The sequence below is a fragment of the Dolichospermum planctonicum genome (genome assembly GCF_005402965.1).
GTDB lineage: Bacteria > Cyanobacteriota > Cyanobacteriia > Cyanobacteriales > Nostocaceae > Dolichospermum > Dolichospermum planctonicum.
Window position 1 is genome coordinate 1 of the sequence record NZ_BJCF01000011.1, and the last position, 57,671, is coordinate 57,671.

General features: G+C 36.0%; 44 protein-coding genes and 1 tRNA gene (1 of these 45 running past the window's edge). 18 read left to right on the forward strand and 27 right to left on the reverse strand.

Translation table 11 applies throughout. The features are described 5' to 3' along the window. Positions 1-461 precede the first annotated feature (461 nt). From FFO06_RS06890 to FFO06_RS06915, 5 genes are all read right to left on the reverse strand, one after another. Positions 462-3,245, reverse strand: a complete 2,784-nt coding sequence (locus FFO06_RS06890) for a WD40 domain-containing protein (RefSeq protein WP_137907373.1) — start codon at positions 3,243-3,245, stop codon at positions 462-464. Positions 3,246-3,304: 59 nt separating this feature from the next. Next, a complete protein-coding gene (locus tag FFO06_RS06895; RefSeq protein WP_137907374.1) occupies positions 3,305-3,607 on the reverse strand; it encodes a hypothetical protein in 303 nt (100 codons plus the stop codon). Positions 3,608-3,620: 13 nt separating this feature from the next. Further along, positions 3,621-4,397, reverse strand: coding sequence for a PP2C family serine/threonine-protein phosphatase (locus FFO06_RS06900; protein WP_137907375.1), 777 nt, complete (start codon positions 4,395-4,397; stop codon positions 3,621-3,623). A 116-nt stretch (positions 4,398-4,513) separates the two neighbouring features. Further along, positions 4,514-5,170, reverse strand: a complete 657-nt coding sequence (locus FFO06_RS06905; protein WP_137907376.1) for a vWA domain-containing protein — start codon at positions 5,168-5,170, stop codon at positions 4,514-4,516. A 572-nt stretch (positions 5,171-5,742) separates the two neighbouring features. After that, a tRNA-Thr gene (locus tag FFO06_RS06915) sits at positions 5,743-5,814 on the reverse strand. Positions 5,815-6,052: 238 nt separating this feature from the next. Between FFO06_RS06915 and argF the strand changes: the two genes are divergently transcribed. From argF to FFO06_RS06945, 5 genes are all read left to right on the forward strand, one after another. Next, on the forward strand, positions 6,053-6,973 hold the full coding sequence (argF, locus tag FFO06_RS06920; protein WP_137907377.1) for an ornithine carbamoyltransferase: 921 nt from the start codon (positions 6,053-6,055) through the stop codon (positions 6,971-6,973). Between the two features lie 264 nt (positions 6,974-7,237). After that, positions 7,238-7,843: a transcriptional repressor LexA gene (lexA, locus tag FFO06_RS06930; RefSeq protein WP_137907378.1), complete on the forward strand. Its 606-nt coding sequence runs from the start codon at positions 7,238-7,240 to the stop codon at positions 7,841-7,843. A gap of 124 nt (positions 7,844-7,967) precedes the next feature. Further along, positions 7,968-9,449 carry a DNA phosphorothioation system restriction enzyme gene (locus FFO06_RS06935; protein WP_137907379.1) on the forward strand — a complete coding sequence of 494 codons (1,482 nt, stop codon included), beginning with the start codon at positions 7,968-7,970 and terminating at the stop codon, positions 9,447-9,449. An 89-nt stretch (positions 9,450-9,538) separates the two neighbouring features. Further along, entirely contained in the window at positions 9,539-9,772 is a 234-nt protein-coding gene (locus FFO06_RS06940; RefSeq protein ID WP_137907380.1) for a hypothetical protein, read from the forward strand. Then, positions 9,762-10,211, forward strand: a complete 450-nt coding sequence (locus FFO06_RS06945; protein WP_137907381.1) for a type II toxin-antitoxin system VapC family toxin — start codon at positions 9,762-9,764, stop codon at positions 10,209-10,211. The genes FFO06_RS06940 and FFO06_RS06945 overlap by 11 nt, the downstream gene beginning before the upstream one ends. Before the next feature lie 270 nt (positions 10,212-10,481). On the opposite strand, the gene FFO06_RS06950 is transcribed toward FFO06_RS06945, so the two are convergent. The 4 genes from FFO06_RS06950 to sufB all read right to left on the reverse strand — a co-directional run bounded on the left by FFO06_RS06950 (position 10,482) and on the right by sufB (position 15,529). Then, positions 10,482-11,747, reverse strand: a complete 1,266-nt coding sequence (locus tag FFO06_RS06950; RefSeq protein ID WP_137907382.1) for a cysteine desulfurase — start codon at positions 11,745-11,747, stop codon at positions 10,482-10,484. A 149-nt stretch (positions 11,748-11,896) separates the two neighbouring features. Continuing rightward, positions 11,897-13,252 (reverse strand): Fe-S cluster assembly protein SufD, encoded by a 1,356-nt coding sequence (gene sufD, locus FFO06_RS06955; RefSeq protein ID WP_137907383.1) that lies wholly within the window; start codon positions 13,250-13,252, stop codon positions 11,897-11,899. Further along, positions 13,252-14,037 carry a Fe-S cluster assembly ATPase SufC gene (gene sufC, locus FFO06_RS06960; protein WP_137907384.1) on the reverse strand — a complete coding sequence of 262 codons (786 nt, stop codon included), beginning with the start codon at positions 14,035-14,037 and terminating at the stop codon, positions 13,252-13,254. Before sufC ends, sufD begins: the two co-directional genes overlap by 1 nt. A gap of 52 nt (positions 14,038-14,089) precedes the next feature. Continuing rightward, positions 14,090-15,529 (reverse strand): Fe-S cluster assembly protein SufB, encoded by a 1,440-nt coding sequence (sufB, locus tag FFO06_RS06965; protein ID WP_137907385.1) that lies wholly within the window; start codon positions 15,527-15,529, stop codon positions 14,090-14,092. 232 nt (positions 15,530-15,761) lie between these two features. On the opposite strand from sufB, the gene sufR reads away from it, so the two are divergent. From sufR to FFO06_RS06995, 6 genes are all read left to right on the forward strand, one after another. Beyond that, entirely contained in the window at positions 15,762-16,439 is a 678-nt protein-coding gene (gene sufR / locus FFO06_RS06970) for an iron-sulfur cluster biosynthesis transcriptional regulator SufR (protein ID WP_137907386.1), read from the forward strand. A 167-nt stretch (positions 16,440-16,606) separates the two neighbouring features. Continuing rightward, complete coding sequence (locus FFO06_RS06975) at positions 16,607-17,302, forward strand: hypothetical protein (protein WP_137907387.1); 696 nt, start codon at positions 16,607-16,609, stop codon at positions 17,300-17,302. Positions 17,303-17,351: 49 nt separating this feature from the next. Then, on the forward strand, positions 17,352-17,822 hold the full coding sequence (locus tag FFO06_RS06980) for a hypothetical protein (RefSeq protein WP_137907388.1): 471 nt from the start codon (positions 17,352-17,354) through the stop codon (positions 17,820-17,822). Between the two features lie 54 nt (positions 17,823-17,876). Beyond that, complete coding sequence (locus tag FFO06_RS06985) at positions 17,877-20,642, forward strand: CHAT domain-containing protein (RefSeq protein ID WP_137907389.1); 2,766 nt, start codon at positions 17,877-17,879, stop codon at positions 20,640-20,642. A 54-nt stretch (positions 20,643-20,696) separates the two neighbouring features. Beyond that, positions 20,697-20,957, forward strand: coding sequence for an NDH complex assembly factor CRR9 (locus FFO06_RS06990; protein ID WP_137907390.1), 261 nt, complete (start codon positions 20,697-20,699; stop codon positions 20,955-20,957). A gap of 386 nt (positions 20,958-21,343) precedes the next feature. Next, a complete protein-coding gene (locus FFO06_RS06995) occupies positions 21,344-21,898 on the forward strand; it encodes a carbonic anhydrase (RefSeq protein WP_137907391.1) in 555 nt (184 codons plus the stop codon). A 101-nt stretch (positions 21,899-21,999) separates the two neighbouring features. On the opposite strand, the gene FFO06_RS07000 is transcribed toward FFO06_RS06995, so the two are convergent. Continuing rightward, on the reverse strand, positions 22,000-22,326 hold the full coding sequence (locus FFO06_RS07000) for a YbjQ family protein (RefSeq protein WP_137907392.1): 327 nt from the start codon (positions 22,324-22,326) through the stop codon (positions 22,000-22,002). Between the two features lie 208 nt (positions 22,327-22,534). On the opposite strand from FFO06_RS07000, the gene FFO06_RS07005 reads away from it, so the two are divergent. Further along, on the forward strand, positions 22,535-23,209 hold the full coding sequence (locus FFO06_RS07005; RefSeq protein ID WP_137907393.1) for a tetratricopeptide repeat protein: 675 nt from the start codon (positions 22,535-22,537) through the stop codon (positions 23,207-23,209). Positions 23,210-23,659: 450 nt separating this feature from the next. On the opposite strand, the gene FFO06_RS07010 is transcribed toward FFO06_RS07005, so the two are convergent. Then, positions 23,660-23,809 carry a nicotinate phosphoribosyltransferase gene (locus FFO06_RS07010; RefSeq protein WP_137907394.1) on the reverse strand — a complete coding sequence of 50 codons (150 nt, stop codon included), beginning with the start codon at positions 23,807-23,809 and terminating at the stop codon, positions 23,660-23,662. Between the two features lie 375 nt (positions 23,810-24,184). On the opposite strand from FFO06_RS07010, the gene FFO06_RS07015 reads away from it, so the two are divergent. The 3 genes from FFO06_RS07015 to FFO06_RS07025 all read left to right on the forward strand — a co-directional run bounded on the left by FFO06_RS07015 (position 24,185) and on the right by FFO06_RS07025 (position 27,305). After that, positions 24,185-24,784, forward strand: a complete 600-nt coding sequence (locus tag FFO06_RS07015; protein ID WP_137907395.1) for a nicotinate-nucleotide adenylyltransferase — start codon at positions 24,185-24,187, stop codon at positions 24,782-24,784. Continuing rightward, positions 24,745-25,491 (forward strand): NUDIX hydrolase, encoded by a 747-nt coding sequence (locus FFO06_RS07020; protein WP_137907396.1) that lies wholly within the window; start codon positions 24,745-24,747, stop codon positions 25,489-25,491. The genes FFO06_RS07015 and FFO06_RS07020 overlap by 40 nt, the downstream gene beginning before the upstream one ends. Before the next feature lie 131 nt (positions 25,492-25,622). Further along, positions 25,623-27,305, forward strand: a complete 1,683-nt coding sequence (locus FFO06_RS07025) for an NAD+ synthase (RefSeq protein ID WP_137907397.1) — start codon at positions 25,623-25,625, stop codon at positions 27,303-27,305. Between the two features lie 404 nt (positions 27,306-27,709). On the opposite strand, the gene FFO06_RS07030 is transcribed toward FFO06_RS07025, so the two are convergent. The 5 genes from FFO06_RS07030 to FFO06_RS07050 form a co-directional block, all read right to left on the reverse strand. Beyond that, the gene (locus FFO06_RS07030) at positions 27,710-31,933 is read right to left on the reverse strand and encodes an nSTAND1 domain-containing NTPase (protein WP_137907398.1); all 4,224 of its coding nucleotides are present in this window, start codon (positions 31,931-31,933) and stop codon (positions 27,710-27,712) included. A gap of 233 nt (positions 31,934-32,166) precedes the next feature. Next, positions 32,167-33,456 carry a P-loop NTPase fold protein gene (locus FFO06_RS07035; protein ID WP_137907399.1) on the reverse strand — a complete coding sequence of 430 codons (1,290 nt, stop codon included), beginning with the start codon at positions 33,454-33,456 and terminating at the stop codon, positions 32,167-32,169. A 255-nt stretch (positions 33,457-33,711) separates the two neighbouring features. Continuing rightward, positions 33,712-34,962: an ABC transporter ATP-binding protein gene (locus tag FFO06_RS07040; RefSeq protein ID WP_137907400.1), complete on the reverse strand. Its 1,251-nt coding sequence runs from the start codon at positions 34,960-34,962 to the stop codon at positions 33,712-33,714. 124 nt (positions 34,963-35,086) lie between these two features. Next, positions 35,087-36,223, reverse strand: a complete 1,137-nt coding sequence (locus FFO06_RS07045) for a glycosyltransferase family 4 protein (RefSeq protein WP_137907401.1) — start codon at positions 36,221-36,223, stop codon at positions 35,087-35,089. Between the two features lie 29 nt (positions 36,224-36,252). Beyond that, the gene (locus tag FFO06_RS07050) at positions 36,253-37,422 is read right to left on the reverse strand and encodes a glycosyltransferase family 4 protein (RefSeq protein ID WP_137907402.1); all 1,170 of its coding nucleotides are present in this window, start codon (positions 37,420-37,422) and stop codon (positions 36,253-36,255) included. A 347-nt stretch (positions 37,423-37,769) separates the two neighbouring features. On the opposite strand from FFO06_RS07050, the gene FFO06_RS07055 reads away from it, so the two are divergent. The 3 genes from FFO06_RS07055 (at position 37,770) to FFO06_RS07065 (ending at position 42,459) form a co-directional block, all read left to right on the forward strand. After that, the gene (locus FFO06_RS07055; protein ID WP_137907403.1) at positions 37,770-40,016 is read left to right on the forward strand and encodes an NHL repeat-containing protein; all 2,247 of its coding nucleotides are present in this window, start codon (positions 37,770-37,772) and stop codon (positions 40,014-40,016) included. 454 nt (positions 40,017-40,470) lie between these two features. After that, entirely contained in the window at positions 40,471-41,253 is a 783-nt protein-coding gene (locus FFO06_RS07060; protein ID WP_137907404.1) for a PIG-L deacetylase family protein, read from the forward strand. Positions 41,254-41,349: 96 nt separating this feature from the next. Then, positions 41,350-42,459 (forward strand): glycosyltransferase family 4 protein, encoded by a 1,110-nt coding sequence (locus FFO06_RS07065; RefSeq protein WP_137907405.1) that lies wholly within the window; start codon positions 41,350-41,352, stop codon positions 42,457-42,459. A 217-nt stretch (positions 42,460-42,676) separates the two neighbouring features. On the opposite strand, the gene FFO06_RS07070 is transcribed toward FFO06_RS07065, so the two are convergent. The 11 genes from FFO06_RS07070 to FFO06_RS07120 form a co-directional block, all read right to left on the reverse strand. Then, positions 42,677-43,825 carry a glycosyltransferase family 4 protein gene (locus FFO06_RS07070; RefSeq protein WP_137907406.1) on the reverse strand — a complete coding sequence of 383 codons (1,149 nt, stop codon included), beginning with the start codon at positions 43,823-43,825 and terminating at the stop codon, positions 42,677-42,679. A gap of 122 nt (positions 43,826-43,947) precedes the next feature. Continuing rightward, entirely contained in the window at positions 43,948-45,396 is a 1,449-nt protein-coding gene (locus FFO06_RS07075; RefSeq protein WP_137907407.1) for an O-antigen ligase domain-containing protein, read from the reverse strand. Between the two features lie 50 nt (positions 45,397-45,446). Further along, positions 45,447-46,406, reverse strand: a complete 960-nt coding sequence (locus FFO06_RS07080) for a glycosyltransferase family 2 protein (RefSeq protein ID WP_137907408.1) — start codon at positions 46,404-46,406, stop codon at positions 45,447-45,449. After that, positions 46,324-47,526 carry a glycosyltransferase family 4 protein gene (locus FFO06_RS07085; RefSeq protein ID WP_137907409.1) on the reverse strand — a complete coding sequence of 401 codons (1,203 nt, stop codon included), beginning with the start codon at positions 47,524-47,526 and terminating at the stop codon, positions 46,324-46,326. Before FFO06_RS07085 ends, FFO06_RS07080 begins: the two co-directional genes overlap by 83 nt. 12 nt (positions 47,527-47,538) lie before the next feature. Next, positions 47,539-48,525, reverse strand: coding sequence for a glycosyltransferase family 2 protein (locus FFO06_RS07090; protein WP_137907410.1), 987 nt, complete (start codon positions 48,523-48,525; stop codon positions 47,539-47,541). Positions 48,526-48,574: 49 nt separating this feature from the next. Next, positions 48,575-49,702, reverse strand: coding sequence for a glycosyltransferase family 4 protein (locus tag FFO06_RS07095; protein WP_137907411.1), 1,128 nt, complete (start codon positions 49,700-49,702; stop codon positions 48,575-48,577). A gap of 68 nt (positions 49,703-49,770) precedes the next feature. Next, positions 49,771-50,634: a hypothetical protein gene (locus FFO06_RS07100; RefSeq protein WP_137907412.1), complete on the reverse strand. Its 864-nt coding sequence runs from the start codon at positions 50,632-50,634 to the stop codon at positions 49,771-49,773. 118 nt (positions 50,635-50,752) lie between these two features. Beyond that, positions 50,753-52,222: a glycosyltransferase gene (locus FFO06_RS07105; protein ID WP_137907413.1), complete on the reverse strand. Its 1,470-nt coding sequence runs from the start codon at positions 52,220-52,222 to the stop codon at positions 50,753-50,755. A 72-nt stretch (positions 52,223-52,294) separates the two neighbouring features. Further along, positions 52,295-54,139 (reverse strand): heterocyst formation ABC transporter subunit HepA, encoded by a 1,845-nt coding sequence (gene hepA, locus FFO06_RS07110; protein WP_137907414.1) that lies wholly within the window; start codon positions 54,137-54,139, stop codon positions 52,295-52,297. 112 nt (positions 54,140-54,251) lie between these two features. Continuing rightward, positions 54,252-54,980 carry a heterocyst development glycosyltransferase HepC gene (hepC, locus tag FFO06_RS22550; protein WP_137907415.1) on the reverse strand — a complete coding sequence of 243 codons (729 nt, stop codon included), beginning with the start codon at positions 54,978-54,980 and terminating at the stop codon, positions 54,252-54,254. Positions 54,981-55,604: 624 nt separating this feature from the next. Beyond that, positions 55,605-57,671 carry the 3' portion of a GumC family protein gene (locus FFO06_RS07120; protein ID WP_137907416.1) on the reverse strand. The gene runs 162 nt beyond the window's last position, so 2,067 of the gene's 2,229 nt are visible here — the last part of the coding sequence; its start codon lies beyond the right edge, outside the window — the gene reads right to left on this strand; its stop codon occupies positions 55,605-55,607.

The following is a 57,671-nucleotide window of genomic DNA, read 5'->3' on the forward strand; positions in this document are numbered from 1 at the left end:
GGATTAACAGGATGTTTTTGAGAAAATATAGGTTTTTGTGAATGATAGAAAATATATTTTTCTCATAAAATTGTCTGAATCAGGATGTCCAGGATTAGAGGATTAACAGGATGTTTTTGAGAAAATATAGGTTTTTGTGAATGATAGAAAATATATTTTTCTCATAAAATTGTCTGAATCAGGATGTCCAGGATTAGAGGATTAACAGGATGTTTTTGAGAAAATACAAGTTTTTGTGAATGATAGAAAATATATTTTCCTCCAAATCATAAATTATCATCATTAACTATTCACAGAAAATCTACAAATAACAATCCTGTACATCCTTAAATCCTGGTTATTATCTCGACTTCGCTCGATAACCACCTGATTCTGACAACCACCACAAACAATTTCCAAATAATTAATCGGTTTAAACGGTCTATTGACATAGACCATTGCTAATAAAACCTTATTAATGACTACTTTAACCGCCAAATCTTGATAGTCTTGTCCCAACTCCCACTAGCCAGGGATTTACCATCGGGGCTGTATGCTACTGAATTAACCGAACGAGAATGACCTTCAAGAGTTTGCAGTAGCTTCCCCGTTTTTACATTCCACAGTTTGATAGTCTTGTCAAAACTCCCACTAGCCAGAGTTTGACCATCGGGGCCGTATGCTACTGACCAAACCCAGTTAGAATGACCTTCAAGGGTTTGCAGTAGGTTTCCCGTGTTTACATCCCACAGTTTGATAGTCTTGTCACCACTTGCACTAGCAAGGGTTTGACTATCGGGGCTGTATGCTACTGAAGTAACCCCCTCAGAATGACCTTCAAGGGTTTGCAGCAGCTTTCCCGTGTTTACATCCCACAGTTTGATAGTGTTGTCCCTACTCCCACTAGCTACGGTTTGACCATCGGGGCTGTATGCTACTGACCAAACCTGGTTAGAATGATCTTTGAGGGTTTGCAGTAGCTTTCCCGTTTTTACATTCCACAGTTTGATAGTCTTGTCATCAGCACTAGCCAGGGTTTGACCATCGGGGCTGTATGCTACTGAAGAAACAAGGCTAGAATGATCTTTGAGGGTTTTTTCTAAAGAGATACCACTAGGTAAATTTGCAATTGATGTGGGACTTGGTGGATATGAATCATAATAGATTTTAGATAATATCACTAATCCTGGTGTGATTATTGAAAATAATATAGCCATTAAAATTACATATTGACTCTGAAGTGTAGAAACTACTGGTTGTGAAACCTGAGATGGATTTTGCTGGACTGGTGCTTTATTAATAGATGCTACAACCTGCCAAATCTTGATAGTCTTGTCCCAACTCCCACTGGCTAGAGTTTGACCATCGGGGCTGTATGCTACTGAAGTAAAAGAAGAAAAAGACATAATAAAAGAACGATTAGTGAAGGTTTGCAGTAGCTTCCCCGTGTTTACATTCCACAGTTTGATAGTTCCGTCACTACTCCCACTAGCCAGAGTTTGACCGTCAGGGCTGTATGCTACTTTATAATAACCTTCAAGGGTTTGCAGCAGCTTTCCCGTGTTTACATCCCACAGTTTGATAGTGTTGTCCCTACTCCCACTAGCTACGGTTTGACCATCGGGGCTGTATGCTACTGACCAAACCTGGTTAGAATGATCTTTGAGGGTTTGCAGTAGCTCTCCCGTGTTTACATTCCACAGTTTGATAGTCTTGTCACCACTTGCACTAGCAAGGGTTTGACTATCGGGGCTGTATGCTAATGAAGTAACCCCCTCAGAATAACCTTTGAGGGTTTGCAGTAGGTTTCCTGTGTTTACATTCCACAGTTTGATAGTCTTGTCAACACTTGCACTGGCCAGGATTTGACCGTCAGGGCTGTATGCTACTTTATAATAACCTTCAAGGGTTTGCAGTAGCTTTCCTGTTTTTACATTCCACAGTTTGATAGTTCCGTCACTACTCTCACTAGCCAAAGTTTGACCATCGGGGCTGTATGCTACTGACCAAACCCAGTCAGAATGACCTTCAAGGGTTTGCAGTAGCTTTCCCGTGTTTACATTCCACAGTTTAATAGTCTTGTCATAACTCCCACTAGCCAGGGTTTGACCATCGGGGCTGTATGCTACTGAAGAAACCCCGTGAGAATGACCTTTGAGGGTTTGGAGGAGGTTTCCTATGAATTTATTACTATTAACTTGTGGTTGTGATGTTGATTCCACCACAGCAGATGAATTTGCTTTGACAACATGAGGAAAAATATCAACACCAAGATTTGTAGAGCGATCGCACCAATAGCAATTACCAAAGGTTCTACTATAATAATGACTGTCTACTCTGCCACAAATAGTTAAATTATCATTCCCTGTTCTTAAAGCTTCCAACCACTCCCTAGCTGTGGGGCGTAAATTGGGGTAATTATGACCATCATTAAAGCATTTTAGAAAACATTGCTGAATCTCTGGATGGACAATCTCTAGGGGAATTGTTCTTGCTGCTGCTACAATTAAATTATTTGACCCATTCACCCATAAACCCCGACGGATAAGTTCATTAGGTTCTGGAGTTTCTCCTGCACCTGTCCATTTTCCTTGAAAGGGACTATTACCACCAAATAATAATTGATAGATAATTACCCCTAACCGGAATCTATCATGTATTTCCGTTTGCTCAATAATATCAAAATCTTTTCCCATTAGTTCTGGTGGTGTATATCCTTCTGAACCAACTAAACAACGATAAACCTTACTATTGTTGGGATTTTTAACTTGAAAAGAATCTGTATCAATAATTGAAGGTAAAGCCCGATTATTGACTAAAATATTTTGTGGTTTAATATCACCTAAGACATAACCAGCAGCGTGCAGGGCTTCAATAATGGAAACAATATTTAGCGCCGTTGTGTGCAGAAACCGCCAATCAATCTCTAGTTTCAAAGTTTGACGACGACGGGGATTATAAACATCAATAAGTTCTTTTCCATTCTTAATTTCTGGCATTAAAAAGCCCACACAATCACCCTGAGCATTTTTCAAAAGCGACTTAGGCCAAGCAAAAGAAACATGATGAAGATGGGAATTTGGTTCTGTGGGTGGGTGGTCTATCATTACTGCTAATTTTTGCACCCGTTCAGGTGTGGGAGAATGGTATATTTTTGCTAAATAACCATTTTCATTAGTTCGCCAAATTTTGGCTTCACCACTATGAGCAATCTCTTTTAAGAGAGTAATTGATTTTCCTGTACTGGCACAAGTAAGAACTGTCATAGAATTTTAATTAGATTTTAATTAGATGGGTTGAGATAAACATCAAATGGTATTGTTGACTAGGACGGGTTAGAAGCCCATTCCACAATAAATATATAACTCTTGTGGGGTGGGCATCCTGCCCGCCCATCATTTAATTGTCTCTGCGGGTTAGAAGCCCATTCCACAATAAATATATAACTCTTGTGAGGTGGGCATCCTGCCCGCCCATCTTGTTGACTAGGACGGGCTAGAAGCCCATCCCACAATAAATATATAACTCTGGTGAGGTGGGCATCCTGCCGTTGACTAGGACGGGCTAGAAGCCCATCCCACAATAAATATATAACTCTGGTGAGGTGGGCATCCTGCCCGCTCATCATTTAATTATGACTACTAAATCTGATTTTCAAAACAACACAAAAGCAAAGTTTTATCATCATCAGTGCGAGAATTTAACCGCTCAGAATTGAGGAAATCAATTACATATTTTTCATCTTCTTCTGGTTTATCTGTTTCTCGCAAATATTCCTCCAAAGGTTTAAAAAATGGCGCGTGAGGTTGCCAGTCACTCAAGCGAATTGCTACTTTTTCTAATCCATCAGTAGAAGCACAAATAAACTGTTGTTTACCTGAAATTACCTGTACCTGCATTTCCTCCAGGGCATTGGCTGAAGTGACAAAAGTTGTTTCGTTGAAAAATTCCCCCTTATCTGGTTCAAATAATAATTGATATTCTGCATCTTGGCAACGGACTACCATAAAACCATCGCCAATTTGCATGGCTGCAACCCATTCAGGAGTTGCGATAAAAACTAACAGGGTACAAGCTAAATCACTGACGGAATAACCTTTATGATCTGCTTTTTCATTGAATGCCCTAATAACTTCTTTGACAAACTTAGTAAAGACTTCCTGAGATTCTTCTTGATTCAGTGGTTGAGTAAAACCTTGTTGATCAGGAAGTTTGTTAATATCAGCAAAGCATTTAATTACAGTTTTTACTGCCAATTCAGAACCAAAGTGAGAATATTTAGCACTCCCAGCCCCGTCAGCAACTGCGCCGACAATGACATCATCAAAAATGCGATAATGTCCGCAGTCTTGACAAGGTATTTTTTGCCCCTGATGACTTGTTCCCACCGCAGAACGCGCTATAGCTTTCCAACCCACAATTAATAAATCCTTTATATTTTATTAGACTTTATAACCCCTCTGATAAACCTCTCCAGTATTAAATGTTATTCCTTTTCCCTCTCTTCTTAGGAGAGGGTTAGGGAGAGGTTATTTTAACTTGTAATTTGCCCCCACCCTACCGGTGGTAATGCTACAGCTTCCCCTACTTTGCCACTAGAAACCCGTTTCATGGAGGTGGAAAGCCAAACAAATAAAGCCCGAAAATCTAAGCCATTTAGGGTCACTGGTGGACGTTCGGGAGGGGCAATTTGTCGGAGTTTGTGCATATCAGCACCCTGAACAGCAACGGTAAAAAATAACATTCGGCGCTGTGCTTCTTCTTCTCTTACTCTTTGCGCTGCACCTCCCCAATCATCTGTGGGCGCACCATCGGTAATTAAAAATACCCAAGGACGATAATAATGGACACCGTTATCTTTATAAGATTGTTTGCGTTTTTCCAATAGGTCTAAGGCATATTCTATGGCTGCACCCATTGGGGTGACACCATCGGCTTCTAGTTTGGGCGGTGTAAAATGGTCTATGGTGACGAAATCTTGTGTGAGTCGCACCGGTCCAAAGGTGACAATAGCCACTTCTACACTTAAAGAGGCTTGAGCATCTTTCATCACATCTTCTTTAAAGGCTGCTAAACCCCGATTTAACTCCTGGATAGGTTGTCCTGACATTGAGCCAGAGGTGTCAAGCAAAAGAATTACCGGACAACGATTTTCCGGGTTTTCCACAAATTCGGGCATTCCTACTGGCATTTTCGATACTCCTGGTTAATCAAAGTAAGATGCAGAATGTCTAAATTAGATTTTAAAGTTAGATTTTATCAATCATTACATAGCTTAACATGAGTGTTTCTACAGAGTCAATACCCATCATATTATAATCTTGATAAGTAGGTTGGCGTTAAAATGTGAATTGTGCGATCGCCCACCAGAAGGCGGTATTGTTGAAAGAGTAAGGGAATAAATCGCGGAAAAGACTGGTTGTTATCAAATTCTCACTATTGATTCTGATTTCTTGTTTTATAGAATTGATAATCATATAAGCTTTGAGATAATTAAATGATGATGATACAGCAAGTAGCTTTGAGTGAGGTACACTCTGTGCAGGCAAGATGCCCGCACCACAAGAGTTTTATTATTAATATCTGTACTTCATAATACCAGGAACTGCTGTAAATAAATTATGCTGAGAGTTAATCTTAAACTATTCAACGACATTAATTAGCTGCGAAAACTTAGAATCATTAAATTGACTCTGAAAAACAACCACCGCAAAATTAATTTACGAACTGCGACATATAATGTGCGAATTTAAAAAGGAACAAGGCCAGCAGCTGGATTTGAACCTGCGACCTTCCGATTACAAGTCGGATGCACTACCACTGTGCTATGCTGGCGGTTGGTGTTGGCGGGAAGATTTTTTATTCCCTCACCGATTTCACATTATAGCCTCATGTAAATGATTTGTCTAGAGGGTAAACAAAATATTTTTCTGTTTGTCAAAAATAGTCAAAACTAGCGGTCATGTTGTAGATTCATGCAAAAATATTTGGTAAAGTTCAATTTTGTATTCCTCACAACACAGCTAAGTGAAGGCGCGTAAAACCATTTGTTCTTTATGATAGATAATCAGGCATGACAGCATTAATAGGCAGAGATTTATTAAGTTTAGCGGATCTGAGTTCGGGGGAACTACAAGAACTGCTAGAATTGGCTGCTCAACTTAAGTCAGAAAAACTCAAGCTGCATTGTCAAAAGGTCTTGGGGTTGTTATTCTCCAAGGCTTCAACACGCACTAGAGTTAGTTTTACAGTAGCTATGTACCAATTAGGGGGGCAGGTAATTGATCTTCACCCTAATGTAACTCAGGTGAGTCGAGGAGAACCTATCCAGGATACTGCTAGGGTATTAGATCGTTATTTGGATGTTTTAGCAGTTCGCACTTTTGCCCAACAGGAGTTGGAAACTTTTGCTAAATATGCGAAAATTCCGGTGATCAATGCTTTGACAGATTTGGAACATCCTTGTCAAATTCTAGCTGATTTGTTGACTATTCAGGAAAAATTTGGGAGTTTAGCTGGTTTAACCTTAACTTATGTTGGTGATGGTAATAATGTCGCTAATTCCCTGATGTTGGGTTGTGCTTTGGTGGGAATGAATGTGAGAATAGCTTTTCCGTCGGGATATTCTCCAGATGCGGAAATTGTGGAAAAATCCAGAGCGATCGCTAATAATAAAACTGAGGTTTTGTTGACTCATGATCCTGAAGCAGCGGCTAAAGGTGCATCTGTGCTGTATACTGATGTTTGGGCAAGTATGGGACAAGAAACACAGGCCAATAACCGTTTTCCTGTTTTTCAACCCTATCAAATTTCTAAACAGTTATTAAGTCTTGCTGATCCAGAAGCAATTGTTTTACACTGTTTACCGGCACATCGTGGTGAAGAAATTACTGAAGAGGTAATTGAAGGTTCACAGTCACGAGTTTGGGATCAAGCAGAAAATCGTCTACACGCTCAAAAAGCTTTACTAGCCAGTATTCTTGGGGCAAAATAACAGTATTGGTAATGGGTAATGGGTAATGGGTAATGGGTAATGGGTAATGGGTAATGGGTAATGGGTAATGGGTAATGGGTGAAATTATTATTTACTTACTCTTGCCTCTTGCCTCTTGCCTCTTGCCTCTTGCCTCTTGCCTCTTGCCTCTTGCCTCTTGCCTATTATTTACCATGAATTTTTAATAAAAGCTTGTGAAGGGAAGAATTTTGTAGTACCAATGTTCTATGGGCATTTATTTATTATTTACTTCCTGAAAAAACTATGGAACGTCTCACAGAACCGCAAAAAGAACTATACGAATGGTTGGTAGAATATATCAAGTTGAATCAACATTCTCCCTCCATTCGCCAAATGATGCAAGGGATGAATTTGAAATCTCCTGCACCGGTGCAAAGTCGTTTGGAACATTTACGCAATAAGGGCTATATTGGCTGGGACGAAGGTAGAGCTAGAACTCTGCGTATACTTAATCCTGTGAAACAAGGTGTACCAATTTTAGGAACTATTGCCGCAGGTGGTTTGATAGAACCGTTCACAGAGGCGGTGGAAATTATGGATTTAGCTAATTTATCATTACCTCCTAAAAGCTATGCTTTACGGGTCGCTGGGGATAGTATGATTGAAGATTTGATTGCAGATGGTGATGTAGTATTTTTGCGCCCTGTGGCTGAACCGAATCAATTAAAAAATGGGACTATTGTGGCTGCCAGGGTGGAAGGACACGGAACAACTTTAAAACGTTTTTATCGTCATGATGATCTTGTCACTCTCAAACCGGCAAATCCTGATTACAAACCCATAGAAGTTCCCGCAGTGCAAGTGGAGGTACAAGGTTCTTTGGTGGGTATTTGGCGCAATTATAACTAAATTATAACTAAAGGATGTTAGTGGTCAGTAGTCAGTGGCAAATAAGCAAATAAAAATAAGTGACTACTGATGATCACCAATTACCCATTACCAATTACCCATTACCCATTAATTACTCCAGTTTATGTACTTAACGCCAAATCCAGCCCCGAAACTGCTTACTTTTAAACTCAAGTTACCTTATGCGGGGGAGAAAAAAGGCAGTTATCAAGTTAAGCAACCATTACCGGGCTTTCCGAAAATGCCTTTATCTCTGCAATTGCGAGAGTATCAACGTCAAGCTGTGACTAGCTGGTTTACTAATCATGGCAGGGGAACATTAAAAATGGCTACTGGTAGTGGTAAGACTATTACTGCATTAGCGATCGCTTATGAATTATATCAGCAAATTGATTTACAAGTCCTGTTAGTGGTGTGTCCCTATCGTCATCTTGTTACCCAGTGGGGCAGAGAATGTGAGAAATTTAACTTACAGCCGATTTTAGCATTTGATAATTTACGCAGTTGGCAAAGTCAACTTTCCACGGCAATCTATAATTTGTCCTCTGGTTCTCAAAATTTTCTCACAGTAATTACCACTAATTCTACTTTAATTAGTGATGGTTTTCAGACACAACTTAAATATTTTCCGCCAAAAACCTTGATTATTGGTGATGAAGCCCATAATTTAGGATCACGGAAATTAGAGGAAAGTTTACCACGCAATGTGGGTTTACGTTTAGCTTTATCAGCCACACCAGAAAGATATTTTGATGATGATGGAACACAATCTTTATTAGATTATTTTGGTCCAGTTTTGCAACCTGAATTTAATTTACAAGATGCCATTGCTCAAGGTGCATTAGTTCATTATATCTATAATCCGGTGTTAGTAGAATTAACGGAATTTGAAAGTATAGCTTATTTAAAACTAACCAAAAAAATCGGGCGTTCTCTACTGTATAAAGATCGAGATATGGGGGAGACAGGAGATTTTGAAGACAACGAAGATATTAAATCTTTATTAATACAGAGAGCGCGGTTAGTTGGCACAGCAGAAAATAAATTAACAGCTTTACAAGAGTTAATGAAAAATCGGCGAGGAACTACCCATACACTGTTTTATTGTAGTGATGGTTCTCAAGAAATTGGAGAGCGTTATTCTTTGCGTCAACTCAAAGCAGTTGCTCAAATTTTGGGGGGAGAATTAGGTTATAAAGTCAGTACCTATACAGCAAACACTTCATTAGAAGAAAGGGAAATTTTACGTCGTCAATTTGAAAGTGGAGAATTACAGGGTTTAGTTGCAATTCGGTGTTTAGATGAAGGTGTGGATATTCCTGCTATTAAAACCGCAGTAATTTTATCAAGTTCAGGAAATCCCCGTCAATTTATCCAACGTCGGGGACGGGTTTTACGTCCTCACCCTGGTAAGGAACGGGCAACGATTTTTGATATGATTGTTTTACCACCAGATTTGGATAGGGAAACTATTGAGGTGGAACGGAATTTATTAAAGAGGGAATTAAAGAGGTTTGTGGAATTTGCTGATTTAGCGGATAATGCTGGGGAAGCGAGGATGAAGTTATTGGCTTTGCAAAAACGATATGGGTTATTGGATATTTAATTTTGGGGAAATTTATCAATAGTTATTGACTTTATGTACCAGAAAAAGGTAAGATAATGTTTAGTAGATACTGTTGAGGAGAAAAGGTAATGAAAACAATAGAAACAGTTGTGAATGTTACCCCAGAGCGACAAATTACACTCCAATTACCTCCAGATATCCCCGCAGGTGAATATCAAGTAGTTATAGTTCTTAATGAAAGTGGTAAATCAGAGCAATTAGCAGCGAAAAATCAAGCAAAAAGGTTTAAATGTTCAGCTTATCCTGTGGGTTTAGTTGCTGATAATTTCACCTTTCGTAGAGAAGATTTATATGATAGATAAAGCGGTTTTTATAGATACAAATATTCTGATTTATAGCAATTTAGCTTTATCACCATTTCACACACAAGCAATACAAAGATTACAATATTTTGCTGATCAAGATATAGAAATGTGGATTAGTCGGCAAACTTTGCGAGAATATTTATCAGGTATGACAAGACGTAGTGATTTAACTGGAACAATTCCTATTACTTCTTTAGTAGCTGATGTAGAATATTTTAGTAGTTATTTTCATGTTGCTGAAAATACTGCTTTAGTAACTGAAAGATTATTGAAATTAATGACAGAAATCAATATTGGCGGTAAGCAAGTACATGATGCTAATATAGTTGCCACAATGTTAGTTTATGGCATTCCTCGGTTGCTGACCCACAATATAGGCGATTTTGCTAGATTTTCTGAATTAATTACTATCTTACCTTTAGAGAATGAAGATTAAGTTGATAGACTTTATTGACATTTTTTAACTATGCGTATTAACATATAAAATGAATACATAAAAATTGTTAAAGCAAAAGCTTTTCTAACTTTATCTAAAGTAAATTCACTGTATGACATTTGATTTATTCTTTGATTTATTTCTGGAAGTTACCCATGGTAAATTTATTTTTCCATTTTTTCAGCAATTAATTTTTTCTGAAAATCATACTCACAAAATAATTTTAAATTAAATTAATTTAAATAAGGTGGGAAAATACCCACCCTAAATTTATTCATTGAAGACACCAGCAAAAAAGTCCAAAGTCTCTTTTAATGCTTTGATGAAAATATCAATTTCTTCACGAGTATTGTAAAAAGATAAACTAGCCCGCGCAGTTCCCGCTACACCTAAATAACGGTGTAATGGTTGTGTACAATGGTGGCCAGAACGTATGGCTACACCTTCTTGATCTAATAATGTAGATAGATCATTAGCGTGGACACCCTCTACTGTAAAAGCTGCTAGAGCGGCTCTACCTTCGCCTTGAGCATTGGGTTTTGGTCCGTAGATTCTAATTTGGGGTATTTGTGCTAATTGGGTGAATAAATAGGCGGTTAATTCCGATTCATAGCTATGGATTGTATCCATACCAATATTAGTAAGATAATCTATGGCCGCACCAAGTGCGATCGCTTCCCCAATTGCAGGAGTACCGGCTTCAAATTTATGGGGTAATTCTGCGTAGGTAGAATGGTCTAAAAATACCTCTGCAATCATCTCACCACCACCGAAAAATGGCGGCATTACTTCTAGTAATTCTAGCTTACCATATAAAAAGCCGATGCCAGTGGGGGCGCACATTTTATGTCCAGAAGCTACTAACCAATCACAATCAAGTTCTTGGACATTAATGGGAGTATGGGGAACACTTTGACAAGCATCAAGTAAGAACTTTGCACCGAATTTGTGAGCAATTTCAGCGATTTCTTTAACTGGATTTATACAACCCAATGTATTAGAAATATGGACGATAGATACCAGTTTTGTTTTTTGAGAAATCAGGTTTTTAAACTGTTCTAAATCAAAAGTTTCTGCTGGTGTTAATTCCACAAACTTTAATATTGCACCGGTTTTTTCAGCGACAAATTGCCAAGGAACAATATTACTATGGTGTTCCATGACTGAGAGAATAATTTCATCTCCTGGCTGTAAATTGTGCATTCCCCAACTGTAAGCGACTAGGTTAATGGCTTCCGTTGCGTTGCGGGTGTAAACAATTTCTTGGCGTGATTTAGCATTAATGAATTTAGCAATTTTATCACGGGACTCTTCATAAGCATCAGTAGCCTTGCCGCTGAGAAAATGTGCGCCACGATGAACGTTTGAGTTATATTGTTCGTAATAATCACGCCAAGCATTTAAGACTGATACAGGTTTTTGAGAAGTAGCTGCATTATCGAGATAAACCAGGGGTTTACCATGAACTTCCTGATGTAAAATAGGGAAGTCGGAGCGGACTTTATCAGGGAGGGATTTGGTAGAGGTGAAGGTCATATTTAAGGAGTTCAAAATAGTAACTAGAATTTAGGAGTATGGCAGAATTTAAGAAGAACGAACCACGAAGGAGCGAAGGACACGAAGGTAAGAAGTTTTAGAGGGTTTTTTGGTGGGTTTTCCCCACTTTTTGCAGGTGGGGTTTTTGATTATTTATTGGTGAGAATTGTGACTGTTTTTAACAAACTCTCACGCAAAGAAGCAACAGGGATAAAGTTAATAATTTCCGTTGCGAAAGCATTAACTAATAATTTGCGTGCGTCGTTTTCATCAATACCACGACTTTGCAGGTAGAATATTTGATCATCTTCCAATTGACTGACGGTAGCACCGTGAGCGCATTTAACATTATCAGCGGTGATTTCTAACTGAGGTTTGGTGTCAATCCTTGACTTAGATGATAACAGCAAATTGCGATTTAATTGCGATGCGTCCGTTAATTGGGCCAGTTTAGGAACAAATATTTTACCATTAAAGACACCATGAGCGCGATCGCCTATAATGCACTTATGTAATTGTTTACTAACACCATGGGGATAATTTAAAAATAATGCACTATGAGTATCGGCCAACTGATTATCAGCAATTACAGTTAAACCATTCAGGGTTGTTTCTGTTTGTTCACCAGTTTGTAAGATCTCCAAATTATGACGGGAGATTTTACCACCAACCGTCACTGCATTACAATTATAACGACTAGATCTGGCTTGAGTAACAGCAGTTTTACCAATGTGAAAAGCCGCAGCACCTTCCCGCACGACCCTATTGTGAGTAACCTGAGCATTTTCCTGTACCCAGATTTCCGTCACACCATTAGTAAAATAAATCTCCTCCGCTTGTGGAACAGGCATCTTGCCTGTAACATACTCTTCAATTAAACTTACCTGAGAATTACTTTCAGCTACTACTAAAACCCGGGGTTGGGAAATAGTTGCAGACTCACCCGACACAGAAATAAATAATAGATGAATTGGTGTTTCCACCACCACATTTTTAGCAACCCATACCACCGCGACATCATTTAAAGCCGCAGTATTCAAAGCTGTAAAAACCTCTTTAGCACCTTCAGCTTGCGCTAAATATTCCTGAACAACTTCACCAGGTAAAACATCCAAATTACCAACAATTAAGCCAGCAGGTAAATTTTCAGTATTAGATAAATTTGGTGAATAAACACCATTGACAAATACTAACCGCCCAGAAACTTCAGGTAAAACAAAATCATCTTGTAGAGATAGTTCATGAATTGTCCCTACATGAAAACTTACCTGTTTGAGAGGTGACAAATCAGTAAAGCGCCATTCTTCTTCGCGGGTATTGGGAACAACAGAATGACGTACCCAATTAGCAGCGGCTTCGCGTAAATCTTGTAACCAACTATCTGTTTTTGTAGTAGTTACCCGACTTAATAAACCACTTAAAAAAGCGTCTCTATCTAATAAATTTTTTGGTAGAGACGTTTCATGAAACCGCTCTAAATTATCTAAATTAATTGGCATATTCATTATACACCCACTCCCACAACTTCCTCCAGCACCCAATCATAACCGCGAGATTCTAACTCTAACGCTAACTCCTTACCACCACTTTTAATAATTCGTCCTTGTGCCATCACATGAACAAAATCAGGGACAATATAATCAAGAAGACGCTGATAGTGAGTAATCATAATTGTGGCATTTTCGGGACTTGTTAAGCGATTAACCCCATTAGCGACAATTTTGAGAGCGTCAATATCCAAACCAGAATCAGTCTCATCTAAAATTGCTAATTTAGGTTCTAAAATAGCCATTTGTAGGATTTCATTGCGCTTCTTTTCCCCACCGGAAAAACCCTCATTGACACTGCGACTAAGGAAAGAGGAATTCATTTTGACAATATCCAATTTTTCTTGAACTAAATCATCAAAATCGAAAGCGTCAACCTCTTCCAAACCTCTAGATTTCTGACGAGAATTATAAGCAACTCGTAAAAAATCTAAATTACTGACACCGGGAATTTCCAGAGGATATTGAAAAGCTAAAAACACACCACCCCTAGCCCGTTCCTCTGGTGACATTTCCAAAAGATTTTGGTTTTGAAAAACCACTTCACCACCAGTAACAGTATAGGCTGGATGTCCCGCCAAAACCTTAGAAAAAGTGCTTTTCCCCGAACCATTTGGACCCATAATCGCGTGAACTTCTCCAGCGCGAACCTGCAAATTCAACCCCTTTAAAATCGGAGTTCCATCAACATCAGCGGTCAAATCCTGAACCGACAAAATCAAATCACTATTCTCAACAATCATCTTCTCTTCCTCTCTTTCTCTGGGTACTCTGTGCTTGGAGTGGTTCGTTTTCTTAACCCACACTACCTTCTAGTTTCAGACTTAACAACTTATCAGCCTCAACAGCGAACTCCATAGGAAGCTGATTAAAAACATCTTTACAGAAACCGCTAATCATCATTGAGATAGCATCTTCGGCAGAAATACCCCGTTGAGCGAAAAAGAATAATTGGTCTTCACCGATTTTAGAAGTAGAAGCTTCATGTTCAACCTTTCCTGAATTATTCTGAACTTGAATATAAGGAAAAGTATTAGCTTGAGCATTATCACCAATTAACATTGAATCACATTGGGAATAATTTCTCGCACCTTTAGCAGTAGGATTAATCTTTACCAAACCCCGGTAACTATTACTAGATTTACCAGCAGAAATACCTTTAGAAATAATTGTGCTACGGGTATTTTTGCCAATGTGAATCATTTTCGTACCTGTATCAGCTTGCTGCTTATGATTTGTTAATGCAACGGAGTAAAATTCACCGACGGAATTATCACCAACTAAGACGCAACTAGGGTACTTCCAAGTAATAGCTGAACCTGTTTCTACTTGAGTCCAAGATATCTTAGAATTGACACCTTGACACAAACCACGTTTAGTCACAAAGTTGTAAATGCCGCCTTTACCATTTTCGTCACCTGCGTACCAGTTTTGCACGGTAGAATATTTAATTTCTGCATTATCTAAAGCAACCAATTCCACAACGGCGGCGTGTAATTGATTGCTGTCGTACATTGGTGCTGTACAACCTTCTAAATAGGAAACATAACTATCTGCTTCGGCGACAATTAATGTCCGTTCAAATTGTCCTGTATCACCGGAGTTAATGCGGAAATAGGTTGACAATTCCATTGGACATTTTACGCCCTTGGGGATATAAACGAAAGAACCATCACTAAATACCGCTGCATTTAAAGCAGCAAAATAATTATCAGCAATAGGAACAACGCTACCCAAATATTTTTTAATTAGTTCTGGGTGTTCTTGTAAAGCTTCGGAAATAGAGCAAAATATGACACCATCTTCCGCGAGTTTTTCTTTAAATGTAGTCGCCACTGAAACACTATCAAAAATCGCATCAACAGCAACATTAGCTAATCGTTTTTGTTCGGAAAGAGAAATACCCAATTTTTCAAAAGTTTCCAATAAAGTGGGGTCAACTTCATCCAAACTATTGAGTTTTGCTTTCTTTTGTTTCGGTGCGGAATAATAAATAATATCCTGATAATTAATAGGCGGATATTTGACATGAGGCCAAGTTGGTTCTGTCATTTTCAGCCATTGGTGATAGGCGCGGAGGCGATATTCCAGCATAAATTCCGGTTCGTTCTTTTTAGCGGAAATTAGGCGGACGACATCTTCGCTTAACCCACGGGGGATAGTATCAGCTTCAATATCGGTAACAAAGCCGTACTTGTAAGGTTGGTTGACTAAGGTGGTGACAGATGCGCTCATCGGTTCTCTTGTGTTCTCTTTAAAGGATGGGCGACGGGCTGCATGATGCTAATTCCCGTTTTTTATTACCGATTGCTAACAAGACTGCTAGAATAGGCTTAACGACTAAAACAATTCGGCGGTTGTTTAATCTACATTTCATTGTACGATAGATTAACAACAAGAATGTTGTTTAAGTCAAATTTTCTAAAAATTTTATTTTGGGACGTTTGCGAAGCGTCTAGTAGAGAACATGGCGACTACCCAGCAGACCTCAACTAAGCAAGATATCCTAGAGTATCTATTGAAACACTCACAAGCAACGGCTGTTGAATTGGCTGACTTTTTAGATGTCAGTCCCCAAGCTATTCGCCGTCATTTAAAGGATTTAGAGACGGAGAAACTAGTTTTGTATTCGGTATCAGGACAGCCGAGTATGGGGAGACCGCAGCACCTTTATCAACTGAGTCAGCGGGGAAGATCCCGCTTGCAAAAAAACGCTAACCGCTTAAATGATGGTTATGGCGAGTTTGCAATTTCTCTTCTGGACACCTTAGCCGAAACTGTGGGACGTGACCAAGTAAAGTCTATTTTACGGAAACAGTGGGAACGCAAAGCCCAAGAATACCGGGAACGGGTGGGTAATGGTTCTTTGCGGGAACGGGTCGCAACTTTGATAGAGTTGCGAAAGCAGGAAGGTTTTATGGCGGAATTTCACCCTGTGGAGTCAGATGCTAGTGGTGGGGGTGGAGAAAGATTCATTTTTGTGGAACATACCTGCGCTATTTCTGATGTTGCGGAATCTTTTCCCAGTGTTTGTGGTCATGAGTTGGAAATGTTTGCGGCTATTCTCCCAGATTGTACTGTTGAACGGACTCACTGGTTGATTCATGGTGAACATCGTTGTGGTTATTTGGTGCAGAAAAGGTAGGTAGCGGTTATTTGTATGCTTCTATACCTACCAGGAAATCAATTTCCGGGCTAATAGCTAAAGTACGTTAAAACGTACTCTGGTTAACTAAATAAATTGTTACTTTACAAAAGTATTAAAAATATATAAACTAAATAAAAAATTGTATTATTTTTCAGGTATATATTTTGCATCCACAACAGATTAGGGAAAAACTAAAATCATTAATTGAGGAAGCCTCAAGCATAGATCCCAATTTAGCAATTAAGTTAAACCAGATTAACAACTGGATTAAAGATGTGAAACCTGGTACACTGATGTCTAAACGTTTTGTTCTTTTGTTTTTACAACAATTTATTCGAGATGCAGAAATTAGACTTGATATAAAACGTTTAACTTCTGAAGCAGAAAGACAAGACTTTTATGAATCAATGACACCTCCTGAAAAATACTGGTATGGTGAATTGTTTCCTAGATGGTTAAGTAAAAATGACCCCAAATTTTATATTTGGAGAAAAAAATTAATGTCTGGTGAGTTCAATCAGGAGGATGAAAAATTAATTAATTTGATTGCTGATGTGATTAAACGGAATGGTGGTCAAGTCTTACAACGCTATATTATAGACTTATCTATGGCAAGTGATATAATGGTTAGTAGTATTCAAGAACAACCCCTTTGTATTCAACTGACTAGCCAATCTCAAGAATTTACACAAACAAAATCTGATGATTGGGAAGATACTTTAATTTCTTGGGGAATAGAGAGAGGATTATTTTTAAGTTTTAATCCTGGTGAAAGTGATTTTATCAATCAGATAGTTAATTTAGCACTAGATAAGAGTGATAATCTGAACAATGGTATTTATCAAAAAATAAATTTATAGTGTTTCGTTAGTTTGATTATGTATAGCAAAAATTCTCACAGAGGTAATTATGATTAACCAAGAAATTACAAAAGAAAGTCAAAAAAGACTAGAACAGTTTTTACAGCATTTAAAATCAGCCCGTCAATTAGAAGATGATATCAGAAAATATGGGTTAGAAGCGGCTGATTTATATTTTGAAGATATAGATAGTGATTGGTTGGAAACTTGGGGGGATGATGACAATGAACCGGGTTATATTGAGAAAATGACTACTTTCTTAGAAAGTGATGATGTAGTTGCGGTGGAGGTAAGAAAACATTTACAGAATAAATCTCATGATGAAATTATTGGTGGTTTGGAATATTGTTTGAGTCAATTAACAAAGAAGGATCGGATTTTTGCAGCTAAGGATTTTTTAGTTGGTGATGTTGTTGTTAATGGAAGTTGTCGCGCTTCTAGTAATAGTGATATTGATGAGGTTGAGTTGTTGGAATTAGCGGAAGATTTGATGGAGAAGTTGAGGGAGATTTTAGGGTAATGATTATATTTGACCAAATAAAAATATACTGGATTAGGTAATATAAAATTAATCATGATAAAAGAACCTATAGATTTTTTGTTGGAAGTGTTAGTAACAACTTCGCAAAGTTTTGGTGATAAAAATATTGTTTATCCTTTACTGACAGCTAATGTCGACAAACTAGATTTGAATTTTTCTGACTTATTACGCCGTTTCGCTAAAAATTATTTTGGTAAAGAACCTTTGAGTAAATCACAACCCGTAGCAGCAGCTATCGGTGATTTTGGTACACTAGTTGGACAGTTTACTCAAGGAAATATATCTAATAATTTAGAAATTGCTATTGCTTGTTTTGAGGTTATTGAAATTATCTTTACCCGTAAATATTTTCCAAGAGAGTGGGCTACATCTAAACTTAATTTAGGTAATGCTTATCTAGCTAAAAGATATGGTGATACTTCAGAGAATTTGGAAAATGCAAGATTGGCTTATGAGAATGCTTTAAAAATTTACTCTGTTCAAGAGTTTCCTATAGAGTGGGCAGAAACTCAAACAAATTTAGTAGTTTTATATTCTAAAATGAGTAGAGTTACAAAAAAAAGGACATATCTTTATAAAAAATTAGAAATATTAAATTCAAATTGTAAAAGTGCTTTAACTATTTTTAAGCAAAATAATTTATTGGAGAAATGGGCAATTCTAAGAGATACTATGGCATCTGCTTACTGTGATGTTCCGAATGAGTATGGTGAAAGAAATTGGGAATTAGCAATAAATATTTATTATGAAATATTAGAAGTTATAAACAAAAAAACTCTTCCTGAACAATGGGCAAATACTCAAATGAATTTGGGTATTGCATATAATAAAAGAATTCAGGGATATAAAGAAGATAATTTAAAATTGGCAGTCAAAGCATTTGAAAATTCTTTAAATTTTTATACTTTTGAAAATTACCCATTTGAATATATTATACTTCAAAATAACTTAGGTAATGTTTTCCGTGATCAAGGTTTAGTAAAAAGAGCAATAAATTGTTACAGATCAGTATTAGAAATTAATACACCTAAAGTTTATCCTATTGACGCAAAAATAGCTGCTCGTAACCTTGGAAATACTGCTTTTAAATCAAGACTATGGACAGAAGCAATAGAAGGTTATAGTATTGCCATTGAAGCATTAGAAACTAGCCGCACTTGGATAAAATCAGAATCACGTCGTCAAGAGATTTTAGAAGACTCTATAAACATTTATCAAAACATAGTACAGGCATACATCAATAATAAACAAATAGATAAAGCCTTTGAATACTCTGAACGATCTCGTTCTCAACGTCTGGTAGAATTAATGGCAAGTTCTCACCTCTTCCAAGGTGAAAATATATCGCCAAAAGTCCAAGATTTATTACAAAAATACGAAGAATTACAACAACAAATTGATATAGAACGCCAAAATTATCAATCAAAAAATAACCGCAGTGAAACCCGCGCTATTTGGCAAATATACAATGAAAAAATAGCATTATTAGAAACAGCAAAACAAGAAATTTGGGAACAACTCAGAAAAGAAGATCCCATTTTAGCAGGTGAAATTGAAGTTAAACCTCTGAGTTTATCAGAAGTTCAGCAATTAATTGATCATCCTAAAACTGCTATTCTAAGTTTCTACACCACCAACTCTGACACCCATATTTTTATCATTACCCAAAACTCAATTTATCTCCATACTTGTACAGGTGAAGGTTTAGAAACACTACAAAACTGGATTGCACAAAATTGGTTATTAAATTATATCCATAATTATCAGAAATGGCAAAATGACATGGAACATTTTCTCCATGAACTTGCTGAAAGATTACAATTATCAAAAATCATCAATCAATATCTTCAAGACATAGAAGAATTAATTATAGAACCTCATTTATTGTTACATCAAATACCTTTTGCTGCTTTACCTACAGGAGAATATGAGGACTATTTAGTAGATATATTTTTAATTCGTTATACTCCCAGTTGTCAAATTTTAGATTTTTGTCATCAAAACCAAAACAAGAAACTCCTAAATTTAGATATTCAAGATTTACAATATGGAACTGTAGAAGATGCAACAGATGATCTACATTGTGCTAGGTGGGAAGGTGAACAAATTGCTGAAATGTATAATATTCCAACAGAAAAAAGATTGATAGGTAGTAGTCAAACTACAGTTCAGAATTACCGAAAATTAGCTGAACAGGTGCAAATTCTCCACTCTTGTCACCATGCTGAATCTTGTTTATATAATCCTTTAGAATCTCAGTTAAAATTAGGTAATGGTAGTATTACTTTAGGTCAATTAATGTCTCCTAGTTGGCGTTTATCTCATATTTTAGATGTGTTTCTTTCTTGTTGCGAAACTAATTTAGATAACCCAGATATAACTGATAATTTACTAACGCTTTCTACAGGGTTTTTATGTGCTGGTGCGATCAGTGTAATTAGTTCTTTATGGAAGGTTGATGATTTAGCAACTGCGTTATTGTCTATTTTTTACTATCAACACAGACAAGAAGGTAAAAATCGTCCAGAAGCACTAAAAGAAGCACAAATTAAATTGCGGGAATTAAGAAAAGCAGATTTAAAAGAAATGTCGCAAGCAGCAGAAAACCAGCGTAAACAAGCTAGAAATCAGAAAAAACAATACCCAGAAGATTCAAAAGAATATTTAGAGTGCGATCGCCAATATCAAAAATATGCAAAAATATCAATAGCAATTGATAACATCCAAAAATCAAAAGGAGAATTGCCTTTTGCACATCCCCGCTATTGGTCGGCTTTTATTGCTCAGGGATTACAATAATATGATTTAATGGTAGAAAGCCAATTTCTCGATTAAACAGAATTTTGAATTTTTATGGATATCACCCCTAATCAATCATCAACTCAATTTTTATCTGCTGAAGAATCTGCTCAAGTTGACGCGGCTTTGTTGTCTTCTCCTGAGAAGTTTTTAACTAGATTGACTATTTCTTCTTTGCGGATTTTACAACATATTGCTCAAGAATATGATGTTTCTATTGAGGAACTGACGACAAAGCAAATTATTACCTGGTTTGAAACTGATTCTAAAGTTAGAAGAGAAAAAGGAATTGAGGAAGCATTTTTGAAGTGGTAAATTGTGGTATTTAGAAGTCCCTGACCTGCTTTTGCTGTAATCTTGCCACTGTTCAACGCCAATATAAAGTATTGGGGGTTGACAATTGATATGAAATTTGCTATAGTGAATCCGATAAGGAAGAACTATCTTGTAATAAATACCGTAGGAAATCGCGTATTTGGTAGACAGCGATGTTTTGGAGAGCAAAATTAAACCTTACTAACAAGTAAATAACACATACTGCGTGTATCAACTAACTTTGTATAAGAGTTGATTCGTCAAATTGTTTTGAAACAACTACAGATGCTATTTACTCTATCTCTCCTCAGATTATCGAATGTTCGCAACCAGGGGCAACTGATTTAAAATCAAAAGAATTGACAGAATTAAATGATTAATAAAACATGAAAAAAACTATCAATCAATGTCTTTGTTGTTCTAGTCGTCGTCATTTTCTTAGCTCTTTCCTTCCCGCAGCCGTGGCCTTTACTGTTTTGCAATCAGCCACACCAGCTAAAGCGGAAGTTAATCAAGCTCAAGCTTTAGTTATTAGTTGTATTGACTTTCGGTTTTTGAGAGCAGAATACTCTTTTTTAAATAATAAAAATTTAACTGATAAATATGATTTGACAGCTTTAGCAGGGGCTTCTCTAGCTTTAACAGGATTCCCCCACAAATCTGATGCTCAAGCATTTTGGGATCAATTAGATATCTCCTATAAACTCCATCATATCCACAAAGTTATAATTATTGATCATCAGGATTGTGGGGCTTATGCAATGATGATTGATCCTAATTTAAGTAAAGATCCTCAACGGGAGTTACAAATACATACAGATTATTTAAATCAAGCTTATTCATCAATTCGCAATCACTATCCTGATCTTCAAGTTGAACTGTATTTTGCAACTCTCAATCAAAGAGAATTTCAACAAATTTTCCCAAAACTTGAAAAATGAAACATTAAAAATTGTCAAATCAAAAATTATTAACCGCAAGGGTTGTTTACTCTTTCTTTGGTCATAAATTGCTACAAAATCAGCAAAATATTAACGAAATACTAACGAATTTTTACGGCTGTTCCTGTGGCCGTAATTACTAATAAAACACCAGATTGATCAACATTAATTGTGCCTGTATCAACTGCAATACCAACAATCGCATCCGCGCCTAAACGTTGCGCCCTTTGTTCTAATTCTTCCATTGCTTTGCGTTGTCCTTCTTCAAAGAGACGCTCATAGCTACCAGTGCGGCCACCGACAATATCCCGAATACTCGCTAAAAAATCCCGCAGGAAATTGCTACCATATACAACTTCTGCTGTCACAATACCTAAGTATGACTGAATTACAGCACCTTGAATAACGTCAGTAGTAGTTAAAATCATAGATTTATTTAAACATTATTTATGAGTACGGATGGGTTAAAGTCTTAATCTATTGCTATAATGCCGAAAATGTCAAGTGATTTTAAGAAAAGACTATTATATAATAATATATATTATGTAAATATGAATAAATAGAGATTACAAAAATAAATATTTTTGTTTTAATGTATGAATAAGAACAATTGAAGAAAATCTAAGGAAATTGACTGTGTACAAAAAAACATCATTTGTCTTAACTGTCTTATTATTGGGATGTTTCTTCACTAGCACACCTGTAGTGGCCAAAGTTGATCTATTATTAGCACAAGCTGACAATGCAGAGTTGAAAAGCTTGATAGAAGACGGAAAAAGACTTGTAGATAATAAAGATTATAGTGGAGCGATCGCTGTTTATCAACAAGCGGCAAAATTAGATCCCCGAAATGCGAGAATTCATGCTGGTATTGGCTACTTATATACTCAAATAGGAAATTTTCCCTCAGCTTTAAATGCTTATCGTCAGGCTATTGCTATTAATCCCAATAACAGCGATTTTTATTATGCTGTGGGTTACATTAAAAGTGCTACAAAGGATATTACTGGAGCTAAAGAAGCTTATCGTCGTTCCATTCAACTTAATCGTAATAATATTAACGCCTATTTAGGTTTGGGCGTTACTCAGGCAATATTAGGCGATTTTGAATCTGCTATGTGGGCATATCAAAAAGCACTAGAACTCAATCAAAATAACCCCCGCACTTATGAGTTAATGGCAGGAATGTTTAAAAAGAAGGGTCAAAATAGCCAAGCAACTAGCGCTTTACGAAAAGCTTTAAGTTTATATCGTCTTAGCAATGATCTAGATAGTGTTAATAGAGTGGAAGGAATGTTAGGAGAAATGTAATTTCTAGGTTTTGAATCCCCAATTTATAATTAATTTAATTTATAATTAATGATTAATTTGGGGATTTATTGACGTTAATTGACGTTAATTGACTAATTAGCCAGGAAATATTTTAAGTAAATCATTTCATGGTTCTAGTAATCCTAATCCAATTAATAGAACTTGAATTTATCTAGATAATTCTACATCATTAGCTGATCTGATGTATTTTGAGATTGCCAATTGTCTGGCTCTATTTGAGCTTAACCAAGTTTCAATATATACACAGAAATCCACAGATTACTAGAATCTTTGTTTTTTTTTAAGGAATTACGGTAAAATACTTAAAAACAGGTGACAGGGATCTCCTCTTCCTTAAACAGGGTAAAACCAAGGTAAGATAGATTGTACCTGACCTTGGTTAATATCAATGATGATCGTCGTAGATTGTAACTTTTATCAAATCAAAAGCTACCAAGCCGCTCTACCTCTCTTATACATACTACCGGTAAAAGGCTGTACCCCAATCACAGGATAAGCGTCATTGGCAGGGGTAAAAATCCGCATAAAGGCTTCAGAAATAAACTGAGCCATATTAGTAAGCATTCTGGAAATAGCCATAATCTTATAGCCTCTTTTTTTCAGTTTTTTAATCTGCGATGCTTACATTATAATACCGCCATTATTTATTTGCTCCTATTCTCCATATATCTATACTTAACACAATATTTTTTCAGATAACTTTGCAATACTTTATAATCATGATTTTGATTTACTCCTAATTGTAACCGAAAATTTATAATTAGGCATTTTGGGGTGAAAATAATAGTTTTTACTATTAATAAATGTGAATTATTCGTAAAATTATAGATAATTCCCCTTGTAAATATAGGATTTTAGGGAATTTGTCACCATTCATTAACTAGGGCTTGACATTATTTATAGTAAATATTACCATAAACTAAAGAGACATTCTAGCAACATCCTGAAAGTATCATGAAAATTGCTTTATTTGGTACAAGTGCTGATCCACCGACTGCGGGACATTTAGTAATTCTTAAATGGTTATCTGAACATTATGATTGGGTAGCTGTTTGGGCTGCGGATAATCCTCTAAAATCGCAACAAACGCTTTTATCTCATCGTGCGGTCATGTTAGAATTGTTAATTAAAGATATTAATGTTTCTAGAAAAAATATTGCTTTAGAACAAGATTTGAGCAGTTGGAGAACCTTAGAAACTGTAGAAAAAGCCAAATTAAAGTGGGGTGAACATATTGAATATACTTTAGTAATTGGTGCTGATTTAGTAAATCAATTATCACGCTGGTATCATATTCAAGATTTATTACAGCAAGTGCAGCTACTAATAATTCCCAGACCAGGATATATCATAGATAATTCAAGTTTAGAAAATGTTAAACAAATGGGAGGAAAAATTGCCATTGCTAATTTAATTGGTTTAGATGTTTCCTCTACCGCTTTTCGTGAACAAGGAGATATTAATACTCTCACACCTCCCGTAGTTGCCTATATTCATCAACAGCATTTATACAAATGCCAATACATCACCAAAAAAAGATTTTCCACCCCATAAATCAACAACCTTTAGCTGAATTTAAAGTTGGTGTTGATAATGTGATTTTTTCTGTAAATACTGCCCAAAATCAGTTATTAGTTCTTTTGGTTATAGGAAAACAAGAATCATGTTTAAATTATTGGACTCTTCCCGGTACTTTAGTTAGGCAAGGAGAATCTTTAGAAGATGCTGCCTATCGTATCATGGCTGAGAAAATAAAAGTAAATAATCTTTATTTAGAACAGCTTTATACTTTTAGCAGTCCTAGACCTGAACCTAGAGAAGAAATTGCTAGTTATGGAGTTCGTTATTTATCAGTTAGTTACTTTGCCTTAGTACGATTTGAAGAAGCAGAATTAATTGCTGATAAAGTCGCTGGTATTGCTTGGTATCCTCTGCAAAAATTGCCACAGTTAGCATTTGATCATAATGAAATTATTACCTATGGACATAGAAGATTAAAAAATAAATTAGAATATAGTCCTGTAGCTTTTGAGGTATTACCAGAAACCTTCACTCTCAACGATTTATATCAACTATATACCACAGTTTTAGGAGAAAACTTTGCCGATTATTCTAATTTCCGAGCGCGGTTACTCAAACTAGGTTTTTTATCAGATACTGGCATTAAGGTCTCACGAGGTGCGGGAAGACCTGCGAGTTTATATAAATTTAACCAAGCAGCATTTGCACCGTTTAAAGATAAACCTTTAGTATTTATTTAATGAAGAAAGGAGGTAGAAATGATTAAACGCTGATTAACGCTGATTAACGCTGATAAATACAGATGATTGTGATTTTGTGCAGTCTAAAATGAGATTTATTTTATTTATTCCCTATTCCCTTTTTGATGATCATGAAAATCGCTATTGCTCAAATTAATCCTCTTATTGGTGATTTATCTGGAAATGCTGAAAAAATTCTGGAAATGTGCCAACAAGCATCATTAACAGGTGTCCGTTTATTATTAACACCTGAATTATCAATTTGTGGTTATCCACCCAGAGATTTATTACTAAATCCTAGTTTTGTAGTCGCAATGGATCAGACATTACAAAAATTGGCTGAAGATTTACCCGCAAATTTAGCTGTATTGGTGGGAACGGTTGTGAAAAATTCCCAAGGGGGTATAACTGGAGGGAAAAATTTGTTTAATAGTATGGCTTTATTAGAAAATGGCAAAATTCAGCAATTTTTTCATAAAAGACTATTACCAACTTACGATGTTTTTGATGAACATCGTTATTTTGAACAGGGACTAGAAGCCAATTATCTGATATTAGATCATCTGAAAATTGGTGTGACAATTTGTGAGGATTTATGGAATGATGAGGAATTTTGGGGTAAGCGCAGTTACCCAATTAATCCCATGGCAGATTTAGTAAATTCCAATATAGATTTAATTGTTAATTTATCCGCTTCTCCCTATACTGTTGGTAAGCAAAATCTGCGGGAAGCAATGTTAAAACATAGTGCTATTAATTTCCAAAAACCGATTATTTATACAAATCAGGTTGGCGGAAATGATGATTTGATTTTTGATGGCCGCAGTTTTGCTGTTAATAAACAAGGGGAAGTTATCGCTCGTGGTGAGGGTTTTGTATCTGATTTTATCACTGTTGAATTTGATGCAAATCAACAAGATTTAGTATTAGGTAATATTTCCCCTGTTTATGAATCTGAAGAAGCGGAAATTTGGAAGGCTTTGGTTTTAGGAGTTAAAGATTATGTTCGTAAATGTCGTTTTTCTAAGGTCTTATTAGGTTTAAGTGGGGGAGTTGATTCTGCTTTAGTTGCTGCTATTGCGACTGCGGCATTAGGTAAAGAAAATGTAATTGGTGTATTAATGCCTTCTCCCTATAGTTCAGAACATTCTATTAGTGACGCTTTAGCATTAGCAGACAATTTAGATATTCAAACTGAGATTTTACCTATTGGGGAACTAATGCAAGCTTTTGATCAATCTTTAAATGATTTATTTGCCGGTACAGAATTTGGGATAGCAGAAGAAAATCTCCAATCTCGCATTCGTGGTAATTTATTAATGGCAATTTCTAATAAGTTCGGTTATTTGCTTTTATCTACTGGCAATAAATCAGAAATGGCTGTTGGTTATTGTACTCTTTATGGTGACATGAATGGAGGTTTATCTGTGATTGCAGATGTTCCCAAAACTCGCGTTTATTCTCTTTGCAAATGGTTAAATTCTCATCATCAAAAAGAGGTTATTCCCGTAAATATTCTTACAAAAGCACCCAGTGCGGAACTTAAACCGGGTCAAGTTGACCAAGATTCTCTACCAGCCTATGATATTTTAGATGATATTCTCGACCGTTTGCTGCATCAACATCAATCAGCGGCAGAAATTGTTACCGCAGGTCATGACCCGGTAGTTGTAGATAAGGTATTACAGTTATTATCTCGTGCGGAATTTAAACGCAGACAAGCTGCACCAGGTTTAAAAATCACTGACCGCGCTTTTGGGACTGGTTGGAGAATGCCTATTGCTAGTAGTTGGTCTGTGTTACGGAATATATAAGTGGGTTGGCGTTAAAAATTGTCGTTATGACAAGGGAACAGGGAACTCTTAACTGGGAACAGGGAAGAGGTTTTGGGCAACTTTACTTTTCGTTACTTACAGCACTTCCCAGTGTTATGAAGTACATATCTAGCGGGCAAGATGCCCGCACCACAAGAGTTTCATGATTCAACTTTGTACCTCATCAGAGCGGAAAACGCTGTATGTCGGTTTTTTTCCGTTCACTTACTTAAAGGAACGTAAAATGTAAAATCGCTGAAAAACTATTAGACATCTCCAGAAAAGAATGTAGAGCCGAGAATCCCTACCCATGGAACGTCTCTACAAGGGTTGTAAGTCACGCATATTTAATTTTCACCAGATGTCTATTGCCTCTTGCTTTGCTATATTACCATGGCACGCCATCAGATATCATCACATAACCAACGATCTTGATCACTCAACTCAATCCCGGGATTGTGTAAATAATCCTTTACCCAAGCACAACCATCTTTAAGTACTCGGTCTAAATTCCGTACAGTCCACAACCGCGCTGTTTTGTCCCAAGAAGCAGTAGCAATGGTTTTACCGTCGGGACTAAAACTTACACTCCAGACGGGACCTTGATGTCCCTGAAATTCCTGTAGCAATTTCCCCTGTAAATTCCACAACCGCGCTGTTTTGTCCCAAGAAGCAGTAGCAATATTTTTACCGTCGGGGCTGAAACTTACACCCCAGACATAACCCTGATGTCCCTGAAATTCCTGTAGCAATTTCCCCTGTAAATTCCACAACCGTGCTGTTTTGTCCCCAGAAGCAGTAGCAATATTTTTACCGTCGGGGCTGAAACTTACACCCCAGACAGCACCCTGATGTCCCTGAAATTCCTGTAGCAATTTCCGCTGTAAATTCCACAACCGTGCTGTTTTGTCCCCAGAAGCAGTAACAATATTTTTACCGTCGGGACTGAAACTCACACTTATGACAGCACTCTGATGTCCCTGAAATTCCTGTAGCAAATTCCCCTGTAAATCCCACAACCGTGCTGTATTGTCATCAGAACCAGTAGCAATGGTTTGACCGTCGGGGCTGAAACTTAGACTTCTGACAGCGCTCTGATGTCCCTGAAATTCCTGTAGCAAATTCCCCTGTAAATCCCACAACCGTGCTGTATTGTCATCAGAACCAGTAGCAATGGTTTGACCGTCGGGGCTGAAACTTAGACTTCTGACAGCACCCTGATGTCCCTGAAATTCCTGTAGCAATTTCCCCTGCAAATTCCACAACCGTGCTGTATTGTCCACAGAAGCAGTAGCAATGGTTTGACCGTCGGGACTGAAACTTACACTTCTGACAGCACCCTGATGTCCTTTAAATTCCCGTAGCAATTTCCCCTGCAAATTCCATAACCGCGCTGTTTTGTCCACAGAAGCAGTAGCAATGGTTTGACCGTCGGGACTGAAACTTACACTTCTGACAGCACCCTGATGTCCTTTAAATTCCCGTAGCAATTTCCCCTGCAAATTCCACAACCGCGCTGTTTTGTCATCAGAAGCAGTAGCAATGGTTTGACCGTCGGGACTGAAAATTACACCCCAGACAGCACTCTGATGTCCGTGAAACTGGTTACGTTCTTTGATATTATCCAGGATATTATTTAAGGCATAAATAGGACTAGTGGTGGGATATTTGTCCAGGGGAATGTTTTTAACTAATGTTTTTAAAGTTTTACCATTCTGGATAGCAGCGACTAAAGATGGTAATTCTTGGAGTTGAAATTGTCTTAAAACATTGACTCCACCTTGTTCTAGTTTTGTCACTTGTTTAGCCATATCAGCTTCTTTAAATTGATTTAAGGAATAAACAGAGGCCATACCTGCAATTACGATAAAACCCGCAGCTAACCTAGAACTTAATTTTAATCTTTTTTGTCCTTCTTTAATTTGTGCTTCAGCCTTAATTCTGGCTTTTTCTATTATTTCTTTAGCTTCCTTTTCCTGTTTTAATTCTGCTTGAGCTTGAGCTAATTTTGCTAATAATTCATTTCCCTGCTGTTGACGAACAAACTCAACTAAATAATCATGAACTAACTGATATCTATCTGCTGGAGATTCTGGTAATAGTAAGACCAAACCGGACGCAACGAAAATATTTAAAATCAAAACTAAATCCAGATTCTCACTTTTTGGTAATTGTACTACTAATTCATCTTTGGTTTTTAAAGGTCTGGTATGATTTTCATCAGTGAGTGAATATAATACTAGTCGTGCTACTTGTTCATGTTCTGAACCACAGTCTTTAATCACATCTTTTAAAAACTTTTCTACTAACTTTTCCTTATTGCCAAATTCTCGATATTTTGCTAAGGTTGTAATTTGTTCAGTTTGTAATTGTGTTCCCACAATTTGTAATTCTATGGGTCTTACTTCCCCCATATCTCCCGCTAATTGTTTGACCAATTCCGTAATTAATTCTGCTTGTAAATAAAACTGAGTTTTTTCCGTGAGACTTTGAATCACTGTTTGAGCGTCTGCGGGAGAAAAGTTACCTAAATAATAGCGAATATCTTTATCAAGAATATTATTATTAGTGACTGTCAAATCAACTAAACGGTCTAATTCTAATAAATAATGTAAATAATCTTCCCGTAAGGAAAGAACTATTTTTACAAAAGGAATATCTAAACAGATGCGGAAAAAGTCATAAAATGGTTTTCTCTGGTTTTTATCAGTATAAACAAAGAAAAATTCCTCAAATTGGTCAAATATCAAAACCGTTAATAAATATTTATCAGCATTTTTTCGCAATTGTTGAATAATTGTCTCCGTAGAATGTAGGGATAATTGATCATTGGTTGATTTTGTTGATTTTAAATGCTCTCCTAAAAGTTCTATCCAATTTGTATAAACTCGTAAATATATAGGTACAGCGTTCCGTTCTCCAATGGGTTCTTGTTGAAGAGCGGGAATTAAACCACCTTGTAAAATCGAACTTTTGCCAACTCCAGACTGACCATGAATTACAGTTAATTTATGTTGAGTTCCTGCGATTCTTTCCCGCAACCGTTTAACATCTTGTTCTCTTCCTGAAGCAGAAATTTCTCTAGCAATTGTACCGATATTTTCCAAGTTTTCGACTCCCCTCTGTTCTCCGGGTAAGGGAGTATTGATAATTTGACGTTGGGGGTTTAGATAACAAGCACCAACAAAAGCCCGAAAACCATATTGTTGTTCAATTTGTAATTTTTCTTGTTTGAGATTAAAGGCTTTTAAATATTGTTTTTCTTGGAAATAGAGAAAACTTAATTTTTCTAAAATCGCAATATAAAGTTTAGGATTATATTGATGATAACTTTGATTTTTAGCAGTTTCTAAGGTTTGAATAGCTGCGGATATTTCCCCTAAACCGACTTGAGAATGGGACATAAATAAACGATATTGGCTATATGCTTGGGAGGGTAAATTGGGAATTTTAGTTAAAATATCTATTGCTTGTTGTGCGTATTGATTTGCTTTTGGATAGTCTTGATTTTCTAAAGCTACTTCTGCGAGAAAACCGTAATTTTGACCTAACCACATTTGTGAATGTTGTAGAGATGTTCCAGGAAATGTCTCTAGATTTTCAGATAGTTTCAGAGATTTTTGAGCTAGATTTTCTAAATCATTCCACGCTTTTAAATGTCGGAATATTTCCCCTAAATCGTTGATATATTGAATTACTAGATCTAATCTTTGGGCTTTTTCAAAAATCTCTACAGCTTGCTGTAAATAATTTCTAGAATTTTGCCAATTCTCTAGATCTTCACTATTGTTAATTTCCGCTTTGCGAGTATAAACCAAAGATATTTTTACCAATATTATCCCATAACGTTCTAAATTATTACAGCCTATTCCCCCCTCTAACCCTCCTCTTAGCAAGGGGAGGGTGCGCGACAGCGCGGGTGGGGTATTATTATTATTTTGCCAAAATTCTTGACTTTTTTGAAAATAATTTAAAGCCTGATCTAAATGATCTTGTTGATATTCCCGTAAACCAAAGGCCAAATTTAAACCAGCTTGTATTTCTGGGTTTATTACTGCTTTTCTATTTTGTAAGTCCTGAGTTGCAAATTCTATTTCTTGGTAAACTTGAGGACTGGGAATATGATCATTAATAAATATTTCTTCTGTTGTTTGTTGAAGGAGATTAATTAAATCCTCTGCATCATTTTCAAAATCCAGAATACTCCCCCAATTTTCTAAATCTGGTGCGACGCGGATAATTTTTTTAAGAATTTGATCATCTATCCAAATCAAAATTGGAAAGGGGAAGTTTTTTCTAAATTCCTCTCGAATTTGATTAGACAGATTCAAAATTACATCAATGTTTTTTACAGAGTCTAAACCAGAAATCATTAAGGCTGGTGGTTGTTCATTTCCCAATTCTTGAGATATTTGATTGTACAAACTTTTTGTAGATGCTGTTAAAGTTATTTCTCGAATAGGAATAGAGGAAACTTGATGAATTTGTGCTGATATTTGCTGACGTAATTTTGCATAATTACAACGGAGAAAAATCAACGATAATTGACTTTGAGAAAAATTAATTGCTCTCAATACCGTTCGCAAGGAATTTTGATTATTATCGGGGGAGATTTCTGGATTATTCATGATATGGTTTCCTCATTTCAGTTAAGATATTTAGGTTTTTAGAGGCTTGCAAAAAATCAAAATGGTGCGTTACTTGGAAAAAATCAAAATGGTGCGTTACTAGTCGCTAACACACCCTACGTTTCTACGTTTCTTAAATTAACATGGTGCGTTACTAGTCGCTAACACACCCTAGGTTTCTTTTAAAACATCCTCTTAAATTAACATGGTGCGTTACTAGTCGCTAACACACCTTAGGTTTCTATTAAAATTGGGTTAATATCAAACCAAGATCCATTTTCGTCTCGATATTCAAATACAAACATACTGCGAAGTAGGATATCATATTTTTCATCTCCTCGATAGTTTTTTGTCTTTCGTACTTCCTGTAATAAATCCCATTCGTCAGGTGTAATTGCTAAATTTAACTCATTACAACGTTTTTTGATCACTGTTTCCAGACATTTTCGAGAAATTGGTGTGTCTTCCATTTGTAAACAACGAAATAATAACATTAACAAGTTACGCAAATGACCACCGCTAACTTGACAAAGTCGTTCTAAGGTTTCCGAACTATCAAATATTTTTGTAATTAAATTTTGACTTTCTTCTGCACTAACTCCGGGAAAGGCTCTTTTCATAATCATTTCTTGTAATAGCGTGATTCCTGCGGGATAATCTGCACCATTTCTCTGTTTGACTGCTACCATTGGTAAAACTTTAGGATCTACTCCAAAGCGATTTGTTAACCTACCTAAAGCGTTAGAAAATATGAGAACTAGGGGAATTGTATAAACAACATGACACTTTAATTTATTTAATTGTTCACCCCTGTCTACAAATAGGTATTCTGGTTGATATTGACCATTTGGTTTAACAGCATTATCTATCCTATCTAGATTATCAATGATCACAACTAAACCTGTTTTACCGCGTTTTTTGAGTTTTTCTGTTGCGGGGATAAGCAATTCTTGATTAATTGATTCTAAGATTCCATTGGTACGAGGTTCTAAATATTGTCGCAGTTGACTCCGCAATTTAGGACTATCCTTTGTTTTAGCGGTAATTTTGCCAATACCTACGGATAATTCCGCTTCAAAACCAATATCTAAGGGGGTTTGTAAAAGTTCCGCTATTTCTGTAAATAGATTTTGAAAGTATCCTGGTTTGAGTTTAATTTCTGCTGCTTCTAAACTTTGACTAACTTCACGAGCGATCGCTAGTAAAATATCTGTAATATCAATATCGGCTAGATCTAAACTTTGGCTAGACTCAAAATAAACTACATGAAATTCTGAGTTTTCCAATTCTGCTTTTAACCGCAGTAATTCAGTAGATTTACCACAACCAATATGTCCTGTAAATAATTGACAAGTGGGAATTTCTGGAGAAAGTAAAGTAATAGTTCTTTTAAATTCCCTAATAATTTCTGCACCCCGTACCTCGGAAAAATCAATGTAATATTGTCTATCTTCAGCTTTACTTTGATCAAGAGTTTTGTTAGGGTTACAAGCTTGATAAAATCTTGTTAAATCAAATTTCATGGTAAATGCCCGATAATCCTGATAATCACCCGTTTATGATAAATATATCAGTATTATACATAAAATGATCAAATCAAACAAGAAACAATATTTATAATGAACAATAATGGATATTCCGCACTTAATAGTGTAATCTTATACCATATACAATAGATTGCAAATTCCTGAGTTACAAAAATACTCCACCCCTGAGCAAAGATTGGGGAGGGGTGTACTTGATAAACCTAAAATTAAAATAGGCTGTATTATCGCTCTCTATTTGGGAAATATTGCTAACTGTGTTTCTGTATCAAAAAAATGTAGCTTATCAGGTACAAACGATAGCCAAAGTTGTTCATCTACATTGATAACTCTATCTGGTGGAACTCTTACCTGTAAAGACTGTCCATCTGGATGGTGTACATCAGGGTCAGAAATTTTTACAGATAAAAAAGTATCATTTCCCAGATTTTCTACTAAATCAACTTTTACTGGTAAATTTTTCGTAGCAGGTACACTCAAAGTTAAATGTTCTGGACGAATACCCAATATTAAAGTTTTACCATCATAGGGTTGTAAAGCACTTCCCCAAGTATCTGGGAGAGTAAAACGGAAGTTAGTATGACTAATTACTAAAGGTGCGTGAAATTCCACTGGGATAAAATTCATGGGTGGAGAACCAATAAATTCAGCCACAAAGCGATTCGCAGGACGGTTATAAAGTTCTAAGGGAGGTGCGACTTGTTGGATCTTACCTTCTGACATAATCGCAATGCGATCGCCCATAGTCATCGCTTCAGTTTGATCATGGGTGACATAAATTGTCGTTGTTCCCAGTTGATGTTGTAACTTGACAATTTGACTACGAGTTTCAGCCCTAAGTTTAGCATCCAAATTAGATAATGGTTCATCCATTAAGAATACTTGAGGATTGCGAGCGATCGCTCTACCTAATGCTACCCGTTGTCTTTGTCCTCCAGACAGTTGTTTAGGTAAACGATTTAACAGAGATTCAATTTGTAATAAAACTGCAACTTTTTCTACTTGTTCCGCGACAATTCTTTCCTTTGGGGAAATATAGCGTAATTTTTTCGGTAACTTTTTCGTCAAAGCTACCAATAGATTTTCACTCCATTGAGTAAATTTTGTTTTCCCTGCTTCCTGATCACCAAACTGACGACGTAAACCAAAAGCGATGTTATCATATACAGTCATGTGGGGGTAGAGAGCGTAACTTTGAAACACCATAGCGATGTCTCTAGCTTTCGGGGGTAAATCATTAATTAAGCGATCGCCCACAGAAATGTTACCACCAGTCATCACCTCCAAACCAGCGATTAACCTCAACAAAGTGCTTTTACCGCAACCAGACGGACCCACCAACACCATAAATTCACCATCAGCAATGGTTAAATTAATACGTCTTAAAACACTGACATCATCAGAACCGTCTGTGTGTCCCTTTGCAGATTTCCCACTGCGGGAGGGAAAGCTTTTATAAACGTTTTCTAATACAACTTTAGCCACGACAATTTACTTGACCACTTATTAATTTATAGAAGCGGAAAAATTCCACCCATACCCATAGTATACATTTTTTCTCAAAATCCAGATTCCCGACTTCTCCAAGCAGTTCGGGATCTGAGTTATACTAAATTGATTTTAATAATTCTTGAATTTGCTGATTAATAATATTAACATCAAAAAGTTGACTAGCAGTAATTTTAGCATGATTAGCAATCATCGCGGTTTTTGCAGAATCTTGAAGACAGTTATTAATTACTCGCGCCAATTCTTCAGGTTTTCCGGGTGTGACTAAAAAACCATTAATACCATTTTCTACTAATTCTATTACACCTCCAGCTTCAGCAGCAATGACAGGTTTACCGCACAGCATAGCTTCAATAATAACCCTTCCAAAAGGTTCAGGTGCGGTAGAACTATGAGTAATTAAATCACACATAGTCATTAATTGGGGAATATCCGAGCGAAATCCCAAAAATTTAACTCGATTTTCTAACCCCAATGCAGTTACTTGGTGGTGGAGATTCTGCACATATTCCTGTTCACCAAATAAAGCATCACCAACTAAAATTACTATCACATTTTCTGGACATAGGGAAAGAGCATCAATTAAAATATGTTGTCCCTTCCAAGGAGAAAGACGGCTAAAATGTCCAATCACAAACTTATCTTCTAATTGGAGATTTTTCCTGAGATTGATAACTTCTAACTCATCAACATCATAATTTTTTATCTCAAAACCATTATAAACAACGTGAACTAAATTTGATTTTCCTCCAGCTTTTAAAAATGCCATTTTACTAGCTTGAGAATTAGCAATTACCAAAGATGCACAAGCATTGATTAAATTAACAGCAACCCGGAGATTAGTTTGGCTAAAATGTTCTAAAGAAAGAATATCATGTAAATGATAAACCAGAGGACGACGAGCTAATAAACTAGATATTGCTCCGACAATTAAAGCCTTTTGGGTATTAGCATAGATTAAATCATAGTTCTTTGCCCGTTGACAGACCTGATTAATTAAAGGTATGATTTGTCCTAAACTGCTTAATGCTGGCAATAAACCACTTTCTTTATTAACATTAATTGGTTGAGTTGTTAAAACCTCCACAGGAATTTGATATTTTTCGAGTAACTTTCTAAAATCACCATCTGCAAATAAACCAACCAGAGCATTTTTACCATAAGGTTTAGCAATATCTGCTAAACACAATTCAGCACCACCTGGTTTACCACTTTGGTCTAAAAATAGAATTTTCATACAATTTTCATGGAATTTCTATAATCAATTTAAGCTAAGAGAACTTGACGAACTTCTTGAGCGATATTCGTCCAATTATAATGTTTAATTGTGTAATTACGACATTCCTCCCTAGAAGGTAGAGGAAGTTTAGCTAACATAATTTGTGTTAACTTATCAGCGATACTTTCTACGGTGATTGATTCAGTAATTAAACCTGGAGAAAAGCCTTGTAAAATTTCTGGCATTCCGCCCACGGGGGTACATAAAACCGGAGTACCACAAGCTAAAGATTCAAGAATAGCTAATCCAAACCCCTCAAAAGATTGACTAGGCATTATAGTTAAATCAGCGGATTGATAAGCTAGAGGTAAATGTTCATCAGGTAAAAAACCCAAGAATTTTACATGATTTTCTAAACCTAATGCTTGAGTTTTTTGTTGAAGTAAAGCCTGAATATGACCACGGCCAGCTATTGCTAACCAAATGTCAGGGACTTGTATTTTAATCATAGCAATTGCTGCTAATAATTTATCAATACCCATTCTATGAACTAAGCGACGGGAAGTAAATAATATTGGTCTGTTGCTTGGCCAACCTAGTTTTATTCTTGCTTCTTGACGTGATAGATTATTCTGAAAGTGGTCAATATCAACTCCACCAGGAATGATGTGAATTTTTTGCCAGGGAATTTGATATTTTTGATGTAATATCTGACCAAAAGCTTTACTAAGAACAATAAAGCGATCGCACCGATTATAAGTGCTTTGTTCTATTAATTTTTGTTTTAGCCAAATACTAAATTTTTTATTAGTTACTTCTTCTTGACTTTCGGAAGCCCAAGGACCATGAAAGTTAAAGGTAACAGGTATTCCCTTGGGTAAGATGTCTAAAATTGGAAAACTGTATAATGCAAAATGGAGATTAATTGCGTCAGGTTTACCTAATCTTGTTTTTTTAAAGTTATGACGAATTGAGAATAGTCTAGAACTAATTTTACTATCTGGATTAGCTAAATTAGTTAACTTAATTTGTGTATTTTTTGCATCTGCTGGTAAACCAACTCCACACAATTCTATTTCATCTTTCTGTGCTGCTAATTTATGAGTTAATTCATAAATATATCGTTCCAATCCTCCGGGTGTTTTAGGAAACCAACCCGTACCCAAGGTCAAAATCGCCGCAGATTGTGTATGGGATTTTGTATCTTTACGTTCCATTACCAAGATCATTTTTTCAGTATTATCTTCTCATACAAAGCTGGAAATTAAAATCAGCTTAAATCTGAAAAATATTTTATTTCTATAAGCAAAATATATCAAAAAAATATATTTAGAGTATTCCAGGACTTACCCAAGAGAGTAAGAGTATTCCTGTATTGAGTATAATGTAGTTATTTTTAAAGTATATTTTATTGATTTGATGAAGTTTCGATAAAATAATATACAGATTCATATTTATTTGTTAGTTTATGAGTAAGAAATGTAAATTAGAAGTTTTTCAAGCAGATTACTCTGGGTTTTGAAACATTTTTAATGGTTGATTAACTGATAATCAAAAAATTGCTATGAACAATAAATTATTTCAGCTTAGTAAAATTCACCACAAAATTAACGAATATATTAATAGTTTATTTCAGAGTAGATATTGGCGAAAAAAAATTATATTTAACATTTTTCTTGGTCTAACCTGTGGACTAATAGTGACGTTCATAGGAATGATAATGGATTTAGGAAATACGGCCAATACTAAAATTCAGTTAAAAAATAAAACATCTAAAATTTCGGAAATCACTTATACAACTTCCTGGTTAGGAAATACCATTGGTAATGGTAAATTGCGAGTACAAAATAATATTGAGGGAATGTATGTCAAAGATGATGGGACTATTTATACCAATAGCTATTGGGATGAAGCTGGTAGCGAAGCAGGAATTTATAAAGATGGTAAACCAATTTTAAATCTCGAAGATACACATGGTTGGAATCGTTTAGGAGGTAAAGCGATAACAGTAGATAACAAATATATTTATATTGCTATGTCTCAAGGGGGAATGGATCAAACCAAAGAAGATTATCCTCCCAAAGATCAAATTTGGTACTGTGTGAGACGTTATGATTTCAAAGGAAAACCTGCACCTTTTGCAAAAGGAAATGGCTGGGATAAAAGTATGTTAATTACCAGCAAAAGCAATCAAGTAACTGGACTAGCGACGGTAGATAATAAACTATTTGTTAGCAATGCTGGTGAGAATACGGTTCTGGTTTATAATACTGAAACCATGGAAGAATTAAATAGATTTACTGTAACTAATCCAGGAGATATCGCAGTTGATAAAAAGGGCAGTTTATGGATTATTGAAAATCAAAACAGTGGGACATCTGGAAAAATTGTTAATTATTCGCAAACAGGCAAGAAATTACCCCAAGAAATTATAGATATTGATAAACCATCAGCATTAGCGATTGATAATCGTGGTAGATTGTTAATAGCAGAAAATGGCATTAATCAACAATTACTGATTTATAATATCAATAATGAACCAGTTCGTGTAGATAGTTTTGGCGATAAAAAAGGTATTTTTAGTGGTGTACCAGGAGAGGTAAAAACATCAAAACTATATGGAATTACGGGAGTTGGTACAGATAGTAAAGGCAATTTTTATATAAATAATAATGGTTTTAATAAATCAGGAACAGATTTAAGAAAATTCTCTCCATCAGGACAAATACAATGGCAATTACTAGGATTAATATTTGTAGATAATGCAGATACTGATCCACAAACAGATGGTGTTAATCTATTTACTAAACAAGAACAATATGTCATGGATTATAGTAAGCCATCTGGTCAACAATGGACTTATAAAGCTTACACCGTTAATCCTTTTAAATATTCTCAAGATCCCCGTTTACATACATCACCAGATGGTACTTTTGTGCGTCGTATTCAAGGAAAACCTTTTTTATTCCTGACAAATATGTTCGGCAGTTTTTTACAAATTTATCGTTTTCAACCCAATACAGATGGGAAAATTGCTATTCCTGCGGGAATGTTTGTTGGTACTAATAATGGAGGTAAATCTATTACTGGAAATTGGCCACCCTATCAACCAGAAAAAGGAGAGTGGATTTGGCGTGATATTAATGGCAATGGTGCATTTGAAAAAAATGAGTATGATAGTAGCGAAGACTATCCTTATATGGGAGGTTGGTGGGTAGATAGTAAAGGTGATGTTTGGAAAACTTTGCGAACTCAAGATGGTATTCGTCGTTATCCTTTACAGGGAATAGATACTAAGGGAAACCCGATTTATACCTATAGTTCGATGCAAAAAATTAAGACTCCTAGTATCTTTAATGATTTGCGAAGAATTGAGTATTTTCCCGAAACAGATACTATGTATTTATCAGGTTTTACTATTGAACATCCTGCATTTGGTGACGACACTGGAGTAGTAGGATCGGAAATTGTGCGCTTTGATAATTGGAGTCGGGGAAATCCTACCCCAAAATGGCGAACTGTAGTTCCTTATGATACTACTGGTCAGCGAAAAGTCTCGACCGCAGCTATGAGTATAGCTGGTGATTATGTCTTTGCAGTAACGGTCAAAACCGCAGAAGTATATGTTTATAAAGCTGCAACTGGGGAACTTGTACAAAAGATGAGTCCAGGTCCAGAAGTTGGTAATAAAAGTGGCTGGGTTGATATTCCCTACGGTATCCGCGCTTTTCGTCGTGCTAATGGTCAATATCTTGTGTTTGTGGAGGAAAATTGGCAAGGAAAGGTGCTTGTTTACCAATTGAACTTATGATATATAGCGTTTATTTTCTTGAATAAGTGACAATATCCCCGACTTCTCTAAGAATTCGGGAATCTGAATTTATGTTAGTGTTTTAACTTTTGATAAATTGATTATATCATGTCCGGTTGAACAGTTATCATATCTGTTGAGGCTGGTAATGGGTAATTGGTAATTGGGAAAAGGCAATACAATCATGAACTATATCGTAAGTGATTGGGCGGAAATGATATTATTCATGAAAATAAAATCCATGGCAAATATTGTGCAAAAACTTATTGGTATCTTTTTATTAACTTTATATTTTCATGATAATTTAATCAAAAAAATAAATAAGTCTCCTAGAAGTTAATTATCATAATACATAATAATAGTTATTAGTACAAACTTATTGATGATAATAATCAATGGTTATCATAAGTATTTGTGAACAAATTGAATGTTGTTTTGAATTAAACTGAGAATTATGAACAGAAATAAAGTATTAACCTCTTTAGAAAAAATTATCCCTAATAAACTGCTAAATCAGATGCAATATATTCATTGCAGTTTAGTTTCATGGTGGATTTTAAATTGGGGAAGTCAGCCTTTAAAATTTTCCGAAAAATCAGCAATGGTTTTTGCTCCTCATCAAGATGATGAAACCTTTGGTTGTGGAGGTATGATTGCACGGAAAAAGGAACAGGGAATACCAGTAGCTATAGCTTTTTTAACTGATGGTAGAGGTTCTCACGGTGTAAATCTAGATATTCAAAATCTTATCCATATTCGTCAACAAGAATCTTTGACAGCGTTAAGTATTTTGGGAGTAAATATTTCTGAAATTCATTTTTTTAACTACCAAGATGGCAGTTTATCAACGCTCAATTTAGAGGTAAAACAACAGATAATTAGTCAAATTTCTGAATTACTAAAGGTTTACCAACCAGGAGAAGTTTATCTACCTCATCGTAAAGATTGTCATCGAGATCATGAAGCTACTTATAGCTTAGTAAAAGAGGCAATTAACCAAGCTGGAATGACAACAGAAATCTTCCAATATCCTATTTGGATATTCTGGCGATCGCCATTATTTATTCTCTTAAAATTACAAGATATTGCCGCAGCTTATCGCTTTTCAATTACATCAGTAAAAGAGAAAAAACAAAGGGCTATTGCTGCTTATCCTTCCCAAATTGGGATGTTACCCTATGGATTTATCAAGAGATTTTTAAATTCGGAAGAAATATTTTTTAAATCTGAATCCTAGTATTTATCTTAGGATTTAATATCTGATGCACTCTACTAACAGTTACTTCTGTGCATATTAAATTAACCGTAAATCATTACATTGGAGAAGAGTTAAATGCGGATTTTACATATTACTAGTCATCTGCAAAAAATCGGCAATGGTATTGTCAATGTAGCCGTAGACTTAGCTTGTTTACAAGCACAAAGTGGTTTGGATGTTGCTGTAGCTTCTGCTGGGGGAGAATATGAAACATTATTAGCAGATTATGGTGTTAAACATTTTCACTTAAATCAGTCTCGGAAACCATTAAATCTGATTCAAGCTACTTGGAATTATCGCCGAATAATTAATGATTTTCAACCAGATATTGTTCATGTTCACATGATGACAGGAGTTATCTTAGCGGGAATTTTTAGAAAAAATCGAGAATATCATTTAGTGTCTACGGTTCATAATGAATTTCAACATAGTGCTGTACTTATGGGATTAGCAGATCAGGTAATTGCAGTTAGTAATGCAGTGGCTAATTCAATGATTCGACGCGGTATTCCATCTGAAAAATTGCGAGTGGTTAGCAACGGTACTTTAGGAAGTCCTCGGCATAAAAAACTTCAAGATTATCAACCAGTAGCAATGGAATATCCATCTATAACTACTGTCGCTGGGATGTATAACCGTAAAGGTATTTCTGAATTAATTGAGGCATTTAAAATCATTGCCACAGATTTTCCCGAAGCACATTTATATTTAGTAGGAGATGGACCTGATCGTCCTGTGTTTGAGGCTATGGTGAAAAATACAACTTTAAATAATCGCATTCATTTTGAAGGATTCCAACCAGAACCACAACGTTATATGTTAGCCACAGATATTTTTGTTTTGGCTTCCCATTGTGAATCTTTTGGTTTAGTTTTGACGGAGGCACGGGAAGCTGGTTGTGCAATTATAGCTAGTAATGTAGATGGGATTCCTGAAACTTTAGATCATGGTCAGGCTGGGATTTTAATCCCACCTAAAGATATTGACACCTTAACTAATACTTTGACACAATTACTGAGCGATCGCCAACGCTTAAATAAGTGGAAATTCCGCGCTCAACAAAATCTACAAAGATTTCATGCAGCGCGAGTCAATGAAGAAACACTAGCTGTATATCGGGAATTAATGAGAAAATCCAATGTAATTGAAGTTATGGAAATCAGAGAATTAGTAACTGGTAAATAAATAGCAAAGGAGAAGGAAAATCAGGGAAAATAATTATATCTTTTATATCTTTCATATCTTTTAGGAGTTTTTGCAAGAATTTTAAAAAATAAAATAGCGTGGAAAACCATAGTCTTTCGGAATCAGGGTTTTGAGCTAATCTTCTGATCAAGACTCAGATCCCCGACCTCTTTAAGAAGTCGGGGATCTTATTGTTCACAAAGGAAATATTTCTCCCTTACAGGGGGAGTCTTTTTGTAGTTTCTGTGACAACATTAGGCATTATAGAGCCTATAGTTTTAATAAAGTTTTGGGCATAACGCTGTGTAGAGAATTGAAGAGCGCGTTGTCTTGCTGCTATTCCCGCAGATTGGGCAAATTCCTGGTCGTCAAGATAGCGAAGAATGGCTTCTGTTAGGGCTTCTGCATCGTCGTAAGCTGTTAACAGTCCATTTACCCCGTCAGTGATAATTTCCGTTGGACCACCAGCGTTACCAGCAATGACGGGTTTACCTAATGCCATTGCTTCAATAATCACAATTCCAAAGGGTTCTTGATCAGAAGCATGGACAAATACATCCATTGCTTGCACCCATTCTGGCACATTGCGCTGTAACCCAGCCATAATTACTCTATCACCTAATTTTAGATCAGTGATTTGTTGATTTAAAAATTCCTGATAATCCGGTTCCAGATCATGTTTACCACCAACTACGACACAATGGGCATCAGGATATTTCGCTAATACTTTGGGCATTGCTGCTACTAGTACGTGCATTCCTTTCCAGCGTTGCAAGCGTCCGACAATGCCGATTAAAGGGACATTTAAGGGTAAACCCAGTTTTTTTCTGGCTTCTGCGGGAGAAGGCAAAATAGCAGGATCAAATCGCTCTAGGGCTACTCCAGGATAGACTAGGGGAGTTGGTCTGTGAGGCCAAATCCGTGCTTGTGCTTTTTGACCATCTTTTGAGAGTGTAACAATTGCTTGGGCTGGGATGAAAGTTGCTAACCGTACTAACCAAGTTCGAGCATCAGGAACTTCTAATTGATACCAAATAGCTGGTAAACCGGCTAACATTGCCGCTAAACCACCGGAAATATGGGTAATCCACATCCAGCTAACGATCGCATCTACACTTTCTTGACGAGCGATCGCTGCTATGCGCAAAATAGTAGTCATAAATCGGTGAATTTGACGCAAACGGCCACTAATCACAACTCGCGTATCAATACCCAGGTTTCTTACCTGCTCTACCATTGGTCCGTCTTCTAAAAATATTGCCAACCAGTCTACATTGGCATTACGTCCTTGTTGCATTAAATCCAAAAACATCATTTCACCACCGCCTCGCTGTTCGGCTAATGGCATGATAATCATAACTTTCATAATTTACACCTGAGCGGCTGATCGTTAATATTTCTGGCAAAAATCCTGGGTGGATTTTTTAACCACAGATAAACGCGAATGATTCACAAGATTTTTTCCAGTTAGATAATCTTGTCTTTTATTTAAGTTTTGAGTCCCATGTCTGGAGAATTTTGAGGATTTTGATAATACTTATGTGCGGCCATACAGATGGCAAAAAATCCCCACAAAATCATCCCGGAAACACTCAACATTCCACTACCAATAATTAGTTGTGAACAAGAACTAATAGCAATAGCCCGAGCGGCACTAACAAAACTATCAAACCGCGCTTCCGTATATTGGCTAACAGTAATAATCATTAAGATTAATCCGCCCATATAAGGAATAGCCCCCAACCACCCCAGGGTAAAAAACATATCTAAAATGCCACTATCAATGACAACTACTTCTATTTGTCCGGTTTTTTCGTTGACTTTCCAGATATTTCCTAAACCATTACCGAAACTATTAGTTAACGCTAAACCAAGATTCCTCTCATAACTGCCTGATCTATCTTTTAAACTGCCATCTTGTTGCAAATTAGCAAAAGTTTCTAATCGAGAATTTACAACTTTAGCAATTGGTTCTATAGTTAGCAAGGGGAGAACACACATGGACATTACTAAAATGATTGTAATTAATCGCATTTGAATTTTAGCTTTTACAGAACCCATAATCATAATTATCCCCAGTAACCAACCGCCCCAATTAGTCCTAGCTTGTGATAGCAAAAACGATAAATAGCCCACGGCTGAAGCGGGAAAAATTAACGGACCTGAACTGGTGAATAATAATAACAAACCTGCTTGCATAACGGCACCAAATGGACCTACTGAATGCAGTGTACTCCAGACACGCATCCCAAAAGGGACAGGATTTCCAGAACTAGTAAAAAGTTTTGATTCTATTAGCCAAAAGCGATCCCACTCCGGTGCTACGACAAATTGATATATACCGTAAGTTCCTATCAGCAAAACACACCAGAGAAATACACGCTGAATATTTTGTTTATAGCTGGGATAATCTCGCCAGTTGATAAATAAGTGAAAAGCGAAAAGAATGGGACTCATCCAGTCTAGAAAACCCCGGATTACTGGAATTGGTTGATTGTAAACTAGACCGATCAAAAAAGCATAGAATACTCCAATAAAACCCAAAATAAAAGGTAAACCTCCTTTACGAACTGCGCTAGGAAGATATTTTAAAAACGTGGCTATGGTGACAAATACTACTAAATAAGGTGCTATGAGCATTTGACGGGTAGGGTCCCAGCCAACACGATAGTCAACTAAACGAGTCAGCAAAGGTGAAAGAAACCAGATCCACCAAGTGAAGCCAATGTAAAGTAGGGAATGGCGCAAATACAAAAATACAGCCACTAAGAAAGCTGTTACCGGAAAAATTAGACGCAATAGGCCAGCACTAATAAAATAATTAGCTGTGATTAAAAATAGGAAGCCAAGAATGACTATCCAAGCCTGTGCTGTTCGTTCTTGAGGATAGAAGTTTTGTCGTAAAAAACTATTAAAAAGTATCGGTTTGGAAATCACTTTGATCTCGATTTTGTATGAATAAAAATTTGGATGTTGGCAGTTTTTAATTAATAGCCAAAATGGTGTTTATCAAGGTTAAATTTTGCCAATTCAATTCTATAATGTTGATATCCTAACCATCTTCCTTTTAAGGATGCTTGCAATTTTTTGGTAGCAAGTTGTCCTTGTTTGGGAAAAAGTCGCAGCCATTGACATATTCCTAAACTTTCCCTTGTACCTACTAAAACTGACCAAAATAAAAATACAATCCGACGCAAAGGAGAAAGATGTTCTAATAAAACTAGGGTTTCATTATGGACTAGGTTAATTAATGCAATGTCGTTGAAGTTGTGCCGTTGATCTTCATCAAAACGTTGGGCTGGATAGTGATCTACAGCAATACTGGGATCATAAATCATTTTCCAACCTGCTCGTTTTAAGGTCAGAGTAAAGGACATTTCAAAATGCACTTGTGCGCCAGTGCCTTTCATTCTTTCGTCAAAGCGTAATTTTCCAATAGCTTGGGTGCGGAAGCTCATATTCACACCTTTAAGAATATCAACTTCACGGGGTGCGCCAATTCCTAAATGATGATTGCCTATAACGCGCCCAAACCATTGCAATTTACCAACAACTGGTTGGTACTTGTCTTCTAGTTTTCCCCCTTGATAAATCCAATCACGGCCACCAACTCCGCCAATGTGAGGATCAGCCAAGAAATGGGTATTAATTTTAACCAACCAGTCGGAATGGGGGGCCGCGTCATCGTCGGTGATGGAAAGAATGTCACCGTTGACTTTGACTAGTCCAGTGTTAAGGGCGGCCACTACTCCCGGCTGACTGACGGTAACGGTTTCTAGGGGTAGATGGTGGTGCTGTTGGGCGAGAAACTGCTGAGTTTCTGTGTCTGTATCCCTGATGACGACGATGGCCTGATCAACTGGTTTAGTTTGCTGTTCTAGGGCTTTCAGACAGCGGTACAGGTCTTGAGGACGGCGATAGGTGGGGATGAGAACTGTGTTTCTCATGGTTGGTTAATTCCGCAAATATATTGAGATAGTTTTGTGCCATATTTGTCCAACTATGTTTTTCCGCTAGGACGCGGGCAGCTTGTGCCATTTGTTGACGGAGTGGGCGATCGCTGGCTAATATAGATAAACTAGCTGCTAAACTATCAATGTGATCGGTTTCTGGCAAGACAATTCCTGCTTCTGCTGTGACTAATTCTGCACCCCCTGTAGCGGTGGCTGTAATCACAGGTAAGCCAGAAGCCAATGCTTCTAGTAGTACAAGGGTGCAAGCTTCGTAACGGGAAGGAAATACAAAAAAATCTGCTGCTTGCATAATTTGGGCAATATCTCGACGATATCCCAAAAAATGTACTCGTTCACTGATACCTAAATTATTTGCCAATTCTAAAAACGGACTTCCTTTTGTATTGCCAACTACAGCTAAATGTAAATCAGCAACTTTTTTTAAAGCTTTTAATACCGTATCTAAATTTTTTCTCGGTGTGCGAATATCTCCGGCAAATAATGCCAAATTAACATTTTCCGGTAAACCTAATAGGCTACGAGAAGTAACACCAGGAGTAAATTCTTGTAAGTCTACACCATTGACAATTACCCGAATTTTTTGGCGAGGTACACCAATGCTAACCAATTCTTCCGCTACTTTTTCGGAAACAGCAATAATACTTTTAGCCTGAGAAAAAGCTTGTTTTTCCCAATAGGAATTAGCGGCGGTAAATAACCATTGATATAAACCGTAAAAATCTTTACGACTGCGAGAAATATGCACAGGCGATCGCCACCATGAACTATGAACAAAATGCACAGCATTTACATCTGCTGCACTCATAGTAATTGCACCATTGACTTTAATTAAATCCAAATTACCTCGATTTTTATCCAACCAAGCTGCACTTTTTTTCGCAAAAATGAAATTGCGGATAAATTCGCTAGGATAACCTTCCACTGGGATATAAATCCAATTAACTGCACGATTTTCTAATAATTCAGGGGCAACTTCACTGGCTAATAATGTTAATTGATAACCCCGACGAATTGCTTCTTGAGCTACTTCATAATTAACTCGTCCTTGACCATCACCTTTTTTGATTTTGTGGGTAACAATACAAAGTTTCACTTATTACCTCTCTTAAACATTCAAGATTTTATTTGTTAAATTGGGGGGAATAAAACTGATAATCAGGGCAGCTAAAGTTCGCAAATTAAATTTTTGTTCACTTAAAGTCTGCCAAAAATAACGGCGAGCATCTAGGATTTTTTGATCTCGTAATAAGCCAATTCCTAGAGTTGTATTAGCTGCTAACCATTTTTTTCTAAAGTGGGAATTAAATTCCTTTAAACGTTCATCCTCCATAAAGACTTGATAACAGAAGATTTCACTTTTACCTTTACGAATTTTTGCTTGAACGTTACGTTTTCCACTGAGCATAGTATCAGTTTGTTCATGGGCGCGATATCGTGTTAATCTTTCTGGTTGATAGTAGACTCCATGGCCAGATATACAACAAAGATATGTTAAATATAGATCCCACATTCCTCCAACTTCTGGTGGAATCATCTCCCAATTAATTAAACTATTACGAATTACAGCAGCCGCAGCGGTAGATATACTTTTATCAATTAGGCCAATTTTGTAGAAATTTTGATGAATTCCTGGGGTGATTTTATCTCGCTTAAATCCCCGTGAATTTTCCTCAGTTCCAGAATAATTAATTTGTCCTTGAGCGTCAATAATATATTGGTCGCAAAAAGCGAGAATTAAATCAGGATTTGCTTCTAAAGGGGGTACAAGTTTGACTAAAAAATCTTCATTCCACATATCATCATCATGGAGACTGGCAATATATTTACCTTGTGCCATTTTAAAAGCATGAAGTTGATTAGCTAACATCCCAATATTTTCTGGGTGTCGGTGAAATTTAATGCGTGAATCGTTAAATGATTCTATTAAAGATGCAGGATTTTCTGAACTACAATTATCACAAACTATAATTTCAATATTTTCATAAGTTTGTTGAACTGCACTATTAATTGCTTGTTTCAAGTATTCTGGGCGATTATAGGTAGGGATAATAACGCTAACTAGGGGTTGTGTGAGTTGAGAATTAATAAACATGATTGCAATTCCTTGATTTTTAATTGATATCCCCAACTTCTTAAAGAAGTTAGGGATGTTTAAATTCAGTAATAGTTTGTGAGTAGATTTTTTCTAATTTGTGAATGTGAAGATCAAGAGAAAATTCTTGCTGAAACCATTGTTGACCTTCTTCACCCATTAATCGGCTTTTGTGATAGTTTGTTGCTAATTCGTTGATGGCATCTGCGAGATTTTGAATATGATTAGGTGTAATTAAAATACCTGTTTTACTATTTTGTACATATTCGGGAATACCACCAATTGAACTGGCAATTATGGGACGATAATGGGCATAGGCTTCTAGAGTTACTAGACCAGCGGGTTCAGGCCAAAGACTGGGAAAAACTACAGCTAAACACTGTTGATAAAGTGTTTTTAATTTGTCTTTATTACACCAACCATGCCAGGTAATACGCCTATTCAAACCTATTTTTTTAGCTAATTGTTCCATCTTAGATTTAATCCAACCTTCACCAGCAATATCAAGATGAATATTGGGGTTAGTCTTTGCTAAAGCTTTGAGTAACCATTCAATTCCTTTATCGGGAACAATGCGACCAACAAACAAAATTCGCTGATTTTGATGAATTTCTTGAGTTAAAGATGTCGTGGGATATTTAGGTTGTTTTACACCACAGTGAAGTGTAATTACCCGATGAGGTGATAAACCATTATTAATAATTTGCTCCCGCACATAATTACTATTAGCAATTATAGGAATATTGATTTTTTTAGCATTGCTGAGAAAATCGTAACTACTCCGCCAATTTTGCCATATTTTTTCCGGTCTACGACTACCACAACCATCTACTAAATGTCCCCAAGTACAGCCAAGGGGGTGCATATTGCGATCGCATTTCTGTTGACGATTTGCTAAATATTTTGTGCCACTAGGACAGTAACTACAATGATTATGAAGTGTAAATATCGCCGGGCATTCTCCCCGCAATTCTGCTAAAAATTCTGGATCATGAAGGTGGAGTAATTTACATTGTCCTTGGTCTAAATTTTGGAAAGAATTAATATGGTGATTACTCACTCCTAAGATTTCCGAATTTACCAAAGAAGCTATATAAGTTTCTAATCCACCACCACCTTTAATATTAGCAGCAGAACATTGATATATTTTCTGTTGAGAAACTATTGCATGATTCATATTCAACTTCTTGATCTTATTGGTTATTAGCTATAACAGTTAACGGGAACTTAATTTTATAGTCAAATTCAGCCAGAAATATCTAAATTCAACCAAAACTTATGTCTGACATCATTAACATAGTGTCTCAAAGCAATTTTCCTTTTATCGAACTTTTCTAAATACTGAAATTGGTCATCAACACTTAAAATAAACTTGGTTTTATCCAGAGGCTTTGCCTGATTATTGTGCATAGCTAAATGCACTACAGTTTGTTCTGTAAAATAAACAGGTACATCTACAAATTCAGTAACACGCTCTAAAGAACTTACCCAATTTATTTGCTGTTTTAGTATAAAAAACCCTGCATTTACTGGATTTAATTTTTCATGATTATGTAATATTATCCGTTCATCTAATGACGGTAAACAATCAGGTAAATACCAAGAATAACTATCATCTGAATCACATAAATTTACAAGTTCCTCAGCACCGGGAAAAAAGAGAATATCAGCATCAGTGTAAATTGTAGGTTTATCAATAGAAATTGAAGTTAATACAGCCAATCTTCTCCAAAATGCCATAATCGCACGATGAGGATAATTTACTACGTAATTTGAAATAGGTTTAGGTATATCACCTATTACTAAATCTTTCCATTCAATAACATCAACACAGGAATTTATTCGGCGTAAAATATTACGAGAAGATGACGAATAGCTACCATCAGAAATGACAATAAATTTGTTAGGAATACCAACATAACGAATAAATGACCTAATATTTGCTACTTGAATAGCGAAATCCCGTTCACAAGAAAAAGCATAGACATCTATATTGGCTTTTTTCTCTGGAGTCAGTGGAAAATTGACAATATTATTAATGGCTTTATTATATAAAAAACGATGAATTTTTGCTTGAAATTTTGCAGAATGATAGCCTATATTTACCATTGTTTTTATCCAAAAAATAAACAGAATACTTGATTAAAAGATGAAACTTAAGAGTGCAATTGAAATTTTTATATTGTTTCATTACACCTTGAATTTGTCTGATGCTTATGTACGGTAATTAACCTACTTTACAATGAAAATAATTAGTTAAAGTTGCGGTTGAGCAAATACTGTCAAAAATTTTTAAGTAGTCTTGCACCAGAATTTGATAACTTAATTCATTTTTTAAATGACTGCGATCAAATCGTAAAGGAGAGCCAGAAAACTTAGCTGTTATTATGTGAGAAATTACTTCATTCATAGCTTTTACATCCGTAGGTTCTACTAACCAAACACCTGGTTTATCTTGTAAGTAATTCCAGTTTTCTCCATGAGGTACTGCTGCTAAAATAGGTCTATCTGTCATCAAATATTCATAGGTTTTACAAGAAATTCTTCCTCCTTGTGAACCATCTGGACGATTTGGTAAAGTTATTAATAATAAATCTGCTTGTCTAGCTAATTGAATAGCTTGAAAGTGAGGTAATGCTCCACATACAGTTACTATATCTGTTAGATTTTGATTTTCTAAAACTCGATTAACCACAAATTCTGGAAAACTATTACCATAAATCGAGAGTTTGATTTTGCTTTGCCATTCCGGGTTTTCTGCATTTACTTTTCTGATAGCTTCACCCACAAAAACTGGACTAGAACTACGATAATCAATTTTTGCTCGTTCATAATATCCCCATTTCAACCAAGCATGATAAAGTTTTTTCAGCAAGGTTTGTTCTTGAGGTAAATGATAGAAATCATACCAGCCATTCATCCCACCTGTATAAATAATCTCAAAAGATGAATTATCATTTTTCGAGTTAATAGGAGTAGCAAAATCTAAAGGATCTGCACCACAACGAATTAAATGAAACTTTGATTTTTGCGTTTCAGGCTGACGATTTTTGACTACATCTAAATTGAATTGAGAAACATAAACTACCGCATTTGCTTGTCGAACATAAAGGTTTTCTAGCCAAATTTCGAGATGATAATGTAACCAACTGACAGACTTAGGGTGCATATCAGTACAAATAAGTGAATCATCTAAACTAACTATTAAAGGTAACCTTGTGAGGAATTTTAGCGCAACTCCCACTAAACCTGCAGAATAGGGCATCATAATCACAAAAATAGCATCTGGTTGTTGCTTTTTAATTAATTGATAGCCTTTTAATACTGCTGGTAAAAACCAAAATATCTCTGAATCTGGCCAAATTAATAATGTTAATATTTTCTCAAGTCTCAGTTTTCCTAGCCATGTAATTAAAGTTTGTGGATACCAACTTTTTACATAATGAATATTAGATTTTTCTGATAAATAACCATCCTGTGTAGCTGTTAATACATTGATTTGCCAAGTTTTTTGAAATTCTCCCAATAGTTTATTAGCCCTATGGGCAATTGGCGTTCTTAAAGGTGGTAAATAATGGGCTATACAAAAAAGTTTTGGCTGATTTTGTAATTTTTCTGCCAAGTTATTTTGATAATTAGTAGATTTGTTTACTTTAGCAAAAGTTAAGGATAGAAATCCTAAAAAAGAATTATTCATTGCTATTATTATCTACATTATTTACCTGGATAATTTGAGTAATTAAAACCGGATTTATGATTTATAATCATATTAATCATCATGTCTATGGCTAACTTCATACTGCATTTGGTGATATTGCCAAAGTTTACCTTTTTGTGCTAAAAGTTCTTGATATTTACCCTGTTCTACTATTCGTCCCTGTTCTAAAACTACAACTTTATTTGCCTTAGCAATAGTAGAAAGACGGTGAGCAATAGCAATTACTGTGCGGCCAGCAGATAGCTTTTCTAGTGACTCTTGAATTAAACGTTCAGAAACAGAATCTAAGGCACTTGTAGCTTCATCTAAAATCAAAATTTCTGGATTTCTCAGCAATGCCCGGGCAATAGCAATTCTTTGTCTTTGTCCGCCTGATAACCGAACACCTCTATCTCCTAATTGTGTATTAAACCCCTCCGGCATTTCTAAAATAAATTCTAGAGCATTTGCCAATCGAGCGGCTTCTTTAATTTCCGTTTCTGTTACTTTTGGTGTACCATAAGCAATATTTTTCCAAACAGAAGTATTGAAAATAAATGTATCCTGACTAACAACTGCTATCTGACGACGAAGAGAGTTGATTTCAAATTTGCGAATATCAACTTCATCTATATAAATATAGCCATCACTAGCATCATGAAAACGAGGAATTAAATCTGCAAGTGTAGTTTTTCCGGCACCAGATGAACCAATTAATGCCGTCATTTCACCTTGTTTAATTGAGAGAGTAATATTATGTAAAACTCGTTGATTAAGACCATAATCAAAATCTACAGATACTAAATCAATTGACCTTTTTAAACCTAGAAATTTGAGTGTGCCATTTTGAAAGTAGATTTTATCATCAGTTTTCAGGAGATTCTTAATATTTTCTACTGCTCCGGATTGGGTAGTTAAAAAAGCTACAACTCCATTCAAATCTTGAGTCATAGGGATAATGCGAAATAGTACAAAGAAAAAGGTCAACAAAGCTGAAACCTTCATTAAACCTGTGACTAGTGCCACAATGATCATACTAATCAGAATTAGAGTAGATATACTCTCAGCTAAAGGTTTAACTACCAAAGAAATCCAGTAAACACTTTTCAAAGTGTCAACTATTTTTTCACTTGCTTTATAATACCGTTTGCGCTCAAATTCTTGAGTAGAAAAAGCATGAATTGTGCGTATACCTTGAATAAACTCTAGCGTCCTAGAAGTAAAGTTATCATTAGCTGTAGTAATACCAAAACTACGTTCTCTAATTTGTTTATTTAGTGTAGATAATGCCACCGCCAAAAGACTAAATAGCAAAATTGAAACTATGGAGAGTTTCCATGAAAGGATAAACAGGGAAACAGAATAGACTATGAGTGCGAAGATTCTAGTAATTAAAAAAGCTATACCCCCAAAAATTTGTCTAATTCTCTCCATTTCATTGGTGAGTATATTAATTAATTCTCCAGATTTTTTCTGATTAAAATAGCTGAGAGTTTGAGCCTCCAATTGTTCAAAAACTCTTTTACGGAGCGTGTCTACTAAACTTATTTCGCTAAACTGGATGCAAATTTGTGCTAAGTAGTTAAAAGATGCACGCATACAGGTTGTGATCACAATTAAAGCTGATACTCGATATAATCGATCATTTACTGAACCATTAATTCCTAAAATCAAAATATCAAACCACTCAATTCCTGTTTTTACCGGTTCAGCACCAGGAGTAGTTAAACTTTGCAAGAATACCAATAGAAATCCTAAACCAAACCCTTCAAAACTTGCAGATAAAATTGAAAACACTAAGGCTAAAATTGCTACAATTCGAAAATGTTTAAATTGTCGTAATATTAACCGATTATTTTGCCAAAAACTTGTAGCCTGGAAGAGTTTTACCGTTGACAGTATAAATGCTGTCTGCATAGTTTTCCTTGTTTTTAATTAGGTGCATAATTCACGATGAAAAACATCAAAACAGGAAATATTCATCCAATAGAAAATTAGATAATTTCCCTGATCTGTAGGCATTTAAATTTTAGCCTTTATCTGCCATATATTGATAAATTCGGTTAGTTGATTTAACTTTTTTCTGTTCTTCTAAACTTAATTTGACTGCATCTTCTAAAGATAAACAATGATTGTTAATTAAGCAATATTTTCCCTGCAATACATTCAATAAATTAGAGAAAATATCCAGAAAGTATTTACATAAACCAGAGGGGAAATTTCTGGTATCATCTTTGAACTTTGAGTGAAATTTGATCGCCTGAAAAAGTTGACCATTTGCGCCAACATACCATTCATAATTAAGCAGAATTCTGGCGGAATATATTTGCATAATTATCAATCCTCCAATCAGAAATGGCATCATAAATAAGAGTAAAAATAACGCAAAATTCCAATCAATTATTCTTGAAAAAAATCTGAAAAATTCATTACTTTTTTTTGGCAATTTCTGATAACTAGGAATACTCATAAATATGGGCTTATTAGCCTTTTGACAAGCATCTGCCCAAAGTCTTAATAAAGAATCACCGATTTTTGGATCTATGCTCACTAAGGTAATTGGAGAATGTTTTAAGCACTCTATTAAAGATTGTTGATTCTCTAGTGAAGCTAAATAGGGATGTGGCAATTTTCCAGAACTTTTGACTAATAACTTTCCTCTGCGCCATTTTAATGTGCAGGATAGGGAGCTAATATTTTCAGACTGCTGAGGTATAATAGAGTTATTATTTAGATTAGAAATAACTGAGGTTGGCATAATATTGTCAGTGATAAAATAGTAAAAGATTGAGTGTATCTCCAGTCACAGAAAATTAGGATTACTGTTTTTCTGTCGTTTTATTCACAATAAAAGCAGATATTAAATATTTGAAGTGAATTTAACTTTCATTGCTAGATAGGTTCTCCTAATAATATCTGTATATGTCAATATCAATAGCAAAAATTAACTAAGATAGCTATGAATTAACGCCACTTCGTATTTCCTTTAGGTTTGAGGATTTTAATATGTCTTTCGATCTCTACAATATAAGACCTTTGATTAATAGATCATGGATAAACAACTTCTTTATTCACTCTTTAAATAGATATTACTTTTATTGGCAAAATATTAAGCTACGATAAATGAATTAATTGTCACTAAATAAAGTTAACCAAAATTTGGTTTTCATAAAACATATTATTATCAAATATATAAAACTCATATTTTATTTTTATTTTATTTTTGAATCTCATTTCAGAGACCCGACTTCTTAGAGCAGTCGAGGATATTGTTGTTGAGAAATTATTCAATGCCAAAAACCCCATGACTACCTATTGGAGTCCGGGGGTGTTTGAGAATGTCCTAACTATTTAACTAAATTGAGTGATCAAATATTCTGCCTTATTCTTCCATTGCTGGTTGCAAAACGAATTGTTTTGGCTTTACATAAGGGACATAGGTGCTATCAGATGAAGATACACCATTAGCTACAACTCCAATCAAATTTAACTTACTCAACATCGCTGTAGCTTGATTAAGTTGGGTGCGTGTCACTTTACCAATACTTGCCATTATGATCACACTTCGACAAGATGATGCTGTGAGCATAGCATCCACTAAACCAAGAACGGAAGGGGCATCTATGAGTACCAAATCATAATTTTCTTCAAATGCGGCCATCAATTGCTTCATGCGAGGAGAACTCAAAAGATGGGCAGGATCAGTCGGTATTGGTCCAGCGGTTAAAATGTCAATGTAAGATGAGCCAGAGTAAGGAACACTGATGTGATTAGGTAGATTAACTTCACTTTCTAATAAAGTTGAAAGTCCCTGTTCATTGGGAAGATTTAGTTGTTTGTGGAGATTAGGATCGCGGAGGTTAGCATCAATAAGTAAGACCTTTTTATGCAAACGAGCCGCACTCATAGCTAGACCTAACGCCAAAGCTGACTTACCATTATCTGGTAATGCTGATGTCACCATTAAGGATCTCAAATCAGAGACATTATTGAGTAGTTCGATATTTTTGTAAATGAGATCAAGTGATTCCCAGCGGGGAGGAGATTGTAGTACCTGAATTGTCCAAGGAGCAAGAACTTCTGGTTTGCCAAATGGCAATTTGATCATTGATTCTCTGGGTTTAGCAGGTGGCAATTTAGGAGTTGTTCCTAATAAGGGGAGAGAAACCTGTTTTTCTAATTCAGCCGTAGTATGCACAGAATCATCAGATGCTTCACGAATAAAGGCAGCAATACCTCCTAACATTAAACCAATTACTGCTCCTAATAATAGGTTTTGTCTGATGTTGGGACCAGTTTGAACTCCTTCTTGGGGTTCTTCTACTACTTCCCAATTAAATCCACCTTTAGAAAGTTCTTGACGTAATTTTTGTTCAGATCTTAATAATTGCTCCAATCTTTCTCTGCTAAATTGTAATTGGGGAAGTATGCGATTGTAATAAGCCAATAGAGAAGGAAACCGCTTTAGATCCGTTTGTAATTCTTTTTCTTTTGCTGCTAAAGTTTGGTCGCGGGCTGTTAATGCAACTATGGTAGTTTGGGTTTCTACTAATTGACCTGTGAGATTAAGATCAATTTCTCCAAGTTGTCCTTGTTGTAAAAGATTGTCTCCAGAACTAAGGACTGGATTAGAACTTTGTCCTAAAGTTCTGCTAACTTCTTTTTGCAAAAGTTGTTTTTGACTTTGCAGTTGTTCTTGTAATTTTTGAACGCTGGGAGTATCTTCAGTGAAGCGTAAGCGTTCCTGTGCTAAAGCTAGTTCTGTTTTTTGGATTTCATTGAGTAAACCTTGGTAGCGGGTAGACTGACTTAAACGAGAAGAAACTAGAGCATTTTGTGGAGAACGGTTTAGTTGTGCTTGCAAAGATTTTTGTTTTGCTAAAGCTTCTTCATACTGAGAACGAGTTGCTTGTCGTTCCTGTTGCACAGTATTTAAAGTGGTCTCTATGGTTTTGGCCTGAGTTTCTGGATCAATTAAATTCTGATTTCTGCGAAATCGTTGTAGATTTGCTTCGGAAACAGTTACTTCATCGGTAGCTTTTCTTAATTGATCTTTAATGACTTGTAGACCCTTTTGTAAGCGTGAATTTTGCTGTTGTTTGTTATATTCTAAATAAACTTGCTGAATAGTATTCAGAACTTTTTTAGTTTTCTCTGGATCGTTATCGCTATAATCAACTTGAAAGATTTTAGTGGCAATATTATCATCTTTGGTCTTGATTTGATTTAAGACCAAAGAGTTTTTTAAATCCATTACTGTTAAGTCTGGATATTCAGATTTGAGTTTATCAACTGCTTTTTGAATCAGTCCAGAACTCTGCATTAAGTTCAGTTGAGTAGCGGTATCTATCTCGATGTTAGTATCGGTAAACTGACTTTCGGTGTTATCAGTTTCTTTCTTCCCTTGATAGTTAGGTTCTACTAACAATTGCATGGTGCTTTTGAAGCT

Bases quoted from the DNA above. Each gene is read 5' to 3' on its own strand.
- FFO06_RS06950 (WP_137907382.1), bottom strand. From the start codon at position 11,747: ATGACCTTCACCTCTACCAAATCCCTCCCTGATAAAGTCCGCTCCGAC.
- FFO06_RS07000 (WP_137907392.1), bottom strand. From the start codon at position 22,326: ATGATTTTAACTACTACTGACGTTATTCAAGGTGCTGTAATTCAGTCA.
- FFO06_RS07055 (WP_137907403.1), top strand. From the start codon at position 37,770: ATGAACAATAAATTATTTCAGCTTAGTAAAATTCACCACAAAATTAAC.
- FFO06_RS06905 (WP_137907376.1), bottom strand. From the start codon at position 5,170: ATGCCAGTAGGAATGCCCGAATTTGTGGAAAACCCGGAAAATCGTTGT.
- sufB (WP_137907385.1), bottom strand. From the start codon at position 15,529: ATGAGCGCATCTGTCACCACCTTAGTCAACCAACCTTACAAGTACGGC.
- FFO06_RS07015 (WP_137907395.1), top strand. From the start codon at position 24,185: ATGAAAATTGCTTTATTTGGTACAAGTGCTGATCCACCGACTGCGGGA.
- FFO06_RS06895 (WP_137907374.1), bottom strand. From the start codon at position 3,607: ATGATGAGCGGGCAGGATGCCCACCTCACCAGAGTTATATATTTATTG.
- hepA (WP_137907414.1), bottom strand. From the start codon at position 54,139: ATGCAGACAGCATTTATACTGTCAACGGTAAAACTCTTCCAGGCTACA.
- FFO06_RS07045 (WP_137907401.1), bottom strand. From the start codon at position 36,223: ATGAAAATTCTATTTTTAGACCAAAGTGGTAAACCAGGTGGTGCTGAA.
- FFO06_RS06890 (WP_137907373.1), bottom strand. From the start codon at position 3,245: ATGACAGTTCTTACTTGTGCCAGTACAGGAAAATCAATTACTCTCTTA.
- FFO06_RS06935 (WP_137907379.1), top strand. From the start codon at position 7,968: ATGTACTTAACGCCAAATCCAGCCCCGAAACTGCTTACTTTTAAACTC.
- FFO06_RS07010 (WP_137907394.1), bottom strand. From the start codon at position 23,809: ATGGCTATTTCCAGAATGCTTACTAATATGGCTCAGTTTATTTCTGAA.
- FFO06_RS07095 (WP_137907411.1), bottom strand. From the start codon at position 49,702: ATGAATCATGCAATAGTTTCTCAACAGAAAATATATCAATGTTCTGCT.
- FFO06_RS07100 (WP_137907412.1), bottom strand. From the start codon at position 50,634: ATGGTAAATATAGGCTATCATTCTGCAAAATTTCAAGCAAAAATTCAT.
- FFO06_RS06940 (WP_137907380.1), top strand. From the start codon at position 9,539: ATGAAAACAATAGAAACAGTTGTGAATGTTACCCCAGAGCGACAAATT.
- FFO06_RS06985 (WP_137907389.1), top strand. From the start codon at position 17,877: ATGATAAAAGAACCTATAGATTTTTTGTTGGAAGTGTTAGTAACAACT.
- FFO06_RS07060 (WP_137907404.1), top strand. From the start codon at position 40,471: ATGAACAGAAATAAAGTATTAACCTCTTTAGAAAAAATTATCCCTAAT.
- FFO06_RS06990 (WP_137907390.1), top strand. From the start codon at position 20,697: ATGGATATCACCCCTAATCAATCATCAACTCAATTTTTATCTGCTGAA.
- FFO06_RS07020 (WP_137907396.1), top strand. From the start codon at position 24,745: ATGCCAATACATCACCAAAAAAAGATTTTCCACCCCATAAATCAACAA.
- FFO06_RS07080 (WP_137907408.1), bottom strand. From the start codon at position 46,406: ATGAGAAACACAGTTCTCATCCCCACCTATCGCCGTCCTCAAGACCTG.
- FFO06_RS07025 (WP_137907397.1), top strand. From the start codon at position 25,623: ATGAAAATCGCTATTGCTCAAATTAATCCTCTTATTGGTGATTTATCT.
- FFO06_RS06995 (WP_137907391.1), top strand. From the start codon at position 21,344: ATGAAAAAAACTATCAATCAATGTCTTTGTTGTTCTAGTCGTCGTCAT.
- sufC (WP_137907384.1), bottom strand. From the start codon at position 14,037: ATGATTGTTGAGAATAGTGATTTGATTTTGTCGGTTCAGGATTTGACC.
- hepC (WP_137907415.1), bottom strand. From the start codon at position 54,980: ATGCCAACCTCAGTTATTTCTAATCTAAATAATAACTCTATTATACCT.
- FFO06_RS07105 (WP_137907413.1), bottom strand. From the start codon at position 52,222: ATGAATAATTCTTTTTTAGGATTTCTATCCTTAACTTTTGCTAAAGTA.
- FFO06_RS07065 (WP_137907405.1), top strand. From the start codon at position 41,350: ATGCGGATTTTACATATTACTAGTCATCTGCAAAAAATCGGCAATGGT.
- FFO06_RS07035 (WP_137907399.1), bottom strand. From the start codon at position 33,456: ATGAAATTTGATTTAACAAGATTTTATCAAGCTTGTAACCCTAACAAA.
- FFO06_RS07030 (WP_137907398.1), bottom strand. From the start codon at position 31,933: ATGAATAATCCAGAAATCTCCCCCGATAATAATCAAAATTCCTTGCGA.
- FFO06_RS07070 (WP_137907406.1), bottom strand. From the start codon at position 43,825: ATGAAAGTTATGATTATCATGCCATTAGCCGAACAGCGAGGCGGTGGT.
- lexA (WP_137907378.1), top strand. From the start codon at position 7,238: ATGGAACGTCTCACAGAACCGCAAAAAGAACTATACGAATGGTTGGTA.
- FFO06_RS06945 (WP_137907381.1), top strand. From the start codon at position 9,762: ATGATAGATAAAGCGGTTTTTATAGATACAAATATTCTGATTTATAGC.
- sufD (WP_137907383.1), bottom strand. From the start codon at position 13,252: ATGAATATGCCAATTAATTTAGATAATTTAGAGCGGTTTCATGAAACG.
- FFO06_RS07090 (WP_137907410.1), bottom strand. From the start codon at position 48,525: ATGTTTATTAATTCTCAACTCACACAACCCCTAGTTAGCGTTATTATC.
- argF (WP_137907377.1), top strand. From the start codon at position 6,053: ATGACAGCATTAATAGGCAGAGATTTATTAAGTTTAGCGGATCTGAGT.
- sufR (WP_137907386.1), top strand. From the start codon at position 15,762: ATGGCGACTACCCAGCAGACCTCAACTAAGCAAGATATCCTAGAGTAT.
- FFO06_RS06980 (WP_137907388.1), top strand. From the start codon at position 17,352: ATGATTAACCAAGAAATTACAAAAGAAAGTCAAAAAAGACTAGAACAG.
- FFO06_RS07050 (WP_137907402.1), bottom strand. From the start codon at position 37,422: ATGGAACGTAAAGATACAAAATCCCATACACAATCTGCGGCGATTTTG.